Below are 45441 nucleotides of genomic sequence, written 5' to 3'. Positions count from 1 at the left end.
AGTTCTCGGGGATCAACTTCTCTGAGGTCCATGAGGCGATAAGGTACCCCTGTGCTGCCGCCGAGGCAATCGGCGAAACCCGAGTTGGGGCAAATATCATCGAGCGCCTGCTTCGCATCGCTGGTCAAACGTCTTCCAACATCCGCTTCGCCGTCCGCAAGAGACTGGTTGCGGAAGTTCGCAGAAGAAATTAGGGGCAATGAGAATCCAGCACGATGCAGCCGTTCAGGATTCCGAAGGCAATGACTGGTTTTCAGTTCTTACCGATCCTTGACGTGGCTTTATCCTGAATGGCAGGCGCACGCCTCGCCATGCGCGGCAGACACCAGCTCGTCCAGAATGCCGCAGTGCCCTTCGTGCGAGCCCGAGCAGCGCGCCCGCAACTGCAGCAACTGTTTCTCCAGCGCCCGCATGCTCTTGAGCCGTGCGCGCACCCGCGCCAGCTGTTCATCCACCAGCATGTCCACGTCGCTGCAATCAGCCAGTGGCGCATCTACAAAACCCAGCAAACGGTTCACATCGGCCAGCGGCATGTCCAACGCCCGGCAGTGCCGGATAAAGGACAGACGCTCCAGATGCTGCGCAGCGTAGTCTCGGTAACCGTTGTCTCGCCGCGCCGGCTTGGGCAGCAGGCACTGCTTCTCGTAGTAGCGGATGGTTTCCACATCCACGCCAGTGGCGCGGGAAAGGTCCTTGATCTGCATGTTGAAGCCCTTAGTTCAAACAAGTGATTGACACTGTAGCGGCTCCAGGGTTTCCAATACAGGCATCGAAAGGAAAAACCATGTCAGCCCATTGCTGTGACCACGAAACCCCCAAGGTTGATGCCATCGTCAACCTGGGCCGCTACCGCAAGATCCTTTGGATCGCCCTGATCATCAACGCTGTCATGTTCCTGGTCGAGATCGGCGCCGGATTTCAGGCAGGTTCACTTTCGCTGTTGGCTGACGCGGTCGATTTCGCTGGAGACGCGATGAACTACGCAGTGTCGCTTGCGGTGCTGGCCTCGGCGCTGGCCTGGCGCGCGCGCGCAGCCATCCTCAAGGCGGTGAGCATGATGGGCTTTGGGCTGTATGTGCTGGGGGCAGCGGTGTGGTCGATGTGGCACGGCGAGGTGCCACAGGCCATGACCATGGGCGTGGTGGCGCTGATGGCGTTGGTGGCCAACGTGGCCGTGGCCTGGATGCTCTACGCGTTTCGCGAAGGCGATGCCAACATGCGCAGCGTGTGGCTGTGCTCTCGCAACGACGCCATCGGTAACGTCGCGGTGTTCATGGCCGCGCTCGGCGTGTTCGGCACGGGCTCGGCCTGGCCCGACCTGTTGGTGGCCAGCCTGATGGCGGCGCTGGCGCTGCACGGTGGTTGGACAGTGATGCGGCAGGCGCGGGGGGAACTGGGCGCAGACAGTGCAAAGGAAGACCACCATGGCCACGTCCACTGAACCACCGGGCAATCGCCGATTTGATGGCGCCGCCCATGCCCAGCTGATCCAGAGCGCAAAAACCGCAGCCTCCTCGGAGCAGGCCTGGCTGTACCTGGAGGCGGCCCATGTCGTGGGGCAGCTGCACGTCAAGCCGCACCTGCAGACCCACGCACAGATGTTGAACTTGGCCTTGCGCACCCGCGACTGGTCCGAGGCAGTAGGACAGGTGATGCGGCTGGCGCTGGTACCGCTGGGCCACCTGAGCGGGCGCCTACCGCTGGGCAACCCGGGCCGGTCCACCGTGAGTGCCTTTGATCCCTTGCCTGTGCGTCCCGAGCTGGCTGAGCTGATAGCCCGTGCACGCGGCCATTGAGATGGCTGCCGCTTAAAATTCGTCGCATGCGCGCTTTTCTGATCTTGTTGATGCTCACGCTGCTGCCGCTGCAATTTTCTGCTGCAGCGGCTGCGGCGTGCTGCGGCCACGTTTCGGCCACTCAGGGGCCGCAAGCCACGCACCATCAGTCCAGCCATGGGCAGGCGGTGGAGGGCGTTGAAGACGGGGTCGTTGGCGACAGCGGCTTTGATCTAGATTGCGGAACCTGCCACGCTAACTGCGCCGCCGCTGTCACTGCGACCACCGCGTCCATGGCCATCTCTGCGGGCGCTGAACAGGTCGAACACCTCGCCGAACGCCGCTTGCCTTCCTGGCATGAGCAACCGTATCGTCCCCAATGGTCCACCCCGACAGGTTCGGGGTGGAACGATGTCGCCTGATGCGCTGACAGACACAACTTCCCCGATCCCCAGGCTTCAAGCGGCCGCCGTCTCAGACGGAGGCTGACCTCGGATCGTTTTGGAAGGACTCTCTCATGACCGCTCGCTGGACCCAGCGAAATCCCAGGTGGACATGGCTCGCCGCCGTGGCCATCCTTCTCTTGCTGGATCAATCCACCAAGTCGTATTTCTCCACCATCCTCGAACTGGGTGAAGCGGTTCGGGTCACCGACTGGTTCAACTTCGTGCATGTGCTCAACGCAGGTGCGGCATTCTCGTTTTTGGCGGATGCCGGTGGCTGGCAACGCTGGTTTTTCATCGGCGTTTCGGTGCTGGTGGTGGGCTTCGTTTCAGTGATGTGCCTCGCGCGGCAAGCCGAACCGCTGGACCGCTGGCTGGGCGCCTTTGTGGCCGGCGGTGGTGGCGGCAACCTCGTGGACCGCGTCCAGATCGGCGCTGTGGTGGATTTCCTCGACTTTCACTGGCGCAACATCCATTGGCCGGCCTTCAATCTCGCCGATGTCTTCATCGTCTGCGCCGCGCTGACCTGGTGCCTTGCTTCATTGAAAGCGCCACCGCGCCAACCGACCCGCAAAGTCTCTGAGGAGCTTCCTTCATGAGGCGTGGCTGGATTTGGATCATGGGCGCCTGGGCGTTCGCTTTGGTGTCCACTCTCGGTGCCCTTTTCATCGGTGAAGTCATGGGCATGACGCCCTGTCTGCTCTGCTGGTATCAGCGCATCTTCATGTTCCCGTTGGCCATCATCCTAGGCATGGCCGCGTTCGCCGAAGACCGCCGCGGTGCGGTGTACGCGTTGCCGCTGGCCTTGGGTGGTGCCGCCATCGCGGGCTACCACACCGCGCTGATCGCAGGGTGGGTGCCCCAGTGGTGGGTGCCCTGCGGCGCCGGGCCTTCGTGCAGCGAACAGAGCCTAGAGATCCTGAACGGCATCCAGATTCCCTGGTTGTCTCTCCTGGCCTTCATCGCCATCGCCTTCCTGCTTTTTGTCTATTTGAGAAAGTCCCGTTCATGAACGCCAAAAAATTCACCGTCATCGGTCTGGTGGCTATCGTTGCCTTGTTCTTCTACCTGGGCATGAACGCCTACCAATCGCGGGTGCAGACCGCGCAAGACGTTCAGGTCAAGGCCGAGCAGACGCGCTTGGTACGCATGCACTCGCCGGTGTTCGGCCCGCAGAACGCGCCGGTCACCATCGTCGAGTTTTTTGACCCCGCCTGCGAGACCTGCCGCGCGTTCTATCCCATCGTCAAGAACCTGATGGCCCAGTACCCCGACGACGTACGGCTCGTGATCCGATACGCGCCGTTTCACCAAGGTTCAGACGTAGTGGTCAAGCTGCTGGAGTCGGCCAAGAGCCAGGCCAAGTACCAGCCGGTGCTGGAATCGTTGTTGGCCGCGCAGCCCGCCTGGGCCGACCACGGTCAACCCAGCATCGAGACCGCATTCAAGGTAGCCGAGCGGGCCGGGCTGGACCTCGTCAAGGCGCGGCAGGACATGGAAAAACCCGGTATGCAGGCCGTCCTGCAGCAGGACATAGAAGACCTTACCGCGCTGCAAGTCACCAAGACGCCCACCTTCTTCGTCAACGGCCGCAGCCTGCCCAGTTTCGGGCCCGATCAGCTTGCCGCACTGGTGGCCGAAGAAGTGGCAAAGGTGAAAAAATGAGAGAGATGGCTCCCGCACCTCCTTTCAACCGACGCAAGGTGTTGGCGTTGAGCGCTTCGTGGCTCGCCGCAGGTGGTTTTCTGGCGGGCTGTTCGCCTCAGGCGCCCACTTTCAAGAGCACGGACATCACAGGCGCTGCTTTTGCACAGGACCTCAAGCTCACCGACCACACCGGGCAGGTGCGAACCATGGCCGATTTCCGTAGCAAGGCGGTGGTGGTGTTTTTCGGCTTCACGCAGTGCCCCGATGTGTGCCCCACCTCCATGACCACCCTGGCCGAGGTAAAACGCCTCATGGGCGATCAAGGCAAGCAGTTGCAGGTGCTCTTCATCACAGTGGACCCGGAGCGCGATACGTTGCCCTTGCTCAAGGAGTACATGACCAACTTCGACCCGAGCTTTCTGGCGCTGCGCCCTGAACCGACCGAGCTCAAGGCCGTCGCTGACAGCTTCAAAATCTACTACCGAAAAGCCGAGGGCTCGACACCCACCTCGTACACGATGGACCATTCGGCGGGTAAGTACGTGTTCGACACCAACGGAGCCGTGCGCCTGTTCTCAAGCTATGGGACCGAGCCCGCCGTGATCGCCGAAGACATCCTGGCCCTGCTGAAATCCATGGACGTCTGACCACCCGTTGACGGTATGAAAACGCTGCTGCTCTACCTGGCCACCGCCATCGCCGAGATCGTGGGTTGCTACTTGCCGTTGTTGTGGCTGCGCGGTCAGGGGTCGGGCTGGCTGTTGTTACCCGCAGCGGCCGTGAGCCTGGCCACCTTCGCCTGGCTGCTGACCCTCCACGCCGCGCCCTCGGGGCGGGTCTACGCGGCCTACGGCGGGGTCTATGTGGCGGTTGCGCTGGCATGGCTCTGGTCGGTCGATGGCGTTCGCCCGTCGATCTGGGATGGGGTGGGCGTGGCGGTCACGCTGGCGGGCATGGCGATCATTGCGTACCAACCCCGAGCATGAAACCAGAGGGCCTGCTGACCATGAAAGAAGCCAACGCGTCTGTCTCTCACCGAGCGTCGGTATCAAACGCGTTGGGTGCCACTGCATGACCCGCCGCCACATTGTTTTCCTCTCGGCGCTGGCCGTCCTCGCGGTGTTTGCTGCCGCCGTCTTTCTTTATCAGCGACATACGCTGCAGGTTGCGGCGTTGCAGGCTTCAGAGCAGGCCGGCGCGATGGTGCGACCGCACTCGCCGATCATTGGTGCCGAGGATGCGCCGGTCACCATCGTCGAGTTCTTCGATCCCGCCTGTGAGGCGTGCAAGGCCTTCCATCCTCGCGTGAAACAGATCCTGGCGGCGTTTCCGCGTGAGACGCGCTTGGTGATTCGGTACACGCCGTTTCATAGGGAGGCGTCTGTGGAAGCGGTGAGGATTCTTGAAGCAGCGCGTGCACAGCGGAAATTTGAACCTGTGCTTGACGCCTTGCTGGACGGGCAGCGGGCGTGGACGGGTCAACGCACGAACGCCTCCTTGCGAGCGTGGGCCATTGCGCAATCGGTCGGCCTGGACGTGGAGCAGGCACGCCAGTACATCGCCTCTGGTTCGGTGGATGCCTTGCTGGCGCAAGACGTCGTGGATCTGAAGGCGATCGGGGTTCGAGCCACCCCGACCTTCTTCGTCAACGGTAAGCCGCTGTCTTCGACCGATCCGGATCAGATCTTCGAGCTGGTCAAGAGAGAGGTGGAGCGCCTTCGGTAGTCGCCGTGAGCATAAGCGATCGCCTCGTGCCTTTGGTGCGAGGGCGCAGCACTTGAAGGCGATTTCTCGCGCAGGGCGACGCATTGGACAGCGCGCGTTTGCAGTGCTCGGGGATCAACTTCGCTGAGGTCCTTTGCCAGTCCAATACGCTTGTAACTTCTGCGTGTCCGTCTCCTCAAGACGGTTGCAGTCACTTTGGGGGTGAGTTACGAAATGGAGGCACAGCCTCAAAGCAGTCCGTCAGTTTTTGTACCGTTGGCCGGTGCTATCCGAACACCAGTCAGTGGAGGGCTGCAGGCCAATATTGCATCCCAAACTCATCCTCGCGCGTCTCACTCACGATGAAAATCATGGCGAATGCTGAGCTTCGAGAAACTGAAATTGAGGTCGGGCGCGTTTGCTCTTTTAGCCGCACCCAGTTCGCGCACGCACCAGCGCCTTCAACTTCTGCGCTTCCAACTCCGTAGCAGCAGCGCATTGCTCACCACGCTCACGCTGCTCAACGCCATGGCCGCACCGGCCACCACTGGGTTCAGCAAACCTGCCACCGCCAGCGGGATGCCGATCACGTTGTAGGCGAAGGCCCAGAACAGGTTCTGGCGGATCTTGCGGTAGGTGCGGCGCGAGATGTCGATCGCGTCGGCCACCAGCGCGGGGTCGCCCCGCATCAGGGTGATCCCGGCGGCGTGCATGGCCACGTCGGTACCGGTGGACATGGCAATGCCCACGTCGGCCGAAGCCAGGGCTGGCGCATCATTGATGCCGTCGCCCACCATCGCCACCGAGCGGCCCCCTTCCTTGAGCTGGTTCACGATGGCTGCCTTGTCTGCCGGCAACACCTGTGCTTCGATCTGGTCAATGCCCAGAGCACTCCCGACGGCCATCGCGCTGCCCTGGTTGTCGCCGGTGACCATCACGGTGCGAATTCCCAAAGCCTGCAGGCTCCGAATGGCGGTGATGGCGCTGGCTTTGGGCGCATCGCCAAAGGCCAGCATGCCCACCAGCGCAGGTCCCTCCGTCACATCGGCAAGCCATGAGACCGTGCGTCCATCGCTTTCAAGCTGGCGCGCGGGCTCGGCGAGTGCCGAAGTGTCCACGCCCAGTTCCTGCATGTACCGCGGACTGCCCAGGCGCAATGCACGACCCTGCACCTCGGCCGACATGCCGCGTCCCGGCACGGCGCTCACCTTGGCGGCTGAGAGCAGCGCAATGCTGGCCTGTTCAGCGGCGTTCATCACGGCGCGTGCCAGCGGGTGTTCGCTGCCCGCCTGGATCGCGGCACTCCAGGACAGCAACTCTTCGTCGAAACCAGGAGCCGCCAACGCTGCGACGAGCGTCGGCTTGCCTTCGGTGAGCGTTCCCGTCTTGTCGAACGCGACGGTGTCGATGCGGTGCGCGATTTCCAGGGCTTCGGCATCCTTGATCAGGATGCCCTGGCGAGCCGCCACCCCGGTACCGGCCATGATGGCGGTGGGCGTGGCCAGGCCCAGCGCACACGGACAGGCAATCACCAGCACCGCCACCGCGTTCAGAATGGCCTGCTCCCAGTTGCCGGTGGCCAGGCCCCAGCCCAACAGGGTGAACGCGGCGATCAGCAGCACCACCGGTACAAAGACGGCGCTCACGCTGTCCACGATGCGCTGGATCGGGGCTTTCTTCGCCTGCGCCGATTCGACCATGCGCACGATGCGCGAGAGCGTGGACTCGGCACCCACCGCCGTGGTCTCCACCAGCAGCAGTCCCTCGGCGTTGACAGCGCCGCCGGTGACCTTGTCGCCCGCGTGTTTGGCCACGGGAAGACTTTCGCCCGTGATCAGCGACTCGTCCACCTGGCTGGATCCTGTGATGACGACACCATCTACCGGGATCCGTTCGCCCGGGCGAATCACCACGGTGTCCCCCACCTTCACCTGCGCGATGGCGACGTCGACATCGCCATAGGCCATGCGCACGCGCGCCAACTCGGGCTTGAGCGCGTTGAGGGCGGCGATGGCGGCCGTGGTCTGGCGTTTGGCGCGCGACTCCAGCCATTTACCCAGCAGCACCAGCGTGATGATCACTGCCGATGCTTCAAAGTACAGGTGCGGCATGCCGTGTTCGGCGTGTTTGAACAGCAGATACACGCTCAGGCCATATCCGGCGCTGGTGCCTAGGGCCACCAACAGGTCCATGTTGCCAGCGCCGGCACGCACGGCCTTCCAGCCCGCGCGGTAGAAGCGCGCGCCCAGCCAGAACTGAACGGGCGTGGCCAGCGCGAGCTGCAGCCAGCCATTGATCGTCCAGTCAGAGCCGAACAGCATGGCGAACATGGGCAGCACCAAGGGCAACGACAGCAAAGCGGCGAGCGCGACAGGCCACCAGGGCTCGCCTTTGCCTCTTGTGGGCTGTGCCCCCTGATCCACGCTGGGTTCCTTGCCCACGCTGTAGCCTGCCTTGTGCACCGCAGCCACCAGGCTGGCGGGCAGTGTAGAAGCAGCTGCGTTCACGGTGGCACGTTCGGTGGCCAGATTGACGCTGACTTCCTGTACGCCAGCAACGGCCTTCAAGGCCTTCTCGACGCGACCCACGCAAGAGGCGCAGGTCATGCCTTCGATGGGAAACTGATGCTCGATGAGCGACAAGGTGGCGGTGTTCATGAGGCACTCCAAAAGTTGAGGGTGGAGCGGATCTTTGGCCTTGCCACGGTGGCAAGCGCAACGGCCGATGCAACTTGACCTTGCCACCGTGGCAATGCCCAGAGTGCGGGTTCCCTCAACCCTCCAAGGAGTCATCCATGCACGAATTCCACCTCCCCGACATGACCTGCGGCCACTGCGCTTCCAAGGTGAACGTCACCCTGAAACTGGTTGATCCAGCATGCGAGATACAGGTCGATCTGCCGCGGCGTTTGATCACCGTGAAAAGCGGTGAAGACCGCGATGTTTTGGTCGAAGCGCTGGCTGACGCTGGCTATCCAACCCTTTGAACCCCGCTCCTCAGGGCTCTCCCGGTGAGGGTCTTGACCTTCCCACCATGACAAGCTACATCCTTCGACCGTTGGAGTCATTCAAACCCCGGATCGCACTATGACCACTCTGATGAACATTGGCGAGGCGGCTGCCGCCGCAGGCGTCTCCGCCAAGATGATTCGCCACTATGAACAGATCGGCCTGCTGCCTGAGGCAGAGCGCAGCGATGCGGGCTACCGTCTGTATGGTGATCGTGAAGTCTCGGTATTTCGATTCGTCCGGCAGTCGCGCCATCTGGGGTTTTCGGTGGCCCAGATCGCCGAGCTCCTCGGCCTGTGGAGCGATTCACAGCGCACGAGCCGCGAGGTGAAGGCCGTGGCGCAGCGACACCTGGCGGACCTGGAAGAAAAGCGGCGTGAAATCGAGCAAATGATGGACGGGCTTTCGGCCTTGGTGAAGGCCTGCCACGGCAACGAACAGCCTCATTGCGCGATTCTGGACAAGCTGTCGCGCGGCACCCTGACCCAGCACCAGCCTCAGCAAAAGCCGCAGCTCAAGAAGTCCCGTGCTCAGTCAGAGGCCACCAGTGCGCGCACATCCAGCCCCATCGACCTCATGGCCTGGATGCGGGGCGTGCACGTTCACCATGACGCTCACTGAGAGGGCAAGCTGTCAATGCCATGGCCGTGACCCGGTGTGTTCGGTGACGAACCGACCGCCGTAAAACCCAGTTGCACACTGTTTCGACTTGAGATCGTGCCTTGACCTGCTTTCTTGATCTGCATCAAGGCTGTTCACGCGCCCAGGGTTAGCCTTGGATCGTTGCCACTGCTCACCTGACTGATATGCACATGTATCGCCGCTCGCTGCGCCATGCCACCTGGATGATCCTGGCGGTGTGGTTGTTCGCGTTGGGCGCAGGGGTGGCCAATGCGTGCCTTCTGAACGAACCGAACGAAGGCAGTCAATCTTCGTTCACGGCGATGCCACAGGACGTACCCGTCGCCCAACCCCATCACGGCGAACAAACCAACTCCGGCGATACCGGATGCTTGAAGTTTTGCGATGAAACCTCGCTGGCCATCACCAAGGTGGATCAGCCCATCGCCAATGTCAGTCCAGAGTTGGTGGGCGTGCTGCACCAGGTATGGGGGTCGTCCACGACCTCGGCCATCGCCACACGGGACCGGGTACAGGCCACCAGACCCGTGCATCTGACTTTGCCCACCGCAGCCCGCCCGCATCGGTTGTCGTTGTAGGCCGGCATCGCAGTCCATTGCGAAGAGTGCCTCCGCACTCTGGTCTGGCCAGATGGCCCCCCGTCCCGTTGTTGGCTTCCGCCACTTTGTCGCCGCATGAGGCGGCTCTCCTATTCATTCACAGAACACCACCATGAAAACTCTCCACACCATCGTCGCGATCTCTGCCGCGTTCTTGCTGACGGCATGCGCAAACCCAAGCGCACCGGGAACCGGCGCAATGTCGGCAGCCAAAGCCGACGAACACAACGCCCATCAAGCCGCTGCGGCATCTTCTGCCATGCCAAACGGCATGAAGGACATGCAGGCCATGCGCGACAAGATGATGAATGCCAAGACCTCAGCCGAACGGCAGGCACTGATGAACGAGCACATGAAAACCATGCAAGAAGGCATGGCGATGATGAAAGGCATGAAGGGAATGGGCGGCATGCATGGCAAGGAAGGCATGCCAGGGATGTCCGGCATGAAGGAGATGCCCGTGGACATGGGCAAGCACCATCAGATGATGGAGATGCGCATGGACATGATGCAGACCATGATGGAAATGATGATGCAGCGCATGCCGGGTGCAGCCACCGCGCCCGTCAGCAAGTGACAAGCCATCACCGCTCATCCAGGGGTGATGGAACTGCACATCGATCGCACGGAGCGGCAACTTCTTACACATCTTTCGCAGGCAACCCTGTCGGAGCGATGCAATGAACCCTTCCAACAACGACTCCCCCGCGCCATCGTTCTGGCGCCGCCCGGCAGGCATGGCGCTGGCAACGGCCGCCTTGATCGCCGGTTTTTATCTGCTGCGAGAACACTGGGGTCATGTCCTGGGTTACTGGCCCTATCTGCTGCTGCTCGCTTGTCCGCTGATGCACTTGATGCACAGGGGCGGCCACGGGGGGCACGTCAGCCATTCGCAGGACTCCGGGCGTACCCACAACGACAGGAAATAGGCGGATCAACATGAATGCACACCAACATCACGGCAGCAGTGCGCTGTCCGAATCGGCCTCACCAAAGGACCTGAAGGACCCCGTGTGTGGCATGACCGTCACTGCGCAGTCTGGTCACATGTTGACCCACGAGGGCCGCACCTTCTATTTCTGCAGTGCCAAGTGCCAAGGCAAGTTCGCTGCGAACCCGCTTCAATACCTCGCGCCCGAGCCACCCGCAGAGACCACTTCAGCGGTGGCCGGCGCGATCTACACCTGTCCGATGCACCCTGAGATTCGCCAGGACCATCCGGGCAACTGTCCCAAGTGCGGCATGACGCTCGAGCCCTTGCTGCCTGACCTCGACGACGATGACAACCCCGAGTTGCGCGATTTCCAGCGCCGCTTCTGGTGGACGCTTCCGCTGACCGTGGTGGTCACGGTCTTGGCCATGTTTGGTCATCGGCTGCAGTGGTTTGAATCCACGACCCAGACCTGGATCGAACTGGTGCTGTCGGTCCCGATTGTTCTGTGGGCGGGTTGGCCCTTCTTTTCGCGCGGCTGGCAGTCCGTTGTGAACCGCAGTCCCAACATGTGGACCTTGATTGGCCTAGGCACGGGTGCAGCTTTTCTCTACAGCGTGGTTGCCACGATCACGCCGCAGGTGTTCCCGGACTCGTTCATCTCCATGGGCCGCGTCGCCGTTTACTTTGAAGCCGCCGCCGTGATCATCTCACTGACGCTGCTGGGGCAGGTGCTCGAACTCAAGGCCCGTTCTCAGACCTCGGCGGCCATCAAGTCGCTGCTTCGTCTGGCGCCAAAAACCGCCCGGCGCATTCGGGAAGACGGCACCGAAGAGGATGTGCCACTGACCCATGTGCATGTAGGCGACTTGCTGCGTGTGCGCCCAGGCGAAAAAGTACCGGTGGACGGCGAGGTGACGGAGGGCGGCAGCTCAATCGATGAATCCATGCTCACGGGCGAGCCGATGCCCGTCACCAAACGCGTGGGCGACAAAGTGATCGGCGCTACGCTCAATACCAGCGGCGCGCTGGTGATGCGATCTGAGCGCGTCGGCGCGTCCACCATGCTGTCGCAGATCGTGCAGATGGTGGCCCAGGCCCAGCGTTCCAAAGCGCCGATGCAGCGCATGGCCGATGTGGTGGCGGGTTACTTCGTCCTCGCTGTGGTGGGCATTGCCTTGTTGACCTTCTTCGGCTGGGGTCTGTTCGGTCCCGAGCCAAGTTGGGTGTTCGGCCTGATCAACGCGGTGGCCGTGCTGATCATTGCCTGTCCTTGCGCGTTGGGCCTGGCCACACCCATGTCCATCATGGTCGCCACCGGTCGCGGCGCCACACACGGCGTGTTGTTCCGGGACGCAGCGGCCATCGAGAACATGCGCAAGATCGACACCCTCATCATCGACAAGACCGGGACGCTCACAGAAGGCCGCCCGACGTTTGAGCGCGCCGTTCCCGCGCCCGGTTTTGATGCCGATGAGGTGTTGCGCCTGGCCGCCAGCCTGGACCAAGGCAGCGAACACCCACTGGCTGAGACCATCGTGCGCGCCGCCCGCGAGCGCGGCAAGTCGTTGGAAAAGCCCGAGAATTTCGAATCCGGCTCGGGCATTGGCGTGCGTGGGCAGGTGGCCGGACGTCAGCTGGCCCTGGGCAACACCACGCTGATGGAGCAGATCGGTGTATCGGTTGGCGCTCTGGTGCCGCAGGCCGAGGCCTTACGCGCAGAAGGTGCCAGCGTGATGTATCTGGCTGTTGATGGACAGCTGATGGGCCTGTTGGCGGTGTCCGATCCGGTCAAAGCCAGCACGCCGGAGGCCTTGGCCACCCTCAAGGCATCCGGTCTGCGCATCGTGATGGCGACCGGTGACGGACTGACCACGGCCAAGGCTGTTGCAGCCCGCTTGGGCATCGACGAGGTGCACGGCGAGGTCAAGCCGGCCGACAAGCTGCTTCTGGTGGAGAGACTACAAAAGGAAGGTCGCGTGGTGGCCATGGCAGGTGACGGCATCAACGATGCACCGGCACTGGCCAAGGCCGATGTGGGTGTGGCCATGGGTACCGGGACTGACGTGGCGATGAACAGTGCGCAGATCACTTTGGTCAAGGGCGATCTGCGCGGGATTGCGATTGCGCGCGCGCTGTCCGAAGCAACCGTGGGCAACATGAAGCAAAACCTGGTGTTTGCCTTTTTGTACAACGCGCTGGGCATTCCGATTGCGGCCGGCGTGCTGTATCCAATGACGGGCTGGCTGCTGTCGCCGTTGATTGCCGCGCTGGCCATGAGCTTGAGCTCGGTGTCGGTGATTGGCAATGCGCTGCGTTTGCGGCGCGACAAAACATGACAACGAAGTTCGGCGGATTTCACCTGATTTTTCTCAGCAAGGATGGTTCGCGATGACAAGAAAGAACAACTGGCTTTTGACTGCGGTGCAGGTGGGCCTGCTGGCTTGGTCTGGGGCCAGCTTCTCCGCCGACAAGGTGTATGTGGCCAATGAGGGCGCAGACACGGTCAGCGTGATTGACACGACATCGTTCAAGACGCTGGCGAGCGTGCGCGTGGGCAAGATGCCGCACAACGTGCAGGTATCACCGGACGGCAAATTCGCGTGGGTAACCAACAATGGCGAGCCTGGCCCGACTACCGACGCTTCCGTGCACAAGGGCATGGCCCAAGGCGCCCACGAGGCGATGGCACAGCCCGGGGCTGTCTGGGTCATTGACACCAGCACCAACGCAGTCGTAGCGCAGGTGCCCGTGGGGATGCACCCGGCCCATGTGGTGGTGTCGCCAGATGGCCGCTTTGCCTACGTCACCAACGGCGGCGACAACACGGTCAGTGTGATCGACACATCGTCGCGGAGTCTTGTGGCGACCATTTCAGTCGGCCAGTTTCCCCACGGCCTTCGAACCAGCCCGGACGGCAAGGAGGTGTACGTCGCCAATCTCAAGGGTGGCTCGGTGTCGGTCATCGACACCACCAGCCAGAAGGAGGTGGCGAAAGTGCCCGCTGGCAAAGGACCAGCTCAGACCGGCTTCACGCCAGATGGTCGTTTTGCCTTTGTTTCGCTGTCGCAGGAAAACGCCGTCGCCATGATCGACCCTGCCACACGCAAGGTGGTTCGCAAGATCAGAGTCGGAGCAGGGCCCATCCAGCTGTATGCCACCCCCGATTCGCGCACGTTGCTGGTGGCCAACCAGGGCACGCGCAAGAAGCCTGGCAAGACCGTCAGCCTGATTGACCTGCAGAGTTTCAAAGTCGCCAAGATAGTCGTGACCGGCGCCGGTGCCCATGGCGTGGTCGTCGATCGCGACGGTCGGTTTGCGTATGTGACGAACATCTACGCCAATTCGGTCTCCGTGCTTGACGTGACAGAACGCAGGGTCACGAAGACCGTCCCAGTGGGCAAGTCCCCCAACGGCATCAGCATCACGCCTTGACGCATCGAGGGTGCTCCTCCGCCTGTGCCTATCCGGCACGGGTGGGAAGGCTCTTTGGTCACTTTTACGCCGACTGGTGCGTTCGCAAGATGCTGCAGGCCGCTGCGCAGGCCTTCAACGGAGAGGACCGATGAGCGACTACGAACTGCCATCTGGCGCCGAGGGTCTTATCGCAGCGCTTGCTGTCGGTCTGGTGATCGGCCTGGAACGCGGCTGGCACGAACGCGAGCTGCCGGAGGGGGGGCGTGTTGCAGGCTTGCGCACGTTCGCGCTGACAGGATTGTTCGGCGGTGTGCTCGGGCATTTGCAGCCTGATTTCGGCGCCTGGCCTTTGCTGGGTGCGCTGCTCGGACTCTCCCTGCTGCTGACGGTGTCCTACGTTCGTCATGCCCGAGTGTCTGGCGATCTCAGCGCCACAACACCCGTGGCGATGCTGTTGACACTGGGTCTGGGTGCCTTTGCGGCACACGGCAATATCACATTGGCTTTGTCGGCAGCAGTGGTTGGCGCAGTGCTTCTGGACCTCAAGCCAACCTTGCACGGTTGGCTGCGCGTGATTGATCATCGCGAGTTGACGGCTTCACTTCAGTTGCTGGTGTTGTCCATGGTCATCCTGCCTTACCTCCCAAATGCGGGTCTGGGGCCCTACGCCGCACTCAATCCGTACCAGCTGTGGTGGGCGGTCATCCTGATCGCAGGCCTGTCGATGACCGGCCACTTCGCGATGCGGATCACCGGCGCACAAAGGGGCGTCCTGTGGACCGGGATTCTGGGTGGGCTTGCCTCTTCCACGGCCACCACATTGGCCTTGGCTCGATACGCACGCCAGCAGCCACACCTGGCCGATGCGGCAGCAGCCGGCTCACTGGCCGCGTGTGGCGTCATGTTCTTTCGCATGGTCGTTCTGCTGGCTGCGATACAGCCGTCGCTGCTATCCACCTTAGGCAGCAGCCTGGTGGTCACGGGCGTGGTACTGCTGGGTGTGTCACTCTGGCGGTGGCGCAAGAAGGCCGATACATCTGTGAAGGAGGGTGCTGTCGACGCGATGGCGCCCTTTGATCTCGGGACTGCTCTTGGCTTTGGTGCGCTTCTCGCTGTCATCAGTGTCTTGGTGCCCGCAGCCAAACAGTGGCTGGATACCAGCGGTCTTTACGTACTGTCGGCGGTTTCTGGCCTGGCCGATGTAGATGCGATCTTGATCTCGCTTGCTCGGTTGCATGGCGCAGGTGGGTTGTCAACATTCGCCACCGTCGTGGCGCTCGGCCTCGCAACGTTGGCGAACATGGTGGCCAAGGTCGGCATCGCGTGGACGACGGGTGGTTCGCAGTTCGGTAAGCCCGTGTTCTTTGGCTATCTTGCCGCAGTGGCGTTTGGAGCGATCGTGTTGGCCACGAGTTTGATGCTTTCGTGAGGCTTGATCAGCCACACCTTGTGTTGCTTGCCGATGCCCTTTCTGGACGCCAGCTCTACCAGCTCTGCAGCGCGAAGAGATCCAGAAAGATGCGGACTGGGCCGAAGTCGTTGTTCAGGTCAATATCGCACTGCGTGGCGATGCGATCCTGAAATGGTGACGACTGCGCAACTTGCGCAGTTCACTCTGTCCCGAACTACACACCCTCTCGCCAGCAAAGGAGAGAGGGTCGATGCGGTCCGGTTGGATACGGACTCTGTCCTTTTAAAGCGTAGCCAACGCTCAGTTCCCGTGACCCTTGTTCAGCAAGACATACAGACGGGCAACTTCGTTGCCCATCGTCGTGATGCTTTTGCCGTCGGCGGTCTGGACGACTTCACCCTTGCTGAGGTGGATCACGTTTCCGTACTTGCTTTCCTTTGCCATCAGACCGTCCTTGAAGACGTACAGCGTCTCACCGTTCTGCAGTGCGATGACCTGCTTTGCCTCGGACCTGGCGGAGTCCATTGCGAAGGCCGGGGCCAGTGCGGCCATGGAGAGGACGAGGATACTGAGTTTGCGAATCATGGATGTCTCCTGTAAGAACAAGTCACATTGTTCGAATGAATCAATGCGGTACAGCGTACGACTCCAATGTAGTAAGGCACCCATGACCGGCAGCTTGCGAATGCATTACATCTCGGTCAGCGCAAAGTCAGGATGGACTGCCGCAACCCGACTGCCCTCCCTCCTGAACCGGCGGCGACGTCGGCATAAAACGAGTCAGTGCGCTTACGCAGCTCACAAGGAAACGTTTGCCTTACCCGACCAAGTGGAAACCGTGCGAAGAACTGTCGAGCGGGGCGGCCACATCACGCCGAACCTCGGTTCCAGCTCGACCTTCCAGCATCGCCTCGATGTTTTCGAGCGAACCGATCAAAGCCCGGTTGCCGGTGTCCGTGGCAAAACGGGATGCCGCCTCCACTTTGGGTCCCATCGAGCCAGGAGGGAACGCATGGCGCGCCAGTTCAACCGGGGACACCAGTCGCAGGGCGCGTTGCCCGGGTAGTCCCCAATCAAGATAAACAGCATCCACGTCAGTGGCAATGATCAGGCAATCCGATTTCAGCTCGCGGGCCAGCAGGCCGCTGCACAGGTCTTTGTCGATGACGGCCTCGACACCGTGCCGGCTGCGCCCGTCATCACCCACCGCTACAGGGATGCCACCACCACCAGCTGCGATCACCAGCGCCTGATGGGCCAGCATCCAGCGAATGGGATCCAGTCCCAGCACCCGCTGTGGGTGCGGCGAAGCGACAACACGCCGGAACCCCGCACCGTCAGCTGCCATGACCCAGCCTTTCTCAGCACCGATCCTTTCAGCCTCCTCGCTGCGATAGATCGGACCGATCGGCTTGCTCGGCTTTGCAAAAGCCGGGTCCGCAAGATCCACTTCCACGCGGGTCAACAGCGTCACAACCACCTTGCTGGGCGGAAGTAAATTGCTCAACTCCTGTTCGAGCAGATATCCGATCATGCCGTCGGTCTGAGCACCCAGTACGTCCAGTGGATAGCCTTGTACTGCGGTGTATGCCGCCGATTGAAGGGCCAGCAAACCGACCTGCGGACCATTTCCATGGGTGAGAACAACTTCATGTTTCAGCGCCACACGCGCCAGCTGTGCCGCGGCGATGCGCACGTTGTCGAGTTGGTTGTCTGCACTCAGCGCCTGACCACGGCGCAACAGCGCGTTGCCGCCCAGGGCAATGACCAGTCTCATGTGGATGCCCTCATGCCAGCGTGGCCACCAGCACGGCCTTGATCGTGTGCATGCGGTTCTCGGCCTGCGTGAAGACGATGGACGCGTCGGACTCGAACACCTCGTCGGTGACCTCGATCTCGCTCAGTCCAAATCGTTCGTGTACATGGCGCCCTACCTCGGTGTCCAGATTGTGAAAGGCGGGTAGGCAATGCATGAAGCGGGTGCGCGCCTTGCCGGTTGCTTGCATCAGCGCTTTATTCACCTGGTAGGGCAGGAGCTGGTCGATGCGCTGTTTCCACACGTCGTCCGGCTCGCCCATAGAGACCCACACGTCGGTATAGATGAAATCAGCTCCAACGACTGCTTTCAGGGGGTCGATCTCGATGCTGATGCGTGCTCCTGTGGTCTGCGCCAGTGTGCGCATCTCTTCCACCAGTTCGGCGGGCGGCTGGAGGCCAGCCGGCGCTGCGATACGCACATCCATGCCCATCTGTGTGCCACCAATCAGCAGCGAGCAGCCCATGTTGAAGCGTGCGTCGCCGAGGTAGCAGAACGAAAGCTCGTGCAAGGGCCTTTCACCAAACTCCTCCATCGTCAACAGATCGGCGAGGATCTGGGTCGGATGCGCTTCATCGGTAAGTCCGTTCCACACCGGCACATGCGAAAAGCGCGCCAACTCCTCGACCACACTCTGGTGAAAGCCGCGGTACTCGATGCCGTCGTAGAGCCGACCCAGCACACGCGCCGTGTCCTTGAGCGACTCCTTGTGGCCCAACTGCGAGCTCACGGGATCTATGTAAGTGACGTGCCCCCCTTGGTCGTGCACCGCCACTTCGAATGCGCACCGTGTCCGTGTCGAAGCCTTCTCGAAAACCAGCGCGATGTTTTTGCCCTTCAACCGCGGATGCTCGTTGCCCGCATACTTGGAACGTTTCAGTTCGTTGGCCAGATCAAGCAGGAAGCGAATGTCTCGCGGCACAAAATCCTTCAGGTCCAGCAGGCTGCGGTTGCGAAGGTTGAAACTCATGGTGTCGGTCTTCTTGGGTGGCTGTGCGGTGGATCAGGGGGCGTCACGCGAGATCGGGCACGACATGCAATGGCTCCCGCCGCGACCGCGACCGAGTTCACCGCTGGGGATCGTGATGACCTCGATGCCCGACTTGCGCAGCAGCGTGTTGGTATAGGTGTTGCGGTTGTAGGCCATCACGACACCCGGGGCGAGGGCGAGCAAGTTGTTCCCGTCATCCCACTGCTCCCGCTCGGCCTCGTAGGCGTCACCTCCGGTCAACACGGTGCGCAGGCGCGGCAAACCCAAGGCTTGAGCCACGACTTCAATAAAAGGCAGACCCTCGGGCCGCACTTCAAGCGAACCCTCTCTCTCGCCTGGCCACAGACTGTAGGTTCGAATCTCGTTCACGACCTCCGGGAAGATCGTGACGAGGTCGACATCGCAAAAGGTGAACACGGTGTCCAGATGCATGGCACCGCGTGACTTGGGCATCTGCGCGGCAAGCACACGGGTCGCAGCACCGCGGGCGAACAGCACACGAGCGAGTTGACTTACCGCCTGCGGGGAAGTGCGCTCGCCCATGCCCACGAGCACAACGCCGCCACCCAGTGGCATGACGTCACCACCTTCCAACGAAGCCAGGCCGTGATCCACATCGGGGTCGCCCCACCACTCGACAACCTGACCTGCAAAGTCCGGATGGAATCGGTAGATCGCGGTGGCCAGCAGGGTTTCCTGACGACGTGCTGGCCAAAACATCGGACTCAACACCACGCCGTCGCCGATCCAGCAACTTGTGTCGCGCGTGAACAGTGTGTTGGGCAGGGGTTGCAGCAGAAAGTCAGCTGGTGAAGCGCAGCGCGCTGTCAGGCCCGTGGGCTCAAATGGCAACTCGCCGCGCACCACACCACCAATCAGGCGTTCGGCCAGTTGCGCTGCAGGCAGTGACTCGAGCCATTTGCGCAGTGCCCACACATCGTCCTGATCGAAGAAGTTGGCGGTGAGCTTGCGATCGAGTATCCAGTCGCGCGCAGTGGTGTTGGCCACGACAGTTTCCAGTAGCTCGTGCATTTCCAGCACCTCAACGCCCCGTTCGACCATCGCGTTGACGAAAGAGTAGTGATCATTTTTCGCCTGGGTAACCCAGAGCACGTCGTCGAACAACAGCTCTCGGCAGTTGCCAGGCGTCAATCGCATTTGCGCCAGACCGGGACGGCACACCATCACTTTGCGCAGACGCCCCACTTCTGAATGCACGCCAAACGCCACATCATGCTTGGGACTTTGGGTAAGGTTGTTCATGGCGTTCACAGGCTGAGCCCGCCCGTGGACAACAAATAGGCCGCCACTGCCGCCATCAACAGCATCGCAATCAGAATTGCGACTTCATAGGTCTTGAATGCACGCTCGGCACGTTGCTTGCGGGCCCACAGATACACCGCCGCGCCTGGGGCATAGAGCAATGAGCCGAGCAGCAGGTACTTCGGACCAGCTGCGTACAGCAGCCACAGGCAATACACCGTTGCCAATCCCGCCACGGGCAAGTCCGCCGTGCGCCGTGTACCGGAAGCGCCCTCGCCACGCAATGAAAGCAACAATCCGTATATTGCGCTGAACAGGTAGGGCAGCAGGATCATCGCCGTGGACAACGAGATTAGTGCAAGGTATGAGGCCTTGGAAAACAGCGTCACGATCAGGAACAACTGCACCATGCCGTTGGTCAGCCACAGCGCGTGGGCGGGCACACCTTGGCGGTTCTGGCGCCCCAGCCACTCAGGCATCACGCCACCTCCAGCAGGCGTGAACAGCGACTCAGCCGCCAGCAGCATCCAGGCGAGAAAGCCACCCCCCACCGACACGATCAAGCCGATGTAGATCAACACCGCGCCCCAGGTGCCGACCGCACTTTCCAGTACACCGGCCATTGAGGGGTTCTTCAGCTGCGCGAGTTGCGGTTGCTGCAGCACACCCAGCGACAGCAACGACACGCTCATCAGCAGCGCCAATGTGATGGCGAACCCGATCACGGTGGCACGGCCCACATCCTCGCGACGCCGCGCGCGGGCCGAGTAAACGCTGGCACCTTCAATGCCGATGAAGACCCACACGGTCACCAGCATGGTGCTGCGCACCTGGTCCAGCAGCGGTCCCAGGGCTGTGGAACCCCAGAAATCGAACGTGAAGGTCTGCACCTGAAAGGCCAGAGCGACCAGCACGATGAAAAGCAAGAGCGGAACAACCTTGGCCAGCGTGACCACGGCATTGAGCATCACCGCACCCTGGATGCCGCGCAGCACCATCGCATGTACGACCCAGAGAACCACAGACGCACCAGCGACTGCTGCAATCGTGTTGCCGTCACCAAAGACCGGAAAGAAGTAGCCTAGCGCGCCGAATGCGGCTACCAAGTAGCCCACATTGCCTATCCAGGCGCTGACCCAGTAACCCCAGGCGGCGTTGAAGCCAACGTACTCGCCGGCTGTTGCCCGGGCGTAGGCATAGACGCCGTTGTTGAGGTCAGGCTTTCGCAGAGCGAGTGACTGGTACACGAGCGCCAACGCCAGCATTCCGACACCAGTGATCAACCAACCAATGAGAACCGCACCTGCCCCGGCACCGGCGGCCATGTTCTGCGGCAGCCCAAAGATGCCGCTGCCCAGTATGGATCCGACCACCAAGGCCACCAGCAAACTGAGTGGCAGCTTCCTTTGGTGCGCGTTGCCTGCCTCAGCAGGCACAGAACTTTCTGTGTCTAAAGTCTTCGTGTAGGCCATGAATTTCTCCAGTGGGTGTTGTCAAAAGGGACGTACTTCCAGTGTGGGAAGGCAATTAGGGATGGTGTTCAAAACCGGCGCAGAGAAGGCCGTTGAGCGCATGAATCTCGCGACATGAAATTACCGTGCTCGTTTCGATCGATTTCAACACTGCAGAGGTCGATTTCTCGGCCTTTCGAGGCCTCATCCTGGCCCTTGGGCGCGCTGCAGGCGCACTCATCCCTGCGCCCTCTGCAAAAGCCGGTGCCGCGCCATCCACAAGTTGGAGAGTGCGAACAGCGTGTGCAGTTGCGCCGTGTTCTTCATCAGCCCGCGGTAGCGCACCTTCACATGCCCGAACTGGCGCTTGATCACTCGAAACGGGTGCTCCACCTTGGCCCGGATGCTGGCCTTCACATGCTCCAGCTCATCCAGCACGCGCCCCATCGGCGTGGCCTTGTCCAGCGCTTTGCGTTTGCCCGGGCGCATGGCCACATGCCAGTTGGCCTCGATGCCTTGCGCTTCTTCGCGCTTGGCCACGCCTTGGTAGCCCGCGTCAGCAAACACATCGCTCTCTTCACCGTGCACCAGCGCGCTGGCCTGCGTCACGTCATTGACATTGGCCGCCGTGCCCACCACCGTGTGCACCAGGCCCGAATCGGCGTCTACGCCGATATGCGCTTTCATTCCAAAGTGCCATTGGTTGCCCTTTTTGGTCTGGTGCATCTCGGGATCACGCTCGCCGCCGCTGTTCTTGGTCGAGCTGGGTGCGGCAATGAGCGTGGCATCGATGGCCGTGCCGTTCTTGAGCAACAACCCTTTGGCTGCCAGCGTGCTGTTGACGGTGGCCAATATCTGCAGGCTGAGCTGGTGCTCTTCGAGCAGGTGGCGAAAGCGCAGGATGCTCACGCGGTCGGGGATGCGCTCTGTGCCCGAGAGACCAGCGAAGTCACGATACAGCGGCGTCTCGAACAAGGCCTCTTCCATGGCCAAGTCCGACAGGCCAAACCACTGCTGCAAAAAATGAATACGCAGCATGGTTTCGTGTGCGAACGGCGGGCGCCCCGTGCTGGCCACTGGCGAGGCTGCCGCGATCAAGCCAATGAGTTCGCGCCACGGCACCACCAGCTCCATCTCGTCCAGCAACACGGCCTTGCGTGTGCGCCTTGTGCTCAGGTTCAGTCCCAGTTCGGCTTGCTTCTTCATGACGCAATTGTTCCTCGGCTCGGCCCTTCAAACCATCGGGGACTGCACGGGGTTTTGAACACCATCCTTAGCGCGGATGAATGACAGTGGAGGCGATGCCAGACCACAATTGGTGGCGCGCCAACATGAGCCCTGTCATTGCGATCAAGGGCGCGGCCAACCAGGCGAAGGTGAGGTGTTGCAATGCGCCGAAAAGCTCGCCGCCCGCCGCCGAGCCGAGCGTCTGACCGAGGCCGGACGCTGCGGCAAGACCGCCCATCACGGCACCCAACCTGGGCGGCGAAGTGGCAGCGGCCAGATAGGCGATGACTGGCAGCACCAGGCCGGTCCCGGCGGAGGTCAGGCTGACGCCAAAGTACATCCACGCGTCGGTTGGATCTGTGGCCAAAACGATCAGCCCTGCTGTTGCCAGCAAAAGCCCTGTTCCGATCAGCGTTCGCGCAGGCATCTTCTCCAACAGCGATGTGATGAAGAGCAGTGCATTGACCCCCAGCATGACCAAGCTGCACTCAGCCAGCATGATCGCGGACTGGGAAGATGTCACTTCGGAGGAATGCTGTTCCTGCAAAACGATGCCCAACTCGAAGCCCGCCAGTACAAACATCACCACCCCGCTCAACCAATACAAGGGCAAGGCTGATGCCTGATCAGTTCCGACACCTGTTGAAGTGGCTAGATCCTCTTTGGCATCGACAGCGTCACCACGCAGAGTGGGCAAGGTGCGGGCCAGCCCGAGCATCATCACGGCGCCGAGTGACGCAGACAGCAGCAGCACCACCTTTGCCGACAGCGTGGGTGACAGCGGGGCGCCGGCAACCCACGGTCCGAGCCAAACGCCGACCGCACTCAACGCCGGGCCAAACAAGAATCCCACCAAGGACATGGCACCCAACCACGCAAATCGCCGAGCGCGCAGTCTCTTTGGTGTGTGTTCTGCCACCAGGGCAGCGACCACAGGGATTACCGCTGCGACAAAAAATCCAGTTGCACCGCGCAGCGCATAGAGACCCCAGAGCCCTGTGGCGGCAGGGACCAACAACAGCAACAGACTGGTGACGTAACCGACCAACCCCGCAATCAAGACGCGCCGCCGTCCCAGACGATCTGACACGGCGCCCCACAAAGGCGCTCCGAACAGCACCCCAGCTGCGTACACACCACTGAGAAAGCCGACGTGGCGCCCGACATCGACGACGTCGACCCCCGGCATCAGCGTCGCCAGCCAACCTGGCAGCACCGGCAACAGCGCTCCATATCCAGCCGAAACACTGAAGACAGCGCCCGCCAGCCATGCCACTTGAACAGGTCGCAGTCCGTCAGTCCTGCGCGCCATTCCTGTGGCCTCGCCTGGTCCGGCTGCTCGCGTTGGCGTCATACGTCCCCTCCAGGCTGATCTTCGGTATGGCTCACAACAGCACGGGCTCATCAGCCAGCTCGTTGGAGTCATCGCCATTGGATGGAAAGTGCTGCACGAGGTATCCCGTCACCGTCTCCACGCCCCGCACGACACCACCCTCGAAGTCCGACCGGCGGAAGGCTTCCTCCATTTGGTGGCAGACCCGGAACCATTCCTGCGACTCGACTTTCGCGTGGATCCCGCGGTCGGCAACGATTTCCACGGCCCGGTCTGCAAGCAGCAAGTAAATCAACACACCGGTGTTGTGCTGCGTGTCCCAAACACGCAATTGGGAGAAGAGCTCGATTGCTCGGTCTCGAGGCGAGAGCCCCTTGAACAACGGCACGCCGTCCAACCCCCCTTCGACCGCGAATCTGACTTCACCGACATGGCTGGCCTCGCTTGCCTTGATGGCCTGTTCGATCCGGCTCAAGGTGCTGGGAGGAAAAGCCCTTTTGACCTGCCCATCCGTCACCAGCAAATGCCGCACGATGCGTTGGATGTTCATGACTACCACCTCCCCGACGCGCCACCGCCGCCAAAACCGCCCCCGCCGCCGCTGAAACCTCCTCCACCGCCACCTCGACCACCGCCCCTGTGGTGGCCACCCATGCCGTGGCCAAGCAGACCTCCCCCGGACAAGGTCACCAGCAACGCGACCACGCCCGCCACGAGCGCCATCGAGATGACGCCTGCAACCAACCAGGCAATCACCGCGACGACACCGCCGGTAACCAATGAGCCTGGCACTTTGCCCAGCATGGAGCGCAGCACACCACCCACGGTGAGCGCAAGAATGAACAACATCGGGGCGTACTGCTGGAGTCCCACCGAGCCCTGACTGGACCGTGTACTGGGTGCGGGCAAGGGTTCACCGTCCACGACGCGCATCATCTGCCCAACCCCTGCGGCAATGCCGCCATGGAAGTCCTGGACCTTGAAGCGCGGCAGGATGGCCTCGTTGATGATGCGTTTGCTGGTGAGGTCATTGAGGGCACCCTCCAGGCCGTAGCCCACCTCGATGCGAACTGCGCGGTCGTCTTTGGCGACGACCAGGATCGCCCCGTCATCGATCTTCTTGCGCCCCAGCTTCCACTGTTCGGCCACGCGCAAGGCGTAGGGCTCTATGGCTTCCGGCGCTGACGAGGGGACCAGAAGCACGGCCAATTGGCTGCCTTTCCTGGTCTCAAAATCGGTCAGCGTTTGTTCCAGTGCAGACGTCTGTTGCGAAGTCAGCGTTCCAGTCTGGTCGACCACATGCCCCGTCAACGCTGGAACGGGCGTCTGCGCTATGGAAGGCAAAGCCCAGCTCAAAGAACCCGCCAGCAGGCTTGCAAGCAGCAGCGCGCTGCCGCACCTGCCGACTGGGTTGATCGCAATCACTTGAGGGCTCCCGACGCTGGGCTTGTGGATGTGGCCGGGGCAGCTTCGAATTCGACACGGGGAGGCTTGGCAATTTCCTTTTCGTTCTCAACAGCGAAGGTCGCCTTTTCCTTGTATCCCATCACCATGGCGGTGAGGTTCGAGGGGAACGACCGCACAGTGACGTTGTAGGTCTGAACCGATTGGATGTATCGATTGCGCGCTACTGAAATGCGGTTCTCGGTACCCTCCAATTGCGCAGAGAGGTCCCGAAATCCCTGGTTGGCTCTCAGGCTCGGGTACTGTTCCGACACCACCATCAGCCTGGACAATGCACCAGTAAGCTCGCCCTGTGCTTGCTGAAATTTCTGGAATGCCACAGGGTCGTTGATCAACTCCGGTGTGGCCTGGATGGATGTAGCCCTCGAGCGCGCTTCAATGACCCGCGTCAATGTGTCTTGCTCGAATTTCGCTTCGCCTTTGACTGTGCTGACGAGGTTGGGTATCAAGTCCGCACGGCGTTGGTACTCGTTGATGACCTCGGCCCAACCCGCCTTGATCTGCTCGTCGGCACTTTGAAAAGTGTTGTAGCCGCAGCCACTCAGGCTCAGGGCCAAGCTTGTTGCCAGGGCAGCCGTTGTGGCTCGAATCTGTTTGCTCATGTTCAGTTCCTCAGAATGATCAGATCGATCGTTGTGTTGTGGGACTCGCCTCGAAGTTCTTGACTGTGTCGTCAACCATCTGCCGGGTGCACCATCGCGCGTAGCGCTGGCCGAACAATCGTCCGAGCCAAAGGCCGAGTCCGCTTTCCGGCAATGCGTACTCGATGAAGACGCGGAGCATCGAACCGTTCCCATGGGGGGACAGCTCGAAGCCCATCCGGTAGTGGCCGATAACCAGCAGCTTTGGCGCCCCGGTGGATTCCCAGACCTTGCGACGGGGAGGGATGCGCTCTGTCACCATCTCCTCGACCGAGAGTTCGACACCAAAGACGCGCCCCGACAAACGCATCCGAGACCCGACCTTTTGCCCATGCTCTTCGTCGAGTTCGGTTTTCATCCGTCCCCATCCCGTCCTCCAGGAGGGTTCGCCCATGTGTGATGACAGTCGTGTGTGAACGTCCATTTGCGCAAAAACCCGACCCGGCAGAGCCTGGACAAAGCTGTTGCATTCGTATCGACGGGGCAGCATTCATCTCTCCCGTGAACGGTGCGTAGGAAGACTGATGGCGTTTGATGGCCTGCGCTCGCGCCCATACCCGCAAAAGTGGAGACAGATCACAGCACTCAGTAGTGCAGCGAAGAAGCACCACACCGAGATGAACCAGGTCGCATAAAAGGCGTAAGCCGCGCCAAACGACAGCAGAGCAAGAGCGCCGAAGACCTGCACCATGCGGTGTGTGGACAGCAGCGGGCTGATCACCGTCGACAGCAGGTACAGCGTCATCGTCACTGCTGCAAAAAAGTGTGGCGAGTCGTACTCGATGTGCTGACCGGTGGGCTTTGATACGACTGGAAATGCCACCAGTGCGTACATCAAATACGCCCCGACCGTGGCGCCGGCTGCAACGAAGACATTCAACGCTCGGTGGCGCCATCCCAGAGGCTCCATCAGCAGAACAGCCACGGGTATGTAGACCGGCCACAGCACATGCGAGAAGAAGGAGTACACCTGAGTCATCACCGCGTTCAGCCGTGGAGCGTCTTCACTGAACGTCAGCCAGATCACGCCCTCGATCAATTGCTGGATCGCGAACAACATCGGGATCGCCGCGAATGGAAGATCCCGACGCTGGCCCGTATCCAGGGCCGTCCTGACAGTGAGCGTTCCAACTCCGAGGAGAAACGCACCCGCGGAAAAGCTTGCAGTGGCCGAGAAGCACATTCAGTTCACTCCTCCGTTGCTTCGGTCGAGATCGACAGAGGATGCTTTACGGCTCGCGACCAAGACGACCAGGCCCGCGAACCAGACCAAAGCGGGTAGCAGGAGCAGCCATCTGAAATCGGAATGGAGTGCAAAGTTGGTCGCGCTCATCAGCACAACAGTCAGTGCGCCGGAGATGGCCAGTACCCAGGACGTGTTCCTCGATTGCAGCGGTATGGCGACAGTGGCAACGAACACCGTGAGTACCCCGGCACCTGCCATGAATCCCCCCATGACAGTAAACACCTTGCGCAACCAACTTTCGAGGCCGGGCACCGAAGCACGAATCTGTTCGAGGGTGGCACCCATGAAGCGCGGGTCTTCAGGCAACAGGGGTGGCCGCACAAAAATGAAATAGACGCCTAAGGCCATCAGCCAAACACCGCAGGCTGAGAGCATCCACTTCGACACTTGAATGCTCTTGACGGCATTCAGTGGCACTGTTCCTGCCATCAAGTCCGCAGGGCGCTTTGGAGTGTTCATGCCGACGCTCCAGCGGCAAGCTTCGCAACGGTCGACTGCGTGCCAGATCCTCCTGCCTGTTTGATGCCTGCAAGCTTGGTGCGCTTGAGCAGCAATGCGTTGATGGCCACCACCGCCGAGCTGCCCGACATGGACAGCGCTGCGATCTCCGGTGACAGCGTGAAGGGATAGAAAACGCCCGCCGCCACCGGGAAGGCGACCACGTTGTAGCCCACCGCCCACCACAGGTTTTGATGCATCTTGCGCAAAGTGGCGCGCGACAGTTCGATGGCACCGACCACGTCGTAGGGATCGCTCTTCATCAGCACGACCTGGGCACTTTCCATGGCCACGTCGGTGCCCGCGCCAATGGCGAATCCCACGTCGGCCTGTGTCAACGCCGGGGCATCGTTGATGCCGTCGCCGACCATACCAACCTTGTTGCCTTGGTCCTGCAGTTCCTTGATCTTTGCGGCCTTCTGTCCGGGCAGCACTTCGGCCAGCACGATGTCGATGCCCAGCTCCTTGCCGATACGCTCGGCGGTGGCCTGGTTGTCCCCGGTCATCATCGCAACCTTGACGCCGCGCTCCTGCAGCTTGGCGATGGTCGCCTTCGATGTGGGGCGCACCGCGTCGGCAATCGCGATCAAGCCGATGAGCTCGCCACCTCGAGCAACATAAACGACAGTCCGTCCGCCCCCTTCAAGCTGCGCGGACTTGGCCGCCAGGGCTGCCATCGACTTCCCACTCACGCCTTCTGCCTGCATCAGCTTGCGGTTGCCCAGCAGCACGGCATCAGTGCCGATGGTGGCTCGGGCGCCCTGTCCATCGATGTTGGCGAAGTCCGTGGCCACCTCGACCTGAGCAGCTCCAGCACGCTTGAGCACCGCCTGCGCCAATGGGTGTTCGGAGAACTTCTCGACCCCAGCTGCTACGGCGAGCAACTGTGCCTCGCTGACATCGGTCGCCGTTACCATTTCCACCACATCGGGTTGGCCCATGGTGAGCGTGCCTGTCTTGTCAAAGACGATAACGGTCAGTTTGGTCGCGTTCTCCAGCGCCGAGGCGTTCTTGAAAAGAATGCCGTTCATCGCGCCCAGGCCGGTGCCCACCATGATGGCCATCGGCGTGGCCAACCCCAGTGCGTCGGGGCAGGCGATCACGAACACGGTGATGGTCAGCGTCAGCGCGAACAGCAAGGGTTCGCCGATGACCCAGAACCACACGCCGAAGGTGAGCAGTCCAATGGCAATGGCAGCCAACACCAACCACTGCGAAGCCTGATCAGCGAGCAGTTGGCCTGGTGCCTTGGAGTTCTGCGCTTCCTGCACCAACTTGACAATTTGCGCCAACGCGGTGTCCGCACCAACCTTGGTGGCCTTGTAGCGGAAACTGCCACCTTTGTTGATGGTGGCACCGATCACAGGGTTCCCCACCACCTTCTTCACCGGCATCGATTCCCCGGTGAGCATCGACTCGTCGACCTGAGAGCTGCCCTCCGTCACCTCGCCATCGACCGGGATCTTGTCGCCTGGCTTGATGACGATGGTTTCGCCGGCGAGGACCTGCGACGTCGGCACCTGCGTCTCGACTCCTCCGCGAACGACATTGGCCATCGGTGGGGCCAGATCCATCAGTGCACGGATGGCGTCCGACGCGCCGGCGCGCGCCCGCATCTCCAGCCAGTGGCCCAGCAGAATGAAGACGAGCAGCACGGCGGACGCTTCAAAGAACACCTCGCTCTCGTAAAAGAACGTGGCTCCCACGCTGAACAGGTATCCCGTGCCGACTGAGAGCACGATGAGTGTGGCCATGTTGGCAACCTTGTTGCGTGCGGCTCGTACCGCAGCCACCAGGAAGGGCCAGACCGGATAGGCGATGGCGCCCGTGGCCATGAAGAACAGAAACAGCTTGCGGTCCAGACCGAACGGCGAGGGAAAGTTGCCGAACATCTCGCCCATCGGGGAGTACAAAAAGACCGGTACTGCAAACAACAAGGCGACCAGGAACCTGTTGCGCATGTCGTTGGCCATGTCCTGCATGGACATACCCGGCGAATGGCCCATGTCATGCATCATGTCCGCCTTCTGAGCTGTGGACGATGCATCCGATGGCCCGTGGGTCCCGTGGCCGTCGTGGATTTTCTTCTCCGGGGCACTTGGATCGACACCGTGTCCCACCCCTCTCGATCCCTTCCCGGTTGAGGGTCCCGCGTGGGTGGCGCTGTCGGTTCTGTGGTTTGCCGGCGCGCAGACATGCGCCGGAGCCAGTTCACCACGGCAGTGGTAACCGCAATCCACCACACGTTGACGGATGGCCTCCATCGTGACCATTGCTTCGTCGTAGTGCACGGTCGCGCTACCGGCCACGTAGTTCACGTCGACGTGATGAACACCGGGCAGCGTTGACAGCTCTCGCTGTACTCCCGTTGCACTCAGGGTGGAGACCAGCTCGCCGACTTCGATGGTGCTTGTTTTCATGAGGGTTCCTTGGATCAGAGAGCCAATCAGGTCCTCGTGCGCTTCGTATCCATTCGCCAGGACGGCAGGAAGCGTGGCGTACTGGCGGCATAAGCTTCAAACTCAGAGCCGAAGCGCTTCTGCATCTCAGCCTCCTCGGTGATGGACAAGCGCGCATACATCACCAGCAGAACCGGGAACATCACGAGCGTGAGCAATGTCGGCCACTGCAGCAAGAAGCCGAGCAAGATGAGGACGAACGCCACGTACTGCGGATGGCGAACGCGCGAATAGGGCCCGGTTCGTGCCAGCTCGTTGCGGCGTTGCGCGTGGTACAGCACCTTCCACGAGGTGGACAACAGGTAGAAGCCGTAGCCGAGGAACAGGTAGCTCGCGATGTGCAGCACGCCGAAGTGGGGATCCCCTGTCTCTCCGAGCAGCGTGGACCACAGATGTCCCGAGTCGTGGGACAGCAGGTCCAGATTGGGATACTTCGTTTGAAGCCATCCCGACATCAGGTAGATGCTGAGAGGAAAGCCATACATCTCCACAAACAGCGCCACGATGAAGGCCGCGAAAGCGCCAAATGTGCGCCAGTCCCGCCCAGTCTGCGGCTTGAAGAAGCTGAAGGCGAACATCAAGAAGAGGGCCGAGTTGAAGACGACCAGCGTCCACAAGCCGTACGCCGAGGAAGCGTGCGTCATGGTTTCTCCTTCGACTGGATTTCGGGTGTGCCCGCGTCTACCGTGCCACCTCGGTAACTCCCATGACCGCCGTGCATGAACATATGCACCAACGGACAAGCAAGCAACAGCAGGAACGGCCAAGCGCCAAAAAGGTGGGCGCGGTGTTCGGCCAGCAAAAAGTAAGCTGCAACGGCGCCGAACACGAGCAAGCCGATTCCATAGCGTGATCGCCAGAACGTTTGGGCCTGGCCTTCAATGGGTTGTTGATGGTGTGTGTGGTTGGAGTTCATTTCGATGCCCTAGGGTCAAACTGTTTGCGCGGGTTGTGTTGAGCAGCCTTCATGTCCGAGCACGGAAATAGAGCAACGTGTCGGCGTCATCTGGGTTGCAGGTGCGTCTTCGTTACACCGTCCTCATCAGGTCAAGTAGGCAGCTTCAGAGGAGTGCGCCATTGGTGGGCTTGGCGCAGCGAGGCGCTGGCATTGCTTCAGTTCAGGCGGTCTTGCGTTCCAGCAAATACAACGGCCTTACCACCCACAGACGCTGACCCACTCAGCACAAAGGCTGTGGGTTCGTCGCCAGGCGCGCTACAGCGCAAGTCGCGAGTAGCGAACCCTTAGGGGAAGATCGGCGATGGGTGTTGCGGCTTCGACAACTCGGCGAGACGCAGAGACCAGTTGTTGCGACCCAGTCCACAAGGTCGCAAACCATGGCGCCAGACCCGGGTCGGTGTTTTCACCGCCCGAATGGACCTTGGTCAAAGCGTTCGCCCCTTCATCGCAGACCTTCAGGCACGAATCCTCACTGACATCCGAGTCATCCTCGTGGCCTGTGATGCTGCCAAGAAGTGCCACCGACTCGACGGTCGTCTGGCTCGTCGGGATCCTCCAAACGTTTGATTCCGTGGGATGAGGATCAGACCAGTTAAGCAAGCAAGCATTCGCGACGCCTGAAGCCAACGCGAACAGCATCACCAGCAAGACCACAAATGCGGTGTTGCGTTTGGTGCGAGTTTCGGTAAAGAACTTCATGGTGTATGCGTGCTGCTGTCGGTCGATCGTAGGATCCTCCGTAGATGAGTGGATTGATCTACATCAAGTGAACTGCGCGTGTGCGCAACGCGGTTTTCACAGCGATCAACGGTGAACGGTGAGCTAGGGGCAAAGGATTGGGGACACAAAAACACCTCCACGGTGCACCACACTCGCGAAGTTGTATGTACCCCACCGTACGCAAAGCCAACTGATTGCTTGTTGGGCATTGAAGAGGTTCGGCGGTTGTGGCTGAATCGGCAGCACTGTGTCCAGGCAGCAGACAGAAGCACATGCGACTGATACCCTCGCAACGTGCAGCGGCGTGCCTATTTCCGTGTGCTTTCATCCAGGTCATGACTATCAACAACCCGTGAATACTTTGTCCCCATTGCCACAACACCGAGCACCGCTAGGATCAAGCGATACGCTGAACAGCGCTTGCTTTTGCTTGAGTCTTGACAAGCAGGCAATGGCGCAGGCCCTTGATCAGGAAGTTGGGACGCCTGGTCTTTCAGCGCTGATTCAACAGCGCTGCCCTTTCCTGTTCTCGGCAGTGCCTGTCTTCGTGGCAGCACCACAGTTGCAGAAGATGGCTGAGGTCGTGCATGCGGTTGAATCGGTGGTGGCGCTGCCAGCCTATCGGGAACAAGTGCTGGCAACCGCACCCCCCATCGCGCGTTTGGGCACTCACGGCCCGCTGAGCGTCTTCTTTGGTTATGACTTTCACCTCAACCAAGGACGACTGGGGTTGATCGAGGTGAACACGAATGCGGGTGGCGCCATGCTCAATGCGCTGCTTGCCCGCGCACAGCGCGCATGTTGCACGGCAATTGATTCCCTGGTCCCCTTGCTCGCCAACGTGGTCACGTTCGAGGAGCGCATCGTGGAGATGTTTCGTCGCGAATGGGGCCTTTCTGGGTTGTCTGGAGCCCTCGGGCACCCGCGTCCACTGACGTCGATTGCCATCATTGATGGTTCTCCAGAGGAGCAGTACCTTTATCCCGAATTTCTGTTGTTTCAGCAACTGTTTGAACGACACGGCATTCGCACGGTCATCGCTGATCCGGGCGCACTTGAATGGCGAAACGGGGTCCTTTGGCATGGCGAGCAGGCCATCGATCTGGTCTACAACCGCTTGACCGATTTCTACCTGGAGGAGCCCAACAGCGCTGCACTGCGCGAAGCGTACGTGCAGGAAGCTGTCGTGCTGACACCGCATCCACAGGCGCATGCTCTGTATGCAGACAAGCGCCGCTTGGCACTGTTCAGTGACTCTGAAAAGATGCAGGCCCTGGGTGTTCCGGAAGCTGTGCAGCGAATTCTTCTTGAGCACGTTCCCTCAACCGAGTTGGTGAAGGCGGCCGATGCCCAGCGCTTGTGGGATGCGCGACGAAACCTGTTCTTCAAGCCTGTCGCTGGCTTCGGTAGCCGCGCGGCTTATCGGGGCGACAAGCTGACAAAACGGGTGTGGCAAGAAATTCTGGCCGGCGAGTATGTGGCCCAGGCCATCGTCTCACCGGGCGAGCGATTGATCGACAACGCTGACGCACCGACGATGGACGTGATGCCAAGCGACCCGAAAGCCCCCAAGGCCATGAAGTTTGACCTTCGCGCCTATGCCTACGGCGGGGATGTTCAATGGGTGGCGGCACGGCTGTATCAAGGGCAGACCACCAACTTTCGTACGCCAGGTGGAGGCTTTGCCCCGGTGTACAGCACTGCTGAATCATGGGGACGCGTCGTCGATTCCTGTGATGGCGACCTTGTCGATCAAGACAAGGAATCGGCGTATGCCTCATTTGTTTTCTTGCTGGACTCGAGCGATGAAGTCCACCCGGTCCCTCACGGCTTGTATGTTGCACTTGCTCGCGGTGAGGCAACGATTGAAGCCATGGCGGGACGGACCTTGCGTGTCGCTGATTGGTACGTCCGCTTGAATGGGGGGGCGCCCGAAACAGTCGTCAACGAGACCTACAGCTTGGTGCTTTTTGACGAACAAGGGCGAGCAAAACCAACGCAGGCCCCTCCAGCGCTATTAACACCAGGGGATCGTGCTGAGAATCGTGCATGGCCAACGGCTGAGGAACGAGCTCGAATGCAAGCTTTGCTGTTTGGCGGAGCCAGTTCTTCAGATCTGCCAGTCTCAGCGGTGCCACCCGGCACTAGCGTGTCGACTTGCTCGGACGCGTCAGTCAGCACCAGGGAATCGGCCTGTCGGTGACCGATGAATAGGAACGCTCGATACAGCACCAGCGCCAATAAAGATGCTGGTACTGACACTGGAAGCGAGCTTGGCCAGCACGAATTCTAGAGTCATTGCAGCAGATCACTTCTGCTTGGCGAGCCACTTGTCGAACTGAGCGATCTCTTTCTTTTGCGCCACGATGATCTGCTTTGCCATGGCCTTCATCTCGGGTGACTTGCCGGTCTTGAGCTGCATCTCGGCCATGTTCAAAGCTTGCTGGTGATGAATTTTCATCATCATCGCGAAGTCCTTGTCGGTATTGCCCGACATGGGCATCTTTTGCATTTCCTCCATGCCCATCATCATGGAACCTTTCATGTCGTGTGCACCTGTGGCGCCTTTGTGCATATCGGACATGGGCATCGTCGCTGGGCCTGTGGCTGGCGTGGACTGAGCATGCGCCGACACCGACATGAGCACAGTCAGCGAAACGGCGCACAGAGCCTTGACAGGGACAGCGGTGAAGCGTTTGGTGGTGGATTGATGGTTCATGTGACTTCCTTGAAGCTACCCGAAGGCGGGCTCACCATCATCGACAACGATGCTCGGATTGACTGTGCGCCAACGTACGCCTGCTCATGGGTTGCGAGGCTGTGTCGGGCCGGTTTCACATAGCAGGGAGGACGTCACCCATGCAAAAAAGGGATCGGTCATCACAACCGATCCCTTCACCACAACCGACCCATAGGATCGGATTGGCTAAATCACTTCATCGCTTTGATATCGGTGACGACCATCTTGCCGGCGTCCTGAATGACGATGAACTGGATCTTCTCGCCCACCTGGACCTTGTCCAGCATGGCCTTGTCCTTGACGTTGAACACCATAGACATCGGAGGCATGTCCATGTGCTTGATCTCGCCATGCTTGATCGTGACCTTGCCGTTTTCCTTGTCGATCTTGCGAATTTCGCCGTCGGTCATGGCGGGTGTCGCCGCCATGCCCATCTTGCCCTGATCCATTCCCATCTTTCCTTGGTCCATGGTCATTTGAGCCAGCGCGGGTCCAGCGAAGGCAAAGGAAAGGGCGACCGCTGATGCGGCCAGACTCAGGTTCAGTGTTTTCATGAAATGTTCCTTCAATCAGGTGTGTCTGTGGGTTGCAAGAATGGTGGTTTGTCGGCTTATTTGGTGGTCACTTTGATCTGCCCCTTCATGCCCGCGTCGTAGTGTCCGGGGTGAAGGCAGGCGAAATCAACGACGCCGCCTTTGGTGAAACGCCAGATGACCTCACCCTTTTGCCCAGGCTTCAGGGAAATCTTGTTGGCCTCATCGTGTTCCATGCCTGGAAATTTTTTCATCACTTCGTAGTGCTCCTTCAGCTCCTTCTCCGTGCCCAGGCTGAACTCATGCGGCACCTTGCCGGAGTTGGTGACGACGAAACGGACGGTTTCCCCCTTCTTGACGTCCACCAGTGCTGGCGTGAACCGCATGCTGTCGGCAGCGTCGACCTGAATGGTGCGGGAAGCTTTACTGGCGACGCCGGGCTCACCGATGGGCGATTCGTTGTGGCCGCCGCCGTGCGTGCCCGCCGCTGTGGCGGCTGACGTGGCTAGAAGGGCGGCAACGAACAAAAGGCTGGAACGCTTGGAAAGTGGGGCTTGGGTGAAGATCATGTGAACTCTCTGGATTGGTGGGTTGAGAAAGCAAGTGGGAGAAATGTGTAAAGACGGCTTGGTTCAGTGCTGCATGCCTTTGCCCATGGGCTTGACCGCTGTGCCCATCGCCGGGGTTGTGTCTGCACTGGCCTTGGGCCTGACGGCGGGCAAGGGCGCACCGGTCCATTCGTGCGCAACAGTGCCTTCGGGGAACTTGTACGGGCCAGGGTCCTTGTAGTCGCCCGGCTTCTGGTCCTTGCGCACCTTGAACACGGTGAACATGCCGCCCATCTCCAACGGGCCGAACTGGCCCGTGCCGGTCATCATGGGCGCAGTGTTGTCCGGAATGGGCATCTGCATTTCGCCCATGTCGGCCATGCCGCGCTCGCCCATCAGCATGTAGTCGGGCACCACCTTCTGGATCTTGTTGACCAGGCCGCGGTGGTCCACGCCGATCATCGTGGGCACCGCGTGGCCCATGGCGTTCATGGTGTGGTGGCTCTTGTGGCAGTGCATGGCCCAGTCCCCTTCTTCGTCGGCGATCAGCTCGATCTGGCGCATCTGGCCCACGGCCACATCGGTGGTCACTTCGTACCAGCGCGTGCTGGGTGGCGTCGGGCCGCCGTCGGTGCCGGTCACCAGAAACTCGTGCCCGTGCAGGTGGATCGGGTGGTTGGTCATGGTGAGGTTTCCCACACGAATGCGCACACGGTCGTTCAAGCGCACGTTGAGCGTGTCGATGGCGGGGAAGACACGGCTGTTCCAGCACCAGATGTTGAAGTCCAGCATCGTGTTGATCTTGGGCGTCTTGCTGCCCGGCTCGATGTCGAACGCGTTGAGCAGGAAGCAGAAGTCGCGATCCACCTCGCTGATGTGGGGATGCTTGCCCTTGGGGTGGGTGACCCACATGCCCATCATGCCCATGGCCATCTGGACCATTTCGTCCGCGTGCGGGTGGTACATGAAGGTACCCGGACGGCGCGCTTCAAATTCGTAGACGAAGGTCTTGCCTACGGGGATGGCGGGTTGGTTCAGACCACCCACACCGTCCATGCCGCTGGGCAGGCGCTGGCCGTGCCAGTGGATGGTGGTGTGCTCGGGCAGCTTGTTGGTGACAAAGATGCGCACGCGGTCGCCTTCGACCACCTCGATGGTTGGGCCGGGACTCTGGCCGTTGTAGCCCCACATGTTGACCTTGAAGCCCGGCGAGACCTCGCGCACCACGGGTTCTGCCACCAGGTGGAATTCCTTGACACCGTTGTTCATCTTCCAGGGCAGGGTCCAGCCGTTGAGCGTGACCACCGGGTTGTAAGGGCGACCGGTGGTGGGCACCAATGGAGGCGCTGTGTCCACCGAGGTTTGGTACACCGGCTCAGGCAGGGCGGCCATGGCAGACCGAGCGACGGCCAAGCCAGCCACTGAGGCAGCGGCGCCCGCAAAAAACTGTCGACGTGAATTGATGAGGCTCATGTTCTTCTTTCTGTGCTTTCAATGACCGGCGGCTGCTGCGGGCTCACCGCCGCCACCACCCAGGGATACGAAACTGTCCGGGGCACCGCCCTGCAGCACCCATTGCAGATCCGTTTCCGCAATCCAGAAGTCCCGCTGCGCTTCGATGGCACCGGCCACTGCCTGCGACTGGCTGGAAACCTCACCCAACAGGTCCCACACGCTCTTGAGCATGCCGTTGTAGTGAAGAACGGTTTCTTCGGTGATGAACTCTCGAACCTTCAGCACTTCTTCGCGCGCACTCACGGCCAGGGCGTGGCTGGAGAGGTAGGCCTGGCGAGCGAGGCGGGCGTTGGCGCTATTGCGCATGCCCTCGGCGCGCGGCAGTTGTGCAGCAATGGCCGCAGCGCGCTCGTCCAGCACTTGTTGCGACAAGGCTTGGACCGGCACATCGGGCAGACGGTCAGGCAGCGCAACAGCGCTGTGCATGCCGGTGAGGCCCAACGTTTTGATGAGTGAGGCTTCGGCCTGCGTGGCGGCGTTCTGTGCGCGTCGCACGTTCATCTTGGCGGATGACTGAGCCAGTTGAACTTGGGCCTGCTGGAGCTTGCTCCAATTGCCCACACTCACCATGCGGCGACCCAGCTCGTTGCCGGCCTCGGCGGCGTCCAGCGCATCACGGTGCTGTTTGAGAACCTGTCGCGCAGCCACTGCCTGAAACCACGCCTTGCGACCTTGAGCGGCGACTTCCAGCAGCTCGTCCATGTCGTCTACCTTGCGCTGATGGATGGGATCAAGCTCAGCCCATTGGCCTTTGGCAATCAAATCCACGTTGGCCGTACCGATCCTGTTCATGGGTTTGACCAAATCCAGGTGGGCCCGCCAGGCCTGGCGAACAGCGTCTTCAGCGGTCATGAGGCTCAAGCTGGGAGATGCCAACTCCTGACCTGCAGCAGCGGGAACGTTCTCTTTTTCCCACTTGAGGATGTCGGCATGGCCGCGTTTGAACTGTCCCACGGCGTCGTTGGCTTCGCGCCAGTTCTTCTCGGCAGGGGCCGGTGCAATCTGGGCGGAAACGACCATGGGGAGTGCCAACACGCCCAGAACGATGGCCCGCAGTGCAGAGGAAGGGTAACGTCGATGAATCACTGATTTGCTCCTGTTCAACTGTTTCAAGCTGGGAGCAGTGTGCAAAAGGCCACCCGTCACGAACCTGTCGGTTTCATTACAAAGTTGTCAGGTTCGGTTGCAATGGGCCGCTGGCAGTGAAAATCGCCGCAGGAGTGAACGTGAAAATCTTGATTGTTGAAGACGAACGCAAAACGGGTGAGTACCTGTGCATGGGACTGCGCGAGGCGGGCTACGCGGTAGAGCTGCTCAACAACGGTGTGGACGGATTGCACCAGGCGCTGGAGGGCGACCACGACCTCATCATTCTGGACGTCATGCTGCCCGGCATGGACGGCTGGCAGGTGCTCAGAGGTCTGCGTGCCCAGGGTCGAGAGATGCCGGTGCTCTTCCTGACCGCCAAAGATCATGTGGACGACCGCGTCAAGGGTCTGGAGCTCGGAGCGGACGACTATCTGGTCAAGCCGTTTTCGTTCTCCGAGCTGTTGGCCAGGGTGCGCACCATCTTGCGCCGTGGGCGCTCGGGTATGGAGCCAACCACCCTGCAGGTCGCGGATCTGGAGCTGGACCTGCTGCGCCGTCGGGTCACCCGCGCGGGCAAGCGCATCGACCTGACCGCCAAGGAGTTCGGATTGCTCGAATTGCTGATGCGCCGCAAGGGTGAGGTGTTGCCACGCTCGCTGATCGCCTCCCAGGTGTGGGACGTCAACTTCGACAGCGACACCAACGTCATCGAGGTGGCCATGCGCAGGCTTCGTGTCAAGGTGGACGACGGGTTTGAGTGCCGCCTGTTGCAGACGGTTCGAGGCATGGGTTACGTGCTGGAAGTGCCGGAGCACTCCTGATGATCCGGCGCTTGACCCTCACCGCACGACTCACCTTTCTGTACACCCTGGTATCGGCTGTGGTGCTTCTTGGCCTTGGCGTCTTGGTGGCGTGGTCCACCCATTTGCACTTCATCGACCTTGACCGCGACTACCTGCTGGACAAGGTGCAGCTCATCGAAAAGATCGTCGATGAAACGCCAGAGCCAGCCGAACTCGCGGCCAAGCTGGATGAATCGCTTAACAGCCATCAAGGCCTTTTCATCTCAATTACGCGCGGTGACGAACAGCTGTTTGGAAAAGGCGGCATCACGTTTCCAGCAGAACTCTCTGCGCGAAGCGCCGCAGATCAGCCCATGGACTGGACCGATGGTGAGCGGCAACTGCGAGGCATGAGCACTGAGATTTCCTCAGCGCAGATGCCCGGCGGATTGAGCAGTCCAGGTCAGAGCATGCGCCTGACGCTCGCGCTGGACACGCAGCACCACACCCATTTCATGCAGATGCTGCGCCAACAGTTGGCGGTCTATGTCCTCTTGGCCACCCTGCTCAGCGGCCTCCTGGGGTGGTGGGCAGCCCGCAGCGGTCTGGCCCCGCTGCGGACCATGAGAGAGCGCGCGCTCAAGGTCACGGCCCACAAGCTCGACGAGCGCATGCCAATCGACGCTGTGCCCGTGGAGATGGCGGAGCTGGCGCGCAGCCTCAACACCATGCTGGAGCGTCTGCAGCAGGATTTTGCAAAGCTCATGGAATTCTCAAGCGACATCGCCCACGAACTGCGCACGCCCATCAGCAACCTGCTGACACAGACCCAAGTGTCGCTGTCGCAGCACCGTGATCCAGATACCTACCGCGACATCCTCGCCTCCAACGCCGAGGAGTTCCAGCGGTTGGCGCGCATGGTGTCCGACATGCTGTTTCTGGCGAAGACGGACCACGGCATCCAGCTGCCGAATCGCGAAGACGTCGCACTCGAAGACGAGGCAAAGAGCCTTCTGGATTTCTACGATGCGGTCGCCGAGGACAAAGAACTTCGCCTTCGGGTGGTGGGAGCGGGTAGCGTGGTGGGTGATCGACTGATGATTCGGCGAGCCATCAGCAACTTGCTGTCCAATGCGCTGCGGCACGCCCACCCTCGCACCGATGTTGCGCTGACTGTCGAGACCCAGATGAATGGCACCAGTTTGTGTGTCACCAACACGGGCGATCCGATCAATGCAGCAGACCTGCCGCGCCTGTTTGATCGCTTCTATCGCGTGGACAAGGCGCGCGCGCATCCCTCATCCGATGGTGCTGGCCTGGGTCTGGCCATTACCAAGGCCATCATGCTTGCTCACGGTGGGAGCGCGTCGGTTACTTCGTCGGAAGGAACAACGCGGTTCTGCCTGCAGTTTCCGGGCTCTCATGGGCCTCGTTCTCTTCGCGTCGCCAGCAGCCAAATCCAGACGAGCGCGAGCGCCGAGTAGTTGGCGACGACAAACCAAGGCGTGTTCCAGGCAACGCCATCAAATCCCCGGTAGGTGAGCGGGTAGAGGACTGGAGACGGAAAGAAATCGTCCGAGTGGGTGAATACATCAATGAGGATGTGCGACCACCATCCGGCCAACGGCAGCCAGAAGACACGAGACCATCGCCAAGCGACCAGCGTCACTGCCATGGCGATCACCCCGCTGTGAAAGATGCAGTGGAGATGGTGCGACCACAGTTCCACGCTCTCGGGTAAAGGCTGCACCCTTTCCGGCAGCGCTCGGACATAGGTCATGAACTCGGCCGGCAGCCCGTTGAAGAGAGCCCACGCCGCCACAGGCAACATGTGCATCAGATCCGGCAACGCCGCCATTGCGGCAGTGGCAAGACCAGTTGCAACGGGTATTGGCCGATGGCGTAACAGCAGGACGACGCCCGCTCCCGCCCACAGCGCATGTGCAGCAATGTCCACGTTGGCCTCCAAGAACAGATTGGCTCGCGCTGAACAGTCTACGGTGCCTTGTTTGTTCAGGCTCTCCAATCAGGCAAGCGCAGTCAATCTGCGCGCCATAGAATCCAGCCATGCGCCGCTTGCTCGTCCTCGTCCTGTGTCTGCTGCTGCCCCTGCAGGGATTTGCGGCAGTGCAGGGCGTTGCCGCGCCATGCCCCATGCAGGGCATGATGGCCATGGCGGACGAAGCCGGCGAGATGGCAGAGTCCCTGGCCGAGGCCATGGACGATTGCTGCAACGACATGGCCACCTTCGAGCGCACCGGCCAAGCTTGCAAGGTCGTTCAGAGTTGTGTCGCCCCCGCTGCGGGCTTGCCCTGTCTGCCTTCTCTCGTGGTCCAGACCCCGGCCACCCAGGACCCTCCAGCGCCCGCCTGGCGCAGTCTTCCTCCGGGCGCAACCACGCGCCTGTGGCGCCCGCCCACTTCCGTCTGATTCCCCGCACAGCGCAGCCCACCCGCCGGTGGCGCTGCTGTCGCGCGCTGTCAGGGCTTTTGCGCCCGGGCGTGCCTGCTCCGGAGCTCAGACATGGAACACCCTTCGCTTTTTCTTGCACGCGCCGTGCTGGCCCTCGCTGGCCTGCTTGCGCTGATCACACCCGCTGCCGCCGATGAACCCCTGAGCCTGGGCGCTGCGGTGAGCGCCGCCCTGGCGCGATCGCGCAGTCTCGACGCATCAACCGCCGCCGCGCAAGGCGCGCGCGAGATGGCGGTGGCGGCTGCGCAGCGACCCGACCCGGTGCTGCGCCTGTCGCTGGACAACCTGCCGGTGGATGGGCCTGAGCGCTTCAGCACCACGCGCGATTTCATGACCATGCGTTCCATCGGCCTCATGCAGACCCTGCCGAACGCGGACAAGCGCCGCGCCCGGGGTGAGCGATTCGAGCGCGAGGCCGAGGCAGCGCTGAGCGAACGAGCGCAGCGGGTGGCCCTACTGCAGACCGAGGTGGCGCAGGCCTGGCTGGAGCGCCGCATGCAGGAGCAGCGATGGGCGTTGCTGCAGGCGCAGATCACCGAGGCGCGTGTGCTGGTGCAGACCACCGAGGCAGCTCTTCGCGGTGGACGGGGCTCCACGGCCGATGCGTTGAGCGCGCGCGAAGCACTGGCCCAGCTGGAGCAAGGCCTGATCGGCGCGCAGGCAGAGCGCGCCAACGCCCGCCTCACGCTGGCGCGCTTCACCGGTGGGCCGCCCGACCAGCCGCTGGCCGATCCGCCGCCGATGCCGTTCAACCCCGCACCCGTCAACACAGCAGACGAGTTGCCGGACCTCAAAGCCCTGCAAGCCCGCGAAGCCGTGGCCCGGGCGGAGGCCGAAGTGGCCCGCCAGGAGCTCAAGCCCGACTGGAGCGCCGAGATCATGTTCAGCCAGCGCGGCTCGCAGTTCTCCAACATGGTGTCGATCGGCGTGTCGGTGCCGCTGCAATGGGACCGGCCGCAGCGCCAGCAACGCGAGCTCGCTGCACGCCTGGCCCGCGTGAATGAGCTGGAGGCCGAGCGGGAGGAGCAGACGCGTGAGCGGGTGCTGCAGGTTCAGCGCTGGCAGCGGGAGTGGCAGGCCGGGCTGGACCGCCTCGCGTTGCTGGACGCCCAACGCCAGCCGCTGGCCGCGCAGCGCGTGGACGCTGCGCTGGCCGCTTACCGGGGCGGGCGCGAAGGCCTGGGCCCGGTGCTGCAGGCGCGCCGCGATGCGCTGAACCTCGCGCTCGAACGCCTGGCGCTGGAGCGCGACACCGCCGGCCTGTGGGCCCAACTCGAATACCTCATCCCAGACAGCGCGACCGGAGTGAAGCCATGAACAAAAAAACATCCTTCGTCGCGCTCGCTGCGGTGGCGGCGCTCGTTGCCGTGGGCGGTGGCGCCTGGTGGCTGGGCATGCAGCAGGGCATGGGCCACACCACGCCGGCCAGCGCGCAGCCTGTGGCAAGCGCCACCGCCAGCGACGACCCGTCGCTGTGGACCATCCCGCAAGGCGAAGAAGCCACGCGCCGGCACATCCGCGAATCGCTCAAGGCCGGTGATGTGGACCCGGCCACGGGCCGGCGCATCCTGAACTACCACGACCCCATGGTGCCGGGCAAGAACTTCGAGGCACCGGCCAAGTCGCCCTTCATGGACATGATGCTGGTGCCGCGTTACGCCGGCAGCGATGCGGCAGACGCCAGCAGCGTCACGGTGAGCCCACGCATCCAGCAGAACCTGGGGCTGCGCACAGCGCCGGTGGTGGAAGGCTCGCTGGTGTCGGCGGTGACGGCGGTGGGCAACGTGGCCTGGAACGAGCGCGAGCGGGTGGAGCTGAGTTCGCGCGCCATGGGGTTCGTGGAGAAGCTGCATGTGAAAGCGGCGCTGGACCGCGTGGCGGCTGGCGCGCCACTCGCAGAGCTCTACGTGCCCGACTGGGTGGCTGCCCAGGAGGAGTACCTGGCGCTGGCGCGCCTGACGGGCGATGGCACCGACTCACTGCAGGATGCGGCGCGCCAGCGCATGCGCCAGGCCGGCATGACACCTTCGCACATCCAGCGCGTGGTCACCTCGGGACAAGTGCAAGCGCGGTTCACGCTCACCGCGCCCATCGCCGGCATCGTGAGCGAACTCATGGTGCGCGAAGGCGCCACCGTGATGCCGGGAATGACGCTGATGCGCCTGCAAGGCACGCGCACCGTTTGGGCCGAGGGGGCCGTGCCCGAGAGCCAGGCCGCGCTGCTGCAACCGGGCGCGCGGGTGCGCACCACCAGCCCCGGCGCGCCGGGTCAGACCTTTGAGGGCCGGGTGCAGGCGCTGCTGCCCGAGGTGGACGCGGTCACGCGCACCATCCGTGCACGGGTCGAGCTGGCCAACCCGCAGGGGCGGCTGGTGCCCGGCATGCTGGTGAGCATGCGGCTGGACCGCCCGAAGGCCGCGACCACCCTGCTGGTGCCCAGCGATGCGGTGATCCACACCGGGCGGCGTAGCGTGGTGATGGTGGCCGAGGACGGCGGGCGCTTCCGCCCGGTGGAGGTGACCGCGGGCCTGGAGGTGGGGGGCCAGACCGAGATCAGCGCGGGGCTGCAAATGGGTCAGCGCGTGGTGCTCTCCGGGCAGTTCCTGATCGACTCCGAAGCCAGCCTGCGCGGGTTGGAGGCGCGACTCAACCAAGAGCCTGCACCTCCGTCCACCGCCACCCAACAGCGCTACACCACCGACGCGGTGATCGATGCACTCAGCGGCGACACGGTCACGCTCACGCACCCGCCGATCCCGGCACTGAAATGGCCGCAGATGCAGATGGACTTCAGGCTGCCGCCACGCGCTCAGCAGCCACGCGATCTCGAAGCCGGCGACCGGCTGCAGATCGAGTTTGAAATGCAGGACGGCGACGTGCCGCGCATCACCAGCCTGCAGCGCGTGGCACCGGAGCCGCGCCAATGATCGCCGGGCTGATCCGCTGGAGCATCGCGAACCGCTTTCTCGTGCTGCTGGCCACCGCGCTGCTCAGCGCCTGGGGCGTGGTGGCCCTGCAGCGCACGCCGCTGGACGCTTTGCCCGACCTCTCCGACACGCAGGTGATCATCCGCACCACCTGGCCCGGGCAGGCGCCGCAGATCGTGGAGAACCAGGTCACCTACCCGCTGACCACCACCATGCTCTCGGTGCCGGGCGCTCGCGCAGTGCGCGGCTTCTCGATGTTCGGCGACAGCTTTGTGTACGTGCTGTTTGAAGACGAGGTGGACCCGTACTGGGCGCGCTCGCGTGTGCTGGAGTACCTCAACCAGGTGCAGGCGCGCCTGCCGCGCGGGGCTACCTCATCCATCGGGCCCGACGCCACGGGCGTGGGCTGGATCTACCAGTACGCCCTGATCGACCGCACCGGCGGGCAGGACGTGGCGCAGCTGCGCGCCCTGCAAGACTGGTTCGTGCGCTTCGAGCTCAAGACCGTGCCCGATGTGGCCGAGGTCGCCAGCGTGGGCGGCATGGTCAAGCAGTACCAGATCGTGCTCGACCCCGACAAGATGGCCGCCTACCGCGTGACGCAGGCCATGGTGGCCGAGGCGGTCTCGCGCGGCAACCAGGAGGCCGGGGGCTCGGTGCTGGAGCTGGGCGAGGCCGAGTACGCGGTGCGCGCCAGCGGCTACCTGAAGACGCTCGACGACTTCCGCTCCATCCCGCTCATCACGAGCAACGCTGGTGTGTCGGTGCGGCTGGGTGATGTGGCGCGGGTGCAGACCGGGCCCGAGATGCGGCGCGGCATCGGCGAGCTCAATGGCGAAGGCGAGGCTGTGGGTGGTGTGGTGGTGATGCGCTCGGGCAAGAACGCGCTGCAGACCATCGCGGCAGTGAAGACAAGGCTGGCCGAGCTGCAGCGCAGCCTGCCCGCCGGTGTGGAGATCGTGCCGGTGTACGACCGCTCGGGCCTGATCGAGCGTGCGGTGAAAAACCTCGGTGAGAAGCTGCTGGAGGAGTTCATCGTGGTGGCGTTGGTGTGCCTGGCCTTTTTGTTCCATCTGCGCAGTGCGCTGGTGGCCAGCATCTCGCTGCCGCTGGGTGTGCTGATGGCGTTCATCGTGATGCAGCAGCAGGGCATCAACGCCAACGTGATGTCGCTCGGCGGCATCGCCATTG

50 protein-coding genes and 1 pseudogene are annotated in these 45441 nt (G+C 61.8%); 26 read left to right on the top strand and 25 right to left on the bottom strand.

Annotated elements, in window-relative coordinates:
• Positions 1 to 194, top strand: a 194-nt coding sequence (locus Q1W68_RS10255) for a hypothetical protein (protein ID WP_300716505.1), incomplete at its 5' end; no start/stop codon positions are given.
• Between the two features lie 87 nt (positions 195 to 281).
• Here Q1W68_RS10255 and Q1W68_RS10250 read toward each other — a convergent pair.
• Positions 282 to 704 (bottom strand): Cd(II)/Pb(II)-responsive transcriptional regulator, encoded by a 423-nt coding sequence (locus Q1W68_RS10250; RefSeq protein ID WP_300651988.1) that lies wholly within the window; start codon positions 702 to 704, stop codon positions 282 to 284.
• An 80-nt stretch (positions 705 to 784) separates the two neighbouring features.
• Here Q1W68_RS10250 and Q1W68_RS10245 point away from each other — a divergent pair, with 80 nt between their 5' ends.
• The 9 genes from Q1W68_RS10245 to Q1W68_RS10205 all read left to right on the top strand — a co-directional run bounded on the left by Q1W68_RS10245 (position 785) and on the right by Q1W68_RS10205 (position 5590).
• Entirely contained in the window at positions 785 to 1441 is a 657-nt protein-coding gene (locus Q1W68_RS10245; RefSeq protein WP_300658128.1) for a cation transporter, read from the top strand.
• Positions 1425 to 1796 carry a DUF3703 domain-containing protein gene (locus Q1W68_RS10240; protein WP_300653844.1) on the top strand — a complete coding sequence of 124 codons (372 nt, stop codon included), beginning with the start codon at positions 1425 to 1427 and terminating at the stop codon, positions 1794 to 1796. The genes Q1W68_RS10245 and Q1W68_RS10240 overlap by 17 nt, the downstream gene beginning before the upstream one ends.
• Positions 1797 to 1822: 26 nt before the next feature.
• On the top strand, positions 1823 to 2197 hold the full coding sequence (locus tag Q1W68_RS10235; protein WP_300653845.1) for a hypothetical protein: 375 nt from the start codon (positions 1823 to 1825) through the stop codon (positions 2195 to 2197).
• Between the two features lie 95 nt (positions 2198 to 2292).
• Entirely contained in the window at positions 2293 to 2817 is a 525-nt protein-coding gene (gene lspA, locus Q1W68_RS10230; protein WP_300653846.1) for a signal peptidase II, read from the top strand.
• Positions 2814 to 3230 carry a disulfide bond formation protein B gene (locus tag Q1W68_RS10225; protein ID WP_159602441.1) on the top strand — a complete coding sequence of 139 codons (417 nt, stop codon included), beginning with the start codon at positions 2814 to 2816 and terminating at the stop codon, positions 3228 to 3230. Before lspA ends, Q1W68_RS10225 begins: the two co-directional genes overlap by 4 nt.
• Positions 3227 to 3883: a thioredoxin domain-containing protein gene (locus tag Q1W68_RS10220; RefSeq protein WP_300653848.1), complete on the top strand. Its 657-nt coding sequence runs from the start codon at positions 3227 to 3229 to the stop codon at positions 3881 to 3883. Before Q1W68_RS10225 ends, Q1W68_RS10220 begins: the two co-directional genes overlap by 4 nt.
• On the top strand, positions 3880 to 4512 hold the full coding sequence (locus tag Q1W68_RS10215; RefSeq protein ID WP_300653850.1) for an SCO family protein: 633 nt from the start codon (positions 3880 to 3882) through the stop codon (positions 4510 to 4512). The genes Q1W68_RS10220 and Q1W68_RS10215 overlap by 4 nt, the downstream gene beginning before the upstream one ends.
• Before the next feature lie 15 nt (positions 4513 to 4527).
• Positions 4528 to 4851, top strand: a complete 324-nt coding sequence (locus Q1W68_RS10210) for a YnfA family protein (protein WP_137922107.1) — start codon at positions 4528 to 4530, stop codon at positions 4849 to 4851.
• A gap of 85 nt (positions 4852 to 4936) precedes the next feature.
• Positions 4937 to 5590 (top strand): thioredoxin domain-containing protein, encoded by a 654-nt coding sequence (locus Q1W68_RS10205; protein ID WP_300653854.1) that lies wholly within the window; start codon positions 4937 to 4939, stop codon positions 5588 to 5590.
• Between the two features lie 440 nt (positions 5591 to 6030).
• On the opposite strand, the gene Q1W68_RS10200 is transcribed toward Q1W68_RS10205, so the two are convergent.
• A complete protein-coding gene (locus Q1W68_RS10200) occupies positions 6031 to 8226 on the bottom strand; it encodes a heavy metal translocating P-type ATPase (RefSeq protein WP_300716497.1) in 2196 nt (731 codons plus the stop codon).
• A gap of 137 nt (positions 8227 to 8363) precedes the next feature.
• Here Q1W68_RS10200 and Q1W68_RS10195 point away from each other — a divergent pair, with 137 nt between their 5' ends.
• The 9 genes and pseudogenes from Q1W68_RS10195 to Q1W68_RS10155 form a co-directional block, all read left to right on the top strand.
• On the top strand, positions 8364 to 8555 hold the full coding sequence (locus tag Q1W68_RS10195; RefSeq protein ID WP_137922110.1) for a heavy-metal-associated domain-containing protein: 192 nt from the start codon (positions 8364 to 8366) through the stop codon (positions 8553 to 8555).
• Between the two features lie 100 nt (positions 8556 to 8655).
• Positions 8656 to 9198, top strand: coding sequence for a Cu(I)-responsive transcriptional regulator (gene cueR, locus Q1W68_RS10190; protein WP_366146700.1), 543 nt, complete (start codon positions 8656 to 8658; stop codon positions 9196 to 9198).
• A 191-nt stretch (positions 9199 to 9389) separates the two neighbouring features.
• Positions 9390 to 9797: a hypothetical protein gene (locus Q1W68_RS10185; RefSeq protein WP_300658340.1), complete on the top strand. Its 408-nt coding sequence runs from the start codon at positions 9390 to 9392 to the stop codon at positions 9795 to 9797.
• A gap of 133 nt (positions 9798 to 9930) precedes the next feature.
• Positions 9931 to 10395 carry a hypothetical protein gene (locus Q1W68_RS10180; protein ID WP_300653860.1) on the top strand — a complete coding sequence of 155 codons (465 nt, stop codon included), beginning with the start codon at positions 9931 to 9933 and terminating at the stop codon, positions 10393 to 10395.
• A 103-nt stretch (positions 10396 to 10498) separates the two neighbouring features.
• Positions 10499 to 10747 (top strand): DUF2933 domain-containing protein, encoded by a 249-nt coding sequence (locus Q1W68_RS10175; RefSeq protein ID WP_300653863.1) that lies wholly within the window; start codon positions 10499 to 10501, stop codon positions 10745 to 10747.
• Between the two features lie 10 nt (positions 10748 to 10757).
• On the top strand, positions 10758 to 13088 hold the full coding sequence (locus Q1W68_RS10170) for a heavy metal translocating P-type ATPase (RefSeq protein WP_300653866.1): 2331 nt from the start codon (positions 10758 to 10760) through the stop codon (positions 13086 to 13088).
• The gene (locus tag Q1W68_RS10165) at positions 13057 to 14184 is read left to right on the top strand and encodes a cytochrome D1 domain-containing protein (RefSeq protein ID WP_300658342.1); all 1128 of its coding nucleotides are present in this window, start codon (positions 13057 to 13059) and stop codon (positions 14182 to 14184) included. The genes Q1W68_RS10170 and Q1W68_RS10165 overlap by 32 nt, the downstream gene beginning before the upstream one ends.
• A 130-nt stretch (positions 14185 to 14314) precedes the next feature.
• Entirely contained in the window at positions 14315 to 15595 is a 1281-nt protein-coding gene (locus Q1W68_RS10160) for an MgtC/SapB family protein (protein ID WP_300653870.1), read from the top strand.
• A 20-nt stretch (positions 15596 to 15615) separates the two neighbouring features.
• Positions 15616 to 15755 (top strand): annotated as a pseudogene (locus tag Q1W68_RS10155) (DUF2789 family protein); the annotation flags it as partial.
• Positions 15756 to 15877: 122 nt separating this feature from the next.
• Here the strand turns inward: Q1W68_RS10155 and Q1W68_RS10150 are convergent.
• The 17 genes from Q1W68_RS10150 to Q1W68_RS10070 form a co-directional block, all read right to left on the bottom strand.
• Positions 15878 to 16162, bottom strand: coding sequence for a CopK family periplasmic copper-binding protein (locus Q1W68_RS10150; protein WP_300653871.1), 285 nt, complete (start codon positions 16160 to 16162; stop codon positions 15878 to 15880).
• A gap of 232 nt (positions 16163 to 16394) precedes the next feature.
• Positions 16395 to 17354: a carbamate kinase gene (gene arcC / locus Q1W68_RS10145; RefSeq protein WP_300653874.1), complete on the bottom strand. Its 960-nt coding sequence runs from the start codon at positions 17352 to 17354 to the stop codon at positions 16395 to 16397.
• A gap of 10 nt (positions 17355 to 17364) precedes the next feature.
• Positions 17365 to 18363: an ornithine carbamoyltransferase gene (argF, locus tag Q1W68_RS10140; RefSeq protein ID WP_300653875.1), complete on the bottom strand. Its 999-nt coding sequence runs from the start codon at positions 18361 to 18363 to the stop codon at positions 17365 to 17367.
• A 33-nt stretch (positions 18364 to 18396) separates the two neighbouring features.
• Positions 18397 to 19647 carry an arginine deiminase gene (locus Q1W68_RS10135; protein ID WP_300653878.1) on the bottom strand — a complete coding sequence of 417 codons (1251 nt, stop codon included), beginning with the start codon at positions 19645 to 19647 and terminating at the stop codon, positions 18397 to 18399.
• Between the two features lie 5 nt (positions 19648 to 19652).
• Positions 19653 to 21119, bottom strand: a complete 1467-nt coding sequence (arcD, locus tag Q1W68_RS10130) for an arginine-ornithine antiporter (RefSeq protein ID WP_300653880.1) — start codon at positions 21117 to 21119, stop codon at positions 19653 to 19655.
• A gap of 216 nt (positions 21120 to 21335) precedes the next feature.
• Positions 21336 to 22304 (bottom strand): IS5 family transposase, encoded by a 969-nt coding sequence (locus Q1W68_RS10125; protein ID WP_291084484.1) that lies wholly within the window; start codon positions 22302 to 22304, stop codon positions 21336 to 21338.
• 67 nt (positions 22305 to 22371) lie between these two features.
• Positions 22372 to 23637, bottom strand: coding sequence for an MFS transporter (locus Q1W68_RS10120; RefSeq protein WP_300653883.1), 1266 nt, complete (start codon positions 23635 to 23637; stop codon positions 22372 to 22374).
• Positions 23638 to 23710: 73 nt separating this feature from the next.
• A complete protein-coding gene (locus Q1W68_RS10115) occupies positions 23711 to 24208 on the bottom strand; it encodes a TPM domain-containing protein (protein ID WP_300653885.1) in 498 nt (165 codons plus the stop codon).
• A gap of 2 nt (positions 24209 to 24210) precedes the next feature.
• A complete protein-coding gene (locus Q1W68_RS10110; protein ID WP_300653925.1) occupies positions 24211 to 25074 on the bottom strand; it encodes a TPM domain-containing protein in 864 nt (287 codons plus the stop codon).
• A 5-nt stretch (positions 25075 to 25079) separates the two neighbouring features.
• Entirely contained in the window at positions 25080 to 25724 is a 645-nt protein-coding gene (locus Q1W68_RS10105; protein WP_300653888.1) for a LemA family protein, read from the bottom strand.
• Between the two features lie 19 nt (positions 25725 to 25743).
• The gene (locus Q1W68_RS10100) at positions 25744 to 26121 is read right to left on the bottom strand and encodes an SRPBCC family protein (RefSeq protein WP_300653890.1); all 378 of its coding nucleotides are present in this window, start codon (positions 26119 to 26121) and stop codon (positions 25744 to 25746) included.
• 132 nt (positions 26122 to 26253) lie between these two features.
• Complete coding sequence (locus Q1W68_RS10095; RefSeq protein ID WP_235501406.1) at positions 26254 to 26946, bottom strand: DUF6629 family protein; 693 nt, start codon at positions 26944 to 26946, stop codon at positions 26254 to 26256.
• Positions 26947 to 27468, bottom strand: coding sequence for a hypothetical protein (locus tag Q1W68_RS10090; protein WP_366146699.1), 522 nt, complete (start codon positions 27466 to 27468; stop codon positions 26947 to 26949). It abuts the gene before it with no gap.
• Positions 27465 to 29927 carry a heavy metal translocating P-type ATPase gene (locus tag Q1W68_RS10085; RefSeq protein ID WP_300653892.1) on the bottom strand — a complete coding sequence of 821 codons (2463 nt, stop codon included), beginning with the start codon at positions 29925 to 29927 and terminating at the stop codon, positions 27465 to 27467. The genes Q1W68_RS10090 and Q1W68_RS10085 overlap by 4 nt, the downstream gene beginning before the upstream one ends.
• A gap of 26 nt (positions 29928 to 29953) precedes the next feature.
• Entirely contained in the window at positions 29954 to 30610 is a 657-nt protein-coding gene (locus Q1W68_RS10080; RefSeq protein WP_300653894.1) for an isoprenylcysteine carboxylmethyltransferase family protein, read from the bottom strand.
• Entirely contained in the window at positions 30607 to 30882 is a 276-nt protein-coding gene (locus tag Q1W68_RS10075) for a DUF2933 domain-containing protein (RefSeq protein WP_300653896.1), read from the bottom strand. Before Q1W68_RS10075 ends, Q1W68_RS10080 begins: the two co-directional genes overlap by 4 nt.
• A gap of 297 nt (positions 30883 to 31179) precedes the next feature.
• The gene (locus Q1W68_RS10070; protein ID WP_300653899.1) at positions 31180 to 31623 is read right to left on the bottom strand and encodes a hypothetical protein; all 444 of its coding nucleotides are present in this window, start codon (positions 31621 to 31623) and stop codon (positions 31180 to 31182) included.
• 451 nt (positions 31624 to 32074) lie between these two features.
• Between Q1W68_RS10070 and Q1W68_RS10065 the strand changes: the two genes are divergently transcribed.
• Positions 32075 to 33847: a hypothetical protein gene (locus Q1W68_RS10065; protein WP_300716485.1), complete on the top strand. Its 1773-nt coding sequence runs from the start codon at positions 32075 to 32077 to the stop codon at positions 33845 to 33847.
• Positions 33848 to 33952: 105 nt separating this feature from the next.
• On the opposite strand, the gene Q1W68_RS10060 is transcribed toward Q1W68_RS10065, so the two are convergent.
• The 5 genes from Q1W68_RS10060 to Q1W68_RS10040 all read right to left on the bottom strand — a co-directional run bounded on the left by Q1W68_RS10060 (position 33953) and on the right by Q1W68_RS10040 (position 38000).
• Positions 33953 to 34363, bottom strand: coding sequence for a DUF305 domain-containing protein (locus Q1W68_RS10060; protein ID WP_300716483.1), 411 nt, complete (start codon positions 34361 to 34363; stop codon positions 33953 to 33955).
• Positions 34364 to 34575: 212 nt separating this feature from the next.
• On the bottom strand, positions 34576 to 34938 hold the full coding sequence (locus tag Q1W68_RS10055; RefSeq protein WP_300716481.1) for a copper-binding protein: 363 nt from the start codon (positions 34936 to 34938) through the stop codon (positions 34576 to 34578).
• A gap of 56 nt (positions 34939 to 34994) precedes the next feature.
• Complete coding sequence (locus Q1W68_RS10050) at positions 34995 to 35486, bottom strand: cupredoxin family protein (protein WP_056276575.1); 492 nt, start codon at positions 35484 to 35486, stop codon at positions 34995 to 34997.
• A gap of 63 nt (positions 35487 to 35549) precedes the next feature.
• The gene (locus Q1W68_RS10045) at positions 35550 to 36938 is read right to left on the bottom strand and encodes a copper oxidase (protein ID WP_300716478.1); all 1389 of its coding nucleotides are present in this window, start codon (positions 36936 to 36938) and stop codon (positions 35550 to 35552) included.
• Between the two features lie 18 nt (positions 36939 to 36956).
• Positions 36957 to 38000: a hypothetical protein gene (locus Q1W68_RS10040; RefSeq protein ID WP_300716475.1), complete on the bottom strand. Its 1044-nt coding sequence runs from the start codon at positions 37998 to 38000 to the stop codon at positions 36957 to 36959.
• A 206-nt stretch (positions 38001 to 38206) separates the two neighbouring features.
• Here Q1W68_RS10040 and Q1W68_RS10035 point away from each other — a divergent pair, with 206 nt between their 5' ends.
• Together Q1W68_RS10035 and Q1W68_RS10030 are read left to right on the top strand one after the other, a co-directional pair.
• Positions 38207 to 38890, top strand: coding sequence for a heavy metal response regulator transcription factor (locus tag Q1W68_RS10035; RefSeq protein ID WP_056277296.1), 684 nt, complete (start codon positions 38207 to 38209; stop codon positions 38888 to 38890).
• Positions 38891 to 38901: 11 nt separating this feature from the next.
• Positions 38902 to 40335: a heavy metal sensor histidine kinase gene (locus tag Q1W68_RS10030; protein ID WP_366146698.1), complete on the top strand. Its 1434-nt coding sequence runs from the start codon at positions 38902 to 38904 to the stop codon at positions 40333 to 40335.
• Here the strand turns inward: Q1W68_RS10030 and Q1W68_RS10025 are convergent.
• Positions 40272 to 40808 carry a hypothetical protein gene (locus tag Q1W68_RS10025; RefSeq protein WP_300653916.1) on the bottom strand — a complete coding sequence of 179 codons (537 nt, stop codon included), beginning with the start codon at positions 40806 to 40808 and terminating at the stop codon, positions 40272 to 40274. The genes Q1W68_RS10030 and Q1W68_RS10025 overlap by 64 nt on opposite strands.
• Positions 40809 to 40918: 110 nt before the next feature.
• Between Q1W68_RS10025 and Q1W68_RS10020 the strand changes: the two genes are divergently transcribed.
• The 4 genes from Q1W68_RS10020 to Q1W68_RS10005 all read left to right on the top strand — a co-directional run.
• Entirely contained in the window at positions 40919 to 41281 is a 363-nt protein-coding gene (locus Q1W68_RS10020) for a hypothetical protein (protein WP_300716466.1), read from the top strand.
• 93 nt (positions 41282 to 41374) lie between these two features.
• The gene (locus tag Q1W68_RS10015; protein WP_300716463.1) at positions 41375 to 42640 is read left to right on the top strand and encodes a TolC family protein; all 1266 of its coding nucleotides are present in this window, start codon (positions 41375 to 41377) and stop codon (positions 42638 to 42640) included.
• Positions 42637 to 44250, top strand: a complete 1614-nt coding sequence (locus Q1W68_RS10010) for an efflux RND transporter periplasmic adaptor subunit (protein ID WP_300716461.1) — start codon at positions 42637 to 42639, stop codon at positions 44248 to 44250. The genes Q1W68_RS10015 and Q1W68_RS10010 overlap by 4 nt, the downstream gene beginning before the upstream one ends.
• A partial coding sequence (locus Q1W68_RS10005; RefSeq protein ID WP_300716460.1) for an efflux RND transporter permease subunit occupies positions 44247 to 45441 on the top strand: 1195 nt, incomplete at its 3' end. The genes Q1W68_RS10010 and Q1W68_RS10005, both read left to right, overlap by 4 nt.

The sequence above is a fragment of the Hydrogenophaga sp. genome, from assembly GCF_030158645.1.
Taxonomy (GTDB): Bacteria; Pseudomonadota; Gammaproteobacteria; order Burkholderiales; family Burkholderiaceae_C; genus Hydrogenophaga.
This window is presented reverse-complemented; position numbering and strand designations above follow the sequence as displayed.

Excerpts from the sequence above, each read along its gene's own strand:
- Q1W68_RS10080 (WP_300653894.1), bottom strand. The coding sequence starts at position 30,610 with ATGACGCACGCTTCCTCGGCGTACGGCTTGTGGACGCTGGTCGTCTTC.
- Q1W68_RS10250 (WP_300651988.1), bottom strand. The coding sequence starts at position 704 with ATGCAGATCAAGGACCTTTCCCGCGCCACTGGCGTGGATGTGGAAACC.
- Q1W68_RS10170 (WP_300653866.1), top strand. The coding sequence starts at position 10,758 with ATGAATGCACACCAACATCACGGCAGCAGTGCGCTGTCCGAATCGGCC.
- Q1W68_RS10150 (WP_300653871.1), bottom strand. The coding sequence starts at position 16,162 with ATGATTCGCAAACTCAGTATCCTCGTCCTCTCCATGGCCGCACTGGCC.
- Q1W68_RS10120 (WP_300653883.1), bottom strand. The coding sequence starts at position 23,637 with ATGGCGCGCAGGACTGACGGACTGCGACCTGTTCAAGTGGCATGGCTG.
- Q1W68_RS10210 (WP_137922107.1), top strand. The coding sequence starts at position 4,528 with ATGAAAACGCTGCTGCTCTACCTGGCCACCGCCATCGCCGAGATCGTG.
- Q1W68_RS10050 (WP_056276575.1), bottom strand. The coding sequence starts at position 35,486 with ATGATCTTCACCCAAGCCCCACTTTCCAAGCGTTCCAGCCTTTTGTTC.
- Q1W68_RS10240 (WP_300653844.1), top strand. The coding sequence starts at position 1,425 with ATGGCCACGTCCACTGAACCACCGGGCAATCGCCGATTTGATGGCGCC.
- Q1W68_RS10205 (WP_300653854.1), top strand. The coding sequence starts at position 4,937 with ATGACCCGCCGCCACATTGTTTTCCTCTCGGCGCTGGCCGTCCTCGCG.
- Q1W68_RS10085 (WP_300653892.1), bottom strand. The coding sequence starts at position 29,927 with ATGAAAACAAGCACCATCGAAGTCGGCGAGCTGGTCTCCACCCTGAGT.
- Q1W68_RS10075 (WP_300653896.1), bottom strand. The coding sequence starts at position 30,882 with ATGAACTCCAACCACACACACCATCAACAACCCATTGAAGGCCAGGCC.
- Q1W68_RS10220 (WP_300653848.1), top strand. The coding sequence starts at position 3,227 with ATGAACGCCAAAAAATTCACCGTCATCGGTCTGGTGGCTATCGTTGCC.
- arcC (WP_300653874.1), bottom strand. The coding sequence starts at position 17,354 with ATGAGACTGGTCATTGCCCTGGGCGGCAACGCGCTGTTGCGCCGTGGT.
- Q1W68_RS10045 (WP_300716478.1), bottom strand. The coding sequence starts at position 36,938 with ATGAGCCTCATCAATTCACGTCGACAGTTTTTTGCGGGCGCCGCTGCC.
- Q1W68_RS10020 (WP_300716466.1), top strand. The coding sequence starts at position 40,919 with ATGCGCCGCTTGCTCGTCCTCGTCCTGTGTCTGCTGCTGCCCCTGCAG.
- Q1W68_RS10115 (WP_300653885.1), bottom strand. The coding sequence starts at position 24,208 with ATGAACATCCAACGCATCGTGCGGCATTTGCTGGTGACGGATGGGCAG.
- Q1W68_RS10200 (WP_300716497.1), bottom strand. The coding sequence starts at position 8,226 with ATGAACACCGCCACCTTGTCGCTCATCGAGCATCAGTTTCCCATCGAA.
- Q1W68_RS10180 (WP_300653860.1), top strand. The coding sequence starts at position 9,931 with ATGAAAACTCTCCACACCATCGTCGCGATCTCTGCCGCGTTCTTGCTG.
- Q1W68_RS10015 (WP_300716463.1), top strand. The coding sequence starts at position 41,375 with ATGGAACACCCTTCGCTTTTTCTTGCACGCGCCGTGCTGGCCCTCGCT.
- Q1W68_RS10195 (WP_137922110.1), top strand. The coding sequence starts at position 8,364 with ATGCACGAATTCCACCTCCCCGACATGACCTGCGGCCACTGCGCTTCC.
- argF (WP_300653875.1), bottom strand. The coding sequence starts at position 18,363 with ATGAGTTTCAACCTTCGCAACCGCAGCCTGCTGGACCTGAAGGATTTT.
- Q1W68_RS10245 (WP_300658128.1), top strand. The coding sequence starts at position 785 with ATGTCAGCCCATTGCTGTGACCACGAAACCCCCAAGGTTGATGCCATC.
- Q1W68_RS10160 (WP_300653870.1), top strand. The coding sequence starts at position 14,315 with ATGAGCGACTACGAACTGCCATCTGGCGCCGAGGGTCTTATCGCAGCG.
- Q1W68_RS10125 (WP_291084484.1), bottom strand. The coding sequence starts at position 22,304 with ATGAAGAAGCAAGCCGAACTGGGACTGAACCTGAGCACAAGGCGCACA.
- cueR (WP_366146700.1), top strand. The coding sequence starts at position 8,656 with ATGACCACTCTGATGAACATTGGCGAGGCGGCTGCCGCCGCAGGCGTC.
- Q1W68_RS10165 (WP_300658342.1), top strand. The coding sequence starts at position 13,057 with ATGCGCTGCGTTTGCGGCGCGACAAAACATGACAACGAAGTTCGGCGG.
- Q1W68_RS10060 (WP_300716483.1), bottom strand. The coding sequence starts at position 34,363 with ATGAACCATCAATCCACCACCAAACGCTTCACCGCTGTCCCTGTCAAG.
- arcD (WP_300653880.1), bottom strand. The coding sequence starts at position 21,119 with ATGGCCTACACGAAGACTTTAGACACAGAAAGTTCTGTGCCTGCTGAG.
- Q1W68_RS10040 (WP_300716475.1), bottom strand. The coding sequence starts at position 38,000 with ATGGTCGTTTCCGCCCAGATTGCACCGGCCCCTGCCGAGAAGAACTGG.
- Q1W68_RS10225 (WP_159602441.1), top strand. The coding sequence starts at position 2,814 with ATGAGGCGTGGCTGGATTTGGATCATGGGCGCCTGGGCGTTCGCTTTG.
- Q1W68_RS10105 (WP_300653888.1), bottom strand. The coding sequence starts at position 25,724 with ATGAGCAAACAGATTCGAGCCACAACGGCTGCCCTGGCAACAAGCTTG.
- Q1W68_RS10175 (WP_300653863.1), top strand. The coding sequence starts at position 10,499 with ATGAACCCTTCCAACAACGACTCCCCCGCGCCATCGTTCTGGCGCCGC.
- Q1W68_RS10095 (WP_235501406.1), bottom strand. The coding sequence starts at position 26,946 with ATGTGCTTCTCGGCCACTGCAAGCTTTTCCGCGGGTGCGTTTCTCCTC.
- Q1W68_RS10135 (WP_300653878.1), bottom strand. The coding sequence starts at position 19,647 with ATGAACAACCTTACCCAAAGTCCCAAGCATGATGTGGCGTTTGGCGTG.
- Q1W68_RS10010 (WP_300716461.1), top strand. The coding sequence starts at position 42,637 with ATGAACAAAAAAACATCCTTCGTCGCGCTCGCTGCGGTGGCGGCGCTC.
- lspA (WP_300653846.1), top strand. The coding sequence starts at position 2,293 with ATGACCGCTCGCTGGACCCAGCGAAATCCCAGGTGGACATGGCTCGCC.
- Q1W68_RS10215 (WP_300653850.1), top strand. The coding sequence starts at position 3,880 with ATGAGAGAGATGGCTCCCGCACCTCCTTTCAACCGACGCAAGGTGTTG.
- Q1W68_RS10090 (WP_366146699.1), bottom strand. The coding sequence starts at position 27,468 with ATGAACACTCCAAAGCGCCCTGCGGACTTGATGGCAGGAACAGTGCCA.
- Q1W68_RS10055 (WP_300716481.1), bottom strand. The coding sequence starts at position 34,938 with ATGAAAACACTGAACCTGAGTCTGGCCGCATCAGCGGTCGCCCTTTCC.
- Q1W68_RS10235 (WP_300653845.1), top strand. The coding sequence starts at position 1,823 with ATGCGCGCTTTTCTGATCTTGTTGATGCTCACGCTGCTGCCGCTGCAA.
- Q1W68_RS10185 (WP_300658340.1), top strand. The coding sequence starts at position 9,390 with ATGTATCGCCGCTCGCTGCGCCATGCCACCTGGATGATCCTGGCGGTG.
- Q1W68_RS10070 (WP_300653899.1), bottom strand. The coding sequence starts at position 31,623 with ATGAAGTTCTTTACCGAAACTCGCACCAAACGCAACACCGCATTTGTG.
- Q1W68_RS10100 (WP_300653890.1), bottom strand. The coding sequence starts at position 26,121 with ATGAAAACCGAACTCGACGAAGAGCATGGGCAAAAGGTCGGGTCTCGG.